This is a genomic window from Mesorhizobium sp. SARCC-RB16n (genome assembly GCF_008520305.1).
In the GTDB taxonomy this organism is placed as follows: Bacteria; Pseudomonadota; Alphaproteobacteria; order Rhizobiales; family Rhizobiaceae; genus Mesorhizobium.
Map to the genome: position 1 here is coordinate 1 of NZ_ML703265.1, position 53,715 is coordinate 53,715.

General features: G+C 63.6%; 59 protein-coding genes and 1 tRNA gene (1 of these 60 only partly in view). 33 read left to right on the plus strand and 27 right to left on the minus strand.

The features are described from left to right. Nucleotides 1-137: 137 nt before the first annotated feature. A complete protein-coding gene (locus C7I87_RS13000) occupies nt 138-1,133 on the minus strand; it encodes an aldo/keto reductase (RefSeq protein ID WP_149904601.1) in 996 nt (331 codons plus the stop codon). A 96-nt stretch (nt 1,134-1,229) separates the two neighbouring features. Here C7I87_RS13000 and C7I87_RS13005 point away from each other — a divergent pair, with 96 nt between their 5' ends. The 5 genes from C7I87_RS13005 to C7I87_RS13025 all read left to right on the plus strand — a co-directional run bounded on the left by C7I87_RS13005 (nt 1,230) and on the right by C7I87_RS13025 (nt 6,209). Further along, nucleotides 1,230-2,120, plus strand: a complete 891-nt coding sequence (locus tag C7I87_RS13005) for a LysR family transcriptional regulator (protein WP_149904602.1) — start codon at nt 1,230-1,232, stop codon at nt 2,118-2,120. Between the two features lie 60 nt (nt 2,121-2,180). After that, nucleotides 2,181-2,750: a cytochrome b gene (locus C7I87_RS13010; RefSeq protein ID WP_149904603.1), complete on the plus strand. Its 570-nt coding sequence runs from the start codon at nt 2,181-2,183 to the stop codon at nt 2,748-2,750. A 68-nt stretch (nt 2,751-2,818) separates the two neighbouring features. Beyond that, a complete protein-coding gene (locus C7I87_RS13015) occupies nt 2,819-3,394 on the plus strand; it encodes a YceI family protein (protein ID WP_149904604.1) in 576 nt (191 codons plus the stop codon). Nucleotides 3,395-3,479: 85 nt separating this feature from the next. Further along, on the plus strand, nt 3,480-4,466 hold the full coding sequence (locus C7I87_RS13020; RefSeq protein ID WP_149904605.1) for a Gfo/Idh/MocA family protein: 987 nt from the start codon (nt 3,480-3,482) through the stop codon (nt 4,464-4,466). Nucleotides 4,467-4,550: 84 nt separating this feature from the next. After that, nucleotides 4,551-6,209, plus strand: a complete 1,659-nt coding sequence (locus C7I87_RS13025; RefSeq protein WP_149904606.1) for an FAD-binding dehydrogenase — start codon at nt 4,551-4,553, stop codon at nt 6,207-6,209. A gap of 67 nt (nt 6,210-6,276) precedes the next feature. On the opposite strand, the gene C7I87_RS13030 is transcribed toward C7I87_RS13025, so the two are convergent. Both C7I87_RS13030 and C7I87_RS13035 read right to left on the minus strand, forming a co-directional pair. Continuing rightward, nucleotides 6,277-6,353: transfer RNA gene (locus C7I87_RS13030), tRNA-Arg, on the minus strand. A gap of 259 nt (nt 6,354-6,612) precedes the next feature. After that, nucleotides 6,613-8,100 (minus strand): sensor histidine kinase, encoded by a 1,488-nt coding sequence (locus C7I87_RS13035; RefSeq protein WP_149904607.1) that lies wholly within the window; start codon nt 8,098-8,100, stop codon nt 6,613-6,615. Between the two features lie 277 nt (nt 8,101-8,377). On the opposite strand from C7I87_RS13035, the gene rpmH reads away from it, so the two are divergent. The 4 genes from rpmH to C7I87_RS13055 all read left to right on the plus strand — a co-directional run bounded on the left by rpmH (nt 8,378) and on the right by C7I87_RS13055 (nt 11,443). After that, entirely contained in the window at nt 8,378-8,512 is a 135-nt protein-coding gene (gene rpmH, locus C7I87_RS13040; protein ID WP_008833937.1) for a 50S ribosomal protein L34, read from the plus strand. A gap of 14 nt (nt 8,513-8,526) precedes the next feature. Further along, nucleotides 8,527-8,880 carry a ribonuclease P protein component gene (rnpA, locus tag C7I87_RS13045; RefSeq protein ID WP_149904608.1) on the plus strand — a complete coding sequence of 118 codons (354 nt, stop codon included), beginning with the start codon at nt 8,527-8,529 and terminating at the stop codon, nt 8,878-8,880. A 14-nt stretch (nt 8,881-8,894) separates the two neighbouring features. Further along, entirely contained in the window at nt 8,895-10,715 is a 1,821-nt protein-coding gene (gene yidC / locus C7I87_RS13050; RefSeq protein ID WP_149904609.1) for a membrane protein insertase YidC, read from the plus strand. A gap of 167 nt (nt 10,716-10,882) precedes the next feature. After that, entirely contained in the window at nt 10,883-11,443 is a 561-nt protein-coding gene (locus C7I87_RS13055; protein ID WP_149904610.1) for a fasciclin domain-containing protein, read from the plus strand. 204 nt (nt 11,444-11,647) lie between these two features. Here the strand turns inward: C7I87_RS13055 and C7I87_RS13060 are convergent, their stop codons facing one another. From C7I87_RS13060 to C7I87_RS13070, 3 genes are read right to left on the minus strand one after another with little or no spacing between them, the layout of a single operon-like run. Beyond that, on the minus strand, nt 11,648-13,195 hold the full coding sequence (locus C7I87_RS13060) for a DHA2 family efflux MFS transporter permease subunit (RefSeq protein ID WP_149904611.1): 1,548 nt from the start codon (nt 13,193-13,195) through the stop codon (nt 11,648-11,650). After that, nucleotides 13,192-14,484 carry an HlyD family secretion protein gene (locus C7I87_RS13065; RefSeq protein ID WP_149904612.1) on the minus strand — a complete coding sequence of 431 codons (1,293 nt, stop codon included), beginning with the start codon at nt 14,482-14,484 and terminating at the stop codon, nt 13,192-13,194. Before C7I87_RS13065 ends, C7I87_RS13060 begins: the two co-directional genes overlap by 4 nt. Then, nucleotides 14,477-14,941, minus strand: a complete 465-nt coding sequence (locus C7I87_RS13070) for a MarR family winged helix-turn-helix transcriptional regulator (RefSeq protein WP_149904613.1) — start codon at nt 14,939-14,941, stop codon at nt 14,477-14,479. The genes C7I87_RS13065 and C7I87_RS13070 overlap by 8 nt, the downstream gene beginning before the upstream one ends. Before the next feature lie 175 nt (nt 14,942-15,116). Between C7I87_RS13070 and C7I87_RS13075 the strand changes: the two genes are divergently transcribed. From C7I87_RS13075 to yihA, 3 genes are all read left to right on the plus strand, one after another. Continuing rightward, nucleotides 15,117-15,431, plus strand: a complete 315-nt coding sequence (locus tag C7I87_RS13075; RefSeq protein ID WP_149904614.1) for a hypothetical protein — start codon at nt 15,117-15,119, stop codon at nt 15,429-15,431. A 122-nt stretch (nt 15,432-15,553) separates the two neighbouring features. Then, a complete protein-coding gene (locus C7I87_RS13080; RefSeq protein ID WP_188393832.1) occupies nt 15,554-16,192 on the plus strand; it encodes a CatB-related O-acetyltransferase in 639 nt (212 codons plus the stop codon). Next, complete coding sequence (gene yihA / locus C7I87_RS13085; RefSeq protein ID WP_149904616.1) at nt 16,189-16,848, plus strand: ribosome biogenesis GTP-binding protein YihA/YsxC; 660 nt, start codon at nt 16,189-16,191, stop codon at nt 16,846-16,848. The genes C7I87_RS13080 and yihA overlap by 4 nt, the downstream gene beginning before the upstream one ends. A gap of 117 nt (nt 16,849-16,965) precedes the next feature. On the opposite strand, the gene C7I87_RS13090 is transcribed toward yihA, so the two are convergent. Beyond that, nucleotides 16,966-17,700 carry a TetR/AcrR family transcriptional regulator gene (locus C7I87_RS13090; RefSeq protein ID WP_149904617.1) on the minus strand — a complete coding sequence of 245 codons (735 nt, stop codon included), beginning with the start codon at nt 17,698-17,700 and terminating at the stop codon, nt 16,966-16,968. A gap of 128 nt (nt 17,701-17,828) precedes the next feature. Here C7I87_RS13090 and C7I87_RS13095 point away from each other — a divergent pair, with 128 nt between their 5' ends. After that, nucleotides 17,829-19,019, plus strand: coding sequence for an HlyD family secretion protein (locus tag C7I87_RS13095; protein ID WP_149904618.1), 1,191 nt, complete (start codon nt 17,829-17,831; stop codon nt 19,017-19,019). 74 nt (nt 19,020-19,093) lie between these two features. Next, a complete protein-coding gene (locus tag C7I87_RS13100; protein WP_149904619.1) occupies nt 19,094-20,689 on the plus strand; it encodes a DHA2 family efflux MFS transporter permease subunit in 1,596 nt (531 codons plus the stop codon). Nucleotides 20,690-20,806: 117 nt separating this feature from the next. Here the strand turns inward: C7I87_RS13100 and msrB are convergent, their stop codons facing one another. From msrB to C7I87_RS13120, 4 genes are all read right to left on the minus strand, one after another. Next, nucleotides 20,807-21,310 carry a peptide-methionine (R)-S-oxide reductase MsrB gene (gene msrB / locus C7I87_RS13105; RefSeq protein ID WP_149904620.1) on the minus strand — a complete coding sequence of 168 codons (504 nt, stop codon included), beginning with the start codon at nt 21,308-21,310 and terminating at the stop codon, nt 20,807-20,809. Nucleotides 21,311-21,536: 226 nt separating this feature from the next. Beyond that, complete coding sequence (locus C7I87_RS13110; protein ID WP_149904621.1) at nt 21,537-22,094, minus strand: fasciclin domain-containing protein; 558 nt, start codon at nt 22,092-22,094, stop codon at nt 21,537-21,539. A 223-nt stretch (nt 22,095-22,317) separates the two neighbouring features. After that, the gene (locus C7I87_RS13115; RefSeq protein WP_149904660.1) at nt 22,318-23,040 is read right to left on the minus strand and encodes an anti-sigma factor; all 723 of its coding nucleotides are present in this window, start codon (nt 23,038-23,040) and stop codon (nt 22,318-22,320) included. Further along, a complete protein-coding gene (locus tag C7I87_RS13120; RefSeq protein WP_149904622.1) occupies nt 23,037-23,576 on the minus strand; it encodes a sigma-70 family RNA polymerase sigma factor in 540 nt (179 codons plus the stop codon). Before C7I87_RS13120 ends, C7I87_RS13115 begins: the two co-directional genes overlap by 4 nt. A 139-nt stretch (nt 23,577-23,715) precedes the next feature. On the opposite strand from C7I87_RS13120, the gene C7I87_RS13125 reads away from it, so the two are divergent. Continuing rightward, nucleotides 23,716-25,215, plus strand: a complete 1,500-nt coding sequence (locus C7I87_RS13125; protein ID WP_149904623.1) for an amidase — start codon at nt 23,716-23,718, stop codon at nt 25,213-25,215. Nucleotides 25,216-25,376: 161 nt separating this feature from the next. Continuing rightward, nucleotides 25,377-26,270, plus strand: a complete 894-nt coding sequence (gene argB, locus C7I87_RS13130; protein ID WP_149904624.1) for an acetylglutamate kinase — start codon at nt 25,377-25,379, stop codon at nt 26,268-26,270. 28 nt (nt 26,271-26,298) lie between these two features. On the opposite strand, the gene C7I87_RS13135 is transcribed toward argB, so the two are convergent. The 3 genes from C7I87_RS13135 to C7I87_RS13145 all read right to left on the minus strand — a co-directional run bounded on the left by C7I87_RS13135 (nt 26,299) and on the right by C7I87_RS13145 (nt 29,009). Then, nucleotides 26,299-26,757: a RidA family protein gene (locus C7I87_RS13135; RefSeq protein WP_149904625.1), complete on the minus strand. Its 459-nt coding sequence runs from the start codon at nt 26,755-26,757 to the stop codon at nt 26,299-26,301. A gap of 77 nt (nt 26,758-26,834) precedes the next feature. Further along, nucleotides 26,835-28,421: a magnesium-protoporphyrin IX monomethyl ester anaerobic oxidative cyclase gene (gene bchE / locus C7I87_RS13140; protein ID WP_149904626.1), complete on the minus strand. Its 1,587-nt coding sequence runs from the start codon at nt 28,419-28,421 to the stop codon at nt 26,835-26,837. A 111-nt stretch (nt 28,422-28,532) separates the two neighbouring features. Next, on the minus strand, nt 28,533-29,009 hold the full coding sequence (locus C7I87_RS13145) for an Lrp/AsnC family transcriptional regulator (protein ID WP_149904627.1): 477 nt from the start codon (nt 29,007-29,009) through the stop codon (nt 28,533-28,535). A 139-nt stretch (nt 29,010-29,148) separates the two neighbouring features. Between C7I87_RS13145 and phhA the strand changes: the two genes are divergently transcribed. Further along, nucleotides 29,149-29,985, plus strand: a complete 837-nt coding sequence (gene phhA / locus C7I87_RS13150) for a phenylalanine 4-monooxygenase (protein ID WP_149904628.1) — start codon at nt 29,149-29,151, stop codon at nt 29,983-29,985. A 66-nt stretch (nt 29,986-30,051) separates the two neighbouring features. On the opposite strand, the gene C7I87_RS13155 is transcribed toward phhA, so the two are convergent. Beyond that, entirely contained in the window at nt 30,052-30,498 is a 447-nt protein-coding gene (locus tag C7I87_RS13155; protein ID WP_210250632.1) for an Lrp/AsnC family transcriptional regulator, read from the minus strand. Nucleotides 30,499-30,916: 418 nt separating this feature from the next. Here C7I87_RS13155 and C7I87_RS13160 point away from each other — a divergent pair, with 418 nt between their 5' ends. The 3 genes from C7I87_RS13160 (at nt 30,917) to C7I87_RS13170 (ending at nt 34,029) form a co-directional block, all read left to right on the plus strand. Beyond that, nucleotides 30,917-31,681 (plus strand): transporter substrate-binding domain-containing protein, encoded by a 765-nt coding sequence (locus tag C7I87_RS13160; protein ID WP_246696267.1) that lies wholly within the window; start codon nt 30,917-30,919, stop codon nt 31,679-31,681. 78 nt (nt 31,682-31,759) lie between these two features. Further along, nucleotides 31,760-33,064 (plus strand): NAD(P)/FAD-dependent oxidoreductase, encoded by a 1,305-nt coding sequence (locus tag C7I87_RS13165; protein WP_149904662.1) that lies wholly within the window; start codon nt 31,760-31,762, stop codon nt 33,062-33,064. Next, on the plus strand, nt 33,061-34,029 hold the full coding sequence (locus tag C7I87_RS13170; RefSeq protein ID WP_149904630.1) for an amino acid ABC transporter permease: 969 nt from the start codon (nt 33,061-33,063) through the stop codon (nt 34,027-34,029). Before C7I87_RS13165 ends, C7I87_RS13170 begins: the two co-directional genes overlap by 4 nt. Nucleotides 34,030-34,048: 19 nt before the next feature. Here C7I87_RS13170 and C7I87_RS13175 read toward each other — a convergent pair whose 3' ends face one another. Continuing rightward, complete coding sequence (locus C7I87_RS13175) at nt 34,049-34,540, minus strand: MarR family winged helix-turn-helix transcriptional regulator (protein ID WP_149904631.1); 492 nt, start codon at nt 34,538-34,540, stop codon at nt 34,049-34,051. 95 nt (nt 34,541-34,635) lie between these two features. On the opposite strand from C7I87_RS13175, the gene C7I87_RS35220 reads away from it, so the two are divergent. Further along, entirely contained in the window at nt 34,636-34,803 is a 168-nt protein-coding gene (locus C7I87_RS35220) for a hypothetical protein (protein WP_188393833.1), read from the plus strand. A 215-nt stretch (nt 34,804-35,018) separates the two neighbouring features. Here C7I87_RS35220 and C7I87_RS13180 read toward each other — a convergent pair whose 3' ends face one another. After that, nucleotides 35,019-35,780, minus strand: coding sequence for a GGDEF domain-containing protein (locus C7I87_RS13180; protein WP_149904632.1), 762 nt, complete (start codon nt 35,778-35,780; stop codon nt 35,019-35,021). Nucleotides 35,781-35,940: 160 nt separating this feature from the next. Here C7I87_RS13180 and C7I87_RS13185 point away from each other — a divergent pair, with 160 nt between their 5' ends. Beyond that, nucleotides 35,941-36,645, plus strand: coding sequence for a pyrimidine 5'-nucleotidase (locus tag C7I87_RS13185; protein WP_149904633.1), 705 nt, complete (start codon nt 35,941-35,943; stop codon nt 36,643-36,645). A 131-nt stretch (nt 36,646-36,776) separates the two neighbouring features. Here C7I87_RS13185 and C7I87_RS13190 read toward each other — a convergent pair whose 3' ends face one another. After that, entirely contained in the window at nt 36,777-37,622 is an 846-nt protein-coding gene (locus tag C7I87_RS13190; protein ID WP_149904663.1) for an LOG family protein, read from the minus strand. A 143-nt stretch (nt 37,623-37,765) separates the two neighbouring features. Between C7I87_RS13190 and dapD the strand changes: the two genes are divergently transcribed. The 4 genes from dapD to C7I87_RS13210 all read left to right on the plus strand — a co-directional run bounded on the left by dapD (nt 37,766) and on the right by C7I87_RS13210 (nt 40,237). Next, a complete protein-coding gene (gene dapD, locus C7I87_RS13195; protein ID WP_149904634.1) occupies nt 37,766-38,620 on the plus strand; it encodes a 2,3,4,5-tetrahydropyridine-2,6-dicarboxylate N-succinyltransferase in 855 nt (284 codons plus the stop codon). A 72-nt stretch (nt 38,621-38,692) separates the two neighbouring features. Further along, nucleotides 38,693-39,055: a DUF805 domain-containing protein gene (locus C7I87_RS13200; RefSeq protein ID WP_149904635.1), complete on the plus strand. Its 363-nt coding sequence runs from the start codon at nt 38,693-38,695 to the stop codon at nt 39,053-39,055. Continuing rightward, nucleotides 39,048-39,425, plus strand: a complete 378-nt coding sequence (locus tag C7I87_RS13205; RefSeq protein WP_246696265.1) for a DUF805 domain-containing protein — start codon at nt 39,048-39,050, stop codon at nt 39,423-39,425. Before C7I87_RS13200 ends, C7I87_RS13205 begins: the two co-directional genes overlap by 8 nt. A 32-nt stretch (nt 39,426-39,457) precedes the next feature. After that, nucleotides 39,458-40,237, plus strand: a complete 780-nt coding sequence (locus tag C7I87_RS13210) for a hypothetical protein (RefSeq protein ID WP_149904637.1) — start codon at nt 39,458-39,460, stop codon at nt 40,235-40,237. On the opposite strand, the gene C7I87_RS13215 is transcribed toward C7I87_RS13210, so the two are convergent. Further along, entirely contained in the window at nt 40,137-41,174 is a 1,038-nt protein-coding gene (locus tag C7I87_RS13215; RefSeq protein WP_149904638.1) for a 2-dehydropantoate 2-reductase, read from the minus strand. The two genes, C7I87_RS13210 and C7I87_RS13215, sit on opposite strands and share 101 nt — an antisense overlap. 124 nt (nt 41,175-41,298) lie before the next feature. Between C7I87_RS13215 and dapE the strand changes: the two genes are divergently transcribed. After that, a complete protein-coding gene (dapE, locus tag C7I87_RS13220; protein WP_149904664.1) occupies nt 41,299-42,492 on the plus strand; it encodes a succinyl-diaminopimelate desuccinylase in 1,194 nt (397 codons plus the stop codon). Nucleotides 42,493-42,497: 5 nt separating this feature from the next. Then, nucleotides 42,498-43,130, plus strand: coding sequence for a transporter (locus C7I87_RS13225; RefSeq protein ID WP_149904639.1), 633 nt, complete (start codon nt 42,498-42,500; stop codon nt 43,128-43,130). Between the two features lie 33 nt (nt 43,131-43,163). Here C7I87_RS13225 and truA read toward each other — a convergent pair whose 3' ends face one another. From truA to def, 4 genes are read right to left on the minus strand one after another with little or no spacing between them, the layout of a single operon-like run. Beyond that, on the minus strand, nt 43,164-43,913 hold the full coding sequence (gene truA, locus C7I87_RS13230; protein ID WP_149904640.1) for a tRNA pseudouridine(38-40) synthase TruA: 750 nt from the start codon (nt 43,911-43,913) through the stop codon (nt 43,164-43,166). Between the two features lie 23 nt (nt 43,914-43,936). Next, a complete protein-coding gene (locus C7I87_RS13235) occupies nt 43,937-44,443 on the minus strand; it encodes a GNAT family N-acetyltransferase (protein WP_019862469.1) in 507 nt (168 codons plus the stop codon). Beyond that, a complete protein-coding gene (gene fmt / locus C7I87_RS13240; protein ID WP_149904641.1) occupies nt 44,440-45,393 on the minus strand; it encodes a methionyl-tRNA formyltransferase in 954 nt (317 codons plus the stop codon). The genes C7I87_RS13235 and fmt overlap by 4 nt, the downstream gene beginning before the upstream one ends. A gap of 4 nt (nt 45,394-45,397) precedes the next feature. Further along, nucleotides 45,398-45,928, minus strand: coding sequence for a peptide deformylase (gene def, locus C7I87_RS13245; RefSeq protein ID WP_027143816.1), 531 nt, complete (start codon nt 45,926-45,928; stop codon nt 45,398-45,400). Nucleotides 45,929-46,031: 103 nt separating this feature from the next. On the opposite strand from def, the gene C7I87_RS13250 reads away from it, so the two are divergent. Next, nucleotides 46,032-47,279, plus strand: a complete 1,248-nt coding sequence (locus tag C7I87_RS13250) for a DNA recombination protein RmuC (protein ID WP_149904642.1) — start codon at nt 46,032-46,034, stop codon at nt 47,277-47,279. Between the two features lie 129 nt (nt 47,280-47,408). Here C7I87_RS13250 and C7I87_RS13255 read toward each other — a convergent pair whose 3' ends face one another. The 3 genes from C7I87_RS13255 to C7I87_RS13265 all read right to left on the minus strand — a co-directional run bounded on the left by C7I87_RS13255 (nt 47,409) and on the right by C7I87_RS13265 (nt 49,828). After that, nucleotides 47,409-47,813, minus strand: a complete 405-nt coding sequence (locus tag C7I87_RS13255; protein ID WP_149904643.1) for a GFA family protein — start codon at nt 47,811-47,813, stop codon at nt 47,409-47,411. 130 nt (nt 47,814-47,943) lie between these two features. Next, complete coding sequence (locus C7I87_RS13260) at nt 47,944-48,897, minus strand: cation diffusion facilitator family transporter (RefSeq protein ID WP_149904644.1); 954 nt, start codon at nt 48,895-48,897, stop codon at nt 47,944-47,946. A 121-nt stretch (nt 48,898-49,018) separates the two neighbouring features. After that, nucleotides 49,019-49,828 (minus strand): transglutaminase-like domain-containing protein, encoded by an 810-nt coding sequence (locus C7I87_RS13265; protein WP_149904645.1) that lies wholly within the window; start codon nt 49,826-49,828, stop codon nt 49,019-49,021. Nucleotides 49,829-50,039: 211 nt separating this feature from the next. On the opposite strand from C7I87_RS13265, the gene C7I87_RS36460 reads away from it, so the two are divergent. Both C7I87_RS36460 and sugE read left to right on the plus strand, forming a co-directional pair. Beyond that, a complete protein-coding gene (locus C7I87_RS36460) occupies nt 50,040-50,165 on the plus strand; it encodes a hypothetical protein (protein ID WP_137931536.1) in 126 nt (41 codons plus the stop codon). Nucleotides 50,166-50,367: 202 nt separating this feature from the next. Then, nucleotides 50,368-50,682: a quaternary ammonium compound efflux SMR transporter SugE gene (sugE, locus tag C7I87_RS13275; protein WP_127278272.1), complete on the plus strand. Its 315-nt coding sequence runs from the start codon at nt 50,368-50,370 to the stop codon at nt 50,680-50,682. A gap of 145 nt (nt 50,683-50,827) precedes the next feature. On the opposite strand, the gene C7I87_RS13280 is transcribed toward sugE, so the two are convergent. Continuing rightward, the gene (locus tag C7I87_RS13280; RefSeq protein ID WP_149904646.1) at nt 50,828-51,256 is read right to left on the minus strand and encodes a DUF6481 family protein; all 429 of its coding nucleotides are present in this window, start codon (nt 51,254-51,256) and stop codon (nt 50,828-50,830) included. 220 nt (nt 51,257-51,476) lie between these two features. On the opposite strand from C7I87_RS13280, the gene C7I87_RS13285 reads away from it, so the two are divergent. After that, on the plus strand, nt 51,477-52,535 hold the full coding sequence (locus C7I87_RS13285) for an LLM class flavin-dependent oxidoreductase (RefSeq protein ID WP_149904647.1): 1,059 nt from the start codon (nt 51,477-51,479) through the stop codon (nt 52,533-52,535). Between the two features lie 256 nt (nt 52,536-52,791). Continuing rightward, nucleotides 52,792-53,715, plus strand: partial view of an AI-2E family transporter gene (locus C7I87_RS13290; RefSeq protein WP_149904648.1) — the 5' portion only. 246 nt of this gene lie beyond the right edge of the window; 924 of the gene's 1,170 nt are visible here — the first part of the coding sequence; it begins with the start codon at nt 52,792-52,794; its stop codon lies beyond the right edge, outside the window.

Consider the following 53,715-nt stretch of genomic DNA (forward strand, 5'->3'; position numbering starts at 1 on the left):
AACACGCCTCCCGCAACATTGCGCAACAGGCCCCTCGTGGGGGAGATGTCCGGCAGGACAGAGGGGGGGCGCCTCGCGCCAACGTCTCAACAAAAAGGGCGCCGAAGCGCCCTTTCTGTTCCGCGATTTGCACCCACTCACCCATTCACCAGCGCCAGCAACTCCTCGGTATAGCGCTTGCCCGTCACCTTGTCGGGCGACAGCGCATCGCCGATCGATGCCACCTCGGCCGCACTCAACTCGATTTCGGCCGCCGCCGTGTTCTGCTCCAGATGGTGGATTTTTCGGGCGCCGGGGATCGGCACGATGAAATCGCCCTGGTGCAGCACCCAGGCCAGCGCCAGCTGCGCCGTGGTGACGCCCTTCTCCGCCGCCATCTTTTCCAGTGTGGCGATCACCTCAGCATTGGCGGCCATGGCGTCGGCCTGGAAGCGCGGCAAGCCGCGGCGCCAGTCGTCGTCGCTCAGGGTCTCGGGCTTGGCGATCGTGCCGGTGAGCAGGCCGCGGCCGAGCGGGCTGTAGGGCACGAAGCCGATGCCGAGTTCGCGGCAGACTGCGAAGACCTCGTCTTCCGGATCGCGGCTCCACAGCGAATATTCGCTCTGCACCGCCGCGATCGGGTGGACGGCGTGCGCCCGGCGGATGGTGGCGGCACTTGCTTCCGACAGGCCAAGCGCCCGCACCTTACCCTCACGCACCAGTTCGGCCATGGCGCCGACCGTATCCTCGATCGGCACGTTCGGGTCGACCCGGTGCTGGTAGTAGAGGTCGATGACATCGGTGCCGAGCCGCTTCAGCGAGGCCTCGGCGACGGCCTTGACGTGCTCGGGACGGCTGTCGACACCGGCCATGCGATCCATGCCGGTGCCTTCCTCCAGGATCTTGAAGCCGAATTTGGTCGCGATCGTCACCTTGCCGCGAACCGATTTCAGCGCCTTGCCCAGCAGGATCTCGTTCTCGTAAGGCCCGTAGACCTCCGCCGTGTCGAAGAAGGTGACACCGATCTCGACGGCGCGGTGCAAGGTGGCGATTGCCTCGGCTTCCGGCTGGCCGCCGTAGGCAAAGCTCATGCCCATGCAGCCGAGGCCGACCGGGAAGACTTCGAGTTCAGTTCCTAGCTTGCGAGTTTTCATCACGCGTCTCCTTGTTGTGAGGCGGCAGAAATAACGCCTTGCAGCCCGTTCGATAATCGGCTGTTCTTAGTACGGGTCGTTCCAAGAAATAGATCAATGAACCGAGCACATCTCTCACAGCTTGCTGTGCTGGCAACCGTTGCCCAATGCGGCAGTTTTCGCGGTGCCGCCAGAGAACTGGCGATCGCGCCTTCGGCGGTGAGCCATGCGGTCTCCAGCCTGGAGGCACGGCTTGGCGTGCGCCTTCTGGCGCGCAGCACGCGCAGTGTCGCTCCGACCGAGGAAGGCGCGCAGTTGCTGGAGAGGTTGCGTCCGGCTCTGTCGGAGATTGATCTGGCACTGGAGACGGCTGTCGAGGCGCGTGACCGGCCCGCCGGCAATTTGCGGCTCAGCGTGCCGCGCACGGCGGCGCATCTGGTGCTGACGCCACGGCTCGGCGCCTTTGCGTCAGCCTATCCCGACATCGTGCTGGAGATCGTCATCGAGGACCGCTTCACCGACGTCGTCGAAGGCGGCTTCGACGCCGGTGTGCGGCTCGGCGAGAGCCTGCAGCGCGACATGATCGCGGTGCGCATCGGGCCTGACATTCGTGGCGCGGTGGTGGGCGCGCCGGCCTATTTCGAGACAAGCCCCAAGCCGCGCCATCCACGCGATCTCGCCGACCATCGCTGCATCCGCTTCCGCTTTTCCAGCGGCATTCTCTACCGCTGGGAGTTCGAGAAGGACGGCGAAGCGATCGAGCTGGCGGTGCAGGGACCGCTGATCCTCGACGAGGACCATCTGATCGCCAACGCCGCGGTCGACGGCGCCGGCCTTGCCTTCGTCTTCGAGGACTATGTCCGCGCGCCGCTTGCCGACGGCCGGCTGATCCGCGTCCTAGAGGACTGGTGCCCATCCTTCGGCGGTTTCTTCGTCTACTACCCGAGCCGCCGGCAAATGCGGCCGGCATTGAGGGCTTTCGTGGACTTTTTCAAGGTGAGCAGATAGGCCCCTCCCCATCAGGGGCAAAGGTGGAAGAAACCCGGCCCGGCATTCGTTCGCCTTTCCATGCAGACGATCACCAACACCGCGACCCGCTACGGCTGGGCAAGCATCGTCCTCCACTGGCTGGTCGGGCTTATCTTCATCGGCCAGTTCATACTCGGCTTCGTCATGGTTAGGACCTCGAGCCAACGCACGGCCTTCGAACTGATCCAGCTGCACAAATCGCTCGGCTTTCTGCTGCTTGGCCTCATCATCCTGCGCATCGCCTGGCGGCTCGGCAATGCGACACCGCCCTTGCCGCCTTCTGTCGGCACCCTGGAGCGCCGGACGGCACCGCTGGCGCATCTGGCGCTTTATGCCTTCCAGCTCGCCCTGCCTTTGTCCGGCTGGGCGCTGGTGTCGGTTTCGACGCTGGAAATCCCCAGCATGCCGTTCAACCTGTTCGTCATGCCCAACCTGCCGCTGCCCGAATCCGACGCCGCCGAAAGTTTTTGGGCGTCGGCGCACTGGTATCTCGCCTATGCCAGCATCGCGCTCGTTGCGCTGCATATCTGCGCGGCCCTGCGCCACCATTTCCTGCTGCGCGACAGCGTGCTCACGCGCATGATCACGCCTTCGTCAGCCGGGGAATAGAACGGGCGTTGGTCTCGTTTGTGAGGTGAGGACGCGAGAGAGCGTTGCTCCAAACAAGGAATAATCCAATGCATGCGCGAACCCTCGGATTGGCGGCTGCCGCCGCCTGCCTTGCCATGCCCGTCTATGCGGCAGTCGTGCTCGGCGATGCCGCCGGCAGCTATACGATCAGCCAGGCCGGCTCCGCGATCCGCTTCACCATCGGCAAGGCCGGCGGCGGCGGTTTCGACGGCGCCTTTGCCCGTTTCAAGGGCACGATCCGCATCGACAACAATGACGTCGGCCGCTCGAAGGTCGATCTCACCATCTATCCGGAAAGTGTCGGCACCGGCCAGGGCCGCATCGATGCCTTCCTGCGCTCCGACGCGGTGTTCGACGCGGCCAACAGTCCCGAAATCCAGTTCCGTTCGACCAGCGTGACGCGCACCGGCGACACGACGGCGCTCGTCACCGGCCGGCTGACGGCGCGTGGCAAGACGTTTCCGGAAAAATTCAACGCCGAGCTCGACGGGTTGAAGGGCGGGACGATCAAATTCCATGTCACCGGCAAGGTGCTGCGCTCGCGCTACGGCATGGATGTCGGCACGCCGCTCTATTCCAACGTCGTCGATTTCGACATGACGCTGACGGGGAGAAGGGGCTGAGAGGCTGCGGTACCGAGCACCCGCATTGGCTTTTCCACGGATTTCGGGCAAACCTCCGTGCCTGTAAGCGACATGGAGAAGCGTGATGTTCCGATGGGGTGTGTTGTCGACGGCCAAGATCGGCCGCGAGCAGTTGTTGCCGGCAATCGTCGAGGCGGAGAACGGCGTGCTGTCGGCGATCGCCAGCCGTGACCTGTCGAAAGCCAAGGCATTGGGCGACCGCTTCGGTGCCCGCCATGCCTTCGGCTCCTATGAGGACCTTCTCGCTTCCGACGAGGTCGACGGCGTCTATATCCCCTTGCCGACCTCGCAGCATGTCGAATGGACGGCCAAGGCCATCGAAGCGGGCAAGCATGTGCTGGTCGAAAAGCCGCTGGCGCTCGACGCCAAGGACATCGCCCCCCTGATCAAGCTGCGCGACCAGAAGAAAGTGCTGGTCTGCGAAGCCTTCATGGTGATCTACCATCCGCAATGGATCAAGGTGCGTGACCTTATCGCCAGCGGCGCCATCGGCCGGCTTCGCCATGTGCAGGGCGCTTTCTCCTACTACAATGTCGACCCCAACAACATGCGCAACAAGCTCGATCTCGGCGGCGGCGCGCTGCCCGACATCGGCGTTTACCCGACCGTGTCGACGCGCTTTTCGACCGGCAAGGAGCCGCTGCGCGTCCAGGCGACGATCGAGCGCGACAAGACATTCGGCACCGACATCTATTCCTCGATCCGCGCCGATTTCGGCGATTTCGAACTGTCCTTCTATTTGTCGACCCAGATGGCGGCACGCCAGGTGATGGTGTTCCACGGCGAGAAGGGTTTCATCGAAGTGTTCTCGCCCTTCAACGCCGGGCTGTACGACCATCACCGCGTCGAACTGCACAACCAGAACCACACCGAGGCGCAGGTGTTCCGCTTCCCCGGCACACAGCAGTACAGGCTCGAGGTCGAGACCTTCGCGCGGGCAGCACTTGGCGGCAAGGAGCGGGTCTTCACGCTCGAAGAATCCGTGCTCAACCAGAAAGTCATCGACGCCATCTTCCGCGCCGGCGACACAGGCGGCTGGGAGACCGTCTGAGTCATCGTTTGGCGCAATTCCGGACGGAAAACCGCCTCGCACCTTTCCTGGAATTGCTTGCTTAGCCGGTTAACTGGAGGAAAAATGGCTGACGACGCGGATGTGATCATTGTCGGCGCCGGCCTTGCCGGGCTGGTTGCCGCCGCCGAGCTTGCCGAGGCCGGGAAGAAAATCATCGTCGTCGACCAGGAGCCGGAGCAATCGCTGGGCGGCCAGGCGTTCTGGTCGTTCGGCGGGCTTTTCCTCGTCGATTCACCGGAGCAGCGGCGCATGCGCATCCGCGACTCCCATGATCTGGCGCTCGAGGACTGGATGGGCACCGCCGCCTTCGACCGGCCGGAGGATTTCTGGCCGCGCAAATGGGCCGAGGCCTATGTCGGCTTTGCCGCCGGCGAAAAGCGCTCCTGGCTGATGGCGCGCGGGTTGAAGTTCTTTCCGGTCGTCGGCTGGGCCGAACGTGGCGGCGGCAATGCCATCGGCCACGGCAATTCCGTGCCGCGCTTCCACATCACCTGGGGGACCGGTCCCGGCGTGCTCGAGCCTTTCGTGCTGCAAGTGCGCGAGGCGCACAAGCGTGGATTGATCGACTTCAGGTTCCGCCACCGGGTCAATGAGCTGACGCGGACGGGTGCAGCCGTGACCGGCGTACAGGGCGACATCCTGCAACCGAGCACTGTCGAGCGTGGCCACAAGAGCTCGCGCGAAATATCAGGCGATTTCGCATTGCAAGCGCAGGCGGTGATCGTCGCCTCCGGCGGCATCGGCGCCAATCACCAGCTTGTTCGTGAAAACTGGCCCAAGCGGCTGGGCAACGCGCCGAAGCGCATGATCACCGGCGTGCCCGACCATGTCGACGGCCGCATGCTCGCGGTCACGGAACGGGCCGGCGGCTCGATCATCAACCGCGACCGCATGTGGCACTATGTCGAGGGCATCAAGAACTGGGCGCCGATCTGGACCGACCATGCTATCCGCATCCTGCCCGGCCCGTCCTCGCTGTGGCTCGATGCCCAGGGAAAACGCCTGCCGGTGCCGCTCTATCCCGGTTTCGACACGCTGGGCACGCTCAGCCATATCATGAGCACCGGCTTCGACTATTCCTGGTTCATCCTGACTAAGAAAATCATCCAGAAGGAATTCGCGCTGTCGGGCTCCGAACAGAACCCCGATTTGACGGGAAAAAGCTGGCGCCAGGTGCTCGGCCGCGCCACGTCGGGCATCCCCGGCCCGGTCAAGGCGTTCATGGAAAAGGGCGAGGATTTCATCGTCGAGGCCGAATTGCCAAAGCTGGTCGCCCGCATGAACGCGCTGGCCGGCGGCGACCCGCTGCTCGATGTGGCAGGGGTAGAACGCGAGATCCGCGCCCGCGACACGCAGCTCGACAATCCGTTCTCCAAGGACATGCAGATCACCGCCTTGCGCGGCGCCCGCGCCTATCTCGGCGACCGGCTGATCCGCACGGCCAAGCCGCACAAGATGCTAGACCCGGCGAACGGGCCGCTGATCGCGGTGCGCCTCAACATCCTGACCCGCAAGACGCTGGGCGGGCTGCAGACCGATCTCGACAGCCGCGTGCTGGATGGCGATGGCCAGCCGGTGCCGGGCCTCTATGCCGTTGGCGAAGCCGCCGGTTTCGGCGGCGGCGGCGTGCATGGCTATGCGGCGCTCGAAGGCACGTTCCTGGGTGGCTGTATCTTTTCGGGCCGCAGTGCGGGAAGGGCGGCGGCGCGGTCGGTGACATGAGACGGCAGCGGCTTGCCCGCGCTCGGCCGAGCCGTTGCCATCGACGAACTGCAGTCTAGGAAAGTTTTGGCGCGCCCGAAGAGATTCGAACTCCTGACCCCCAGATTCGTAGTCTGGTGCTCTATCCAGCTGAGCTACGGGCGCGCATCAGGCCATGTTTTCGACGGCCCCGCGATCCGGTCCGAAAGACCGGCCGCGAATGTGTGCAGTTCCCTAACGACTGAATTTGCGAAAAGCAAGCCGATCCGGCAAAAGTTTTGTCGCAAGCCTGTCATGCGGCGATGCCGGCGCCGATCCCGGCCCTTCGATCCGCCGTGGACCGGCCAGAATCCAGACGGCGGACGATCGGGAACGGCCAGCGATGGGGCCGGGAGGCAAGTAACCGGGAAACGGCACGGAAGCGTCAGGCCGGACGGCGCAGGCTGCCACGGGCCTGGTCGAGCCGCACCGGCTGGTCGGGGATGGTGACCGCGAATGTCGTGCGCCCGCCAATCGACTCGACCAGTTCCACCGTGCCGCCATGCGCGCGGATCAGTTCGTGCGCGATCGCCAGGCCAAGGCCAGTGCCGCCGCTGCGCGCCGAGCCGCGGAAGGCCGCGAACAGGTTTTCGCGCGCCTTCGGCGGCAGGCCGGGGCCGGTGTCGGTGACGGCGATGCGGCTGACACTGCCCATGCGCTCGGCCGAGACCGCCAGCCGCCGCACCACGGCGCTTTCGGTATCGGCCGCCATCGCCTGCACCGAGTTGCGACAAAGATTGGTGAGCACCCGGAAGAGCTGGTCGGAATCGGCGTCAACCTCGAATGCCCCTTCGACGGCGTTGATGAACTCGATGCCTTCCTCGATGTCGAGCAGGCCGTGCACGTCCTCGACCAGCTGGCGCAGCCTCACCCTGCGGCGCGAAGGCGGCGGCTCCTGCGTGCGGCCGTAGTGAAGCACGCCCTCCGAATAGGAGACGGCGCGGTCGAGCGCGCGCAACAGTTTTGGCGCGAAGGCCTGCACGGTCGGATCCTTGACCTGGCGCAGGCGGTCCGACATCAGCTGGGCCGAGGCCAGTATGTTGCGCATGTCGTGGTTGATCTTCGACACGGCGAGACCGAGGTCGGCAAGATGCTTCTGCTCAGCCAGCATCTTTTGCAGCCGCTCCTGCATCTGCGACAGTTCGCGCTCGGCCACTCCGATCTCGTCGGCGCGGTCGGCGGGGTGAATGATCCGCCCGGGATCGTCGGGGGCCTCGGAGAAGGACAGCATCGAGCGCGTCATGGTGCGGATCGGGCCGATCATGATCAGGTCGATCGCGGCATAGACCAGCATGGCCGTGAACAGTGAGATCAGAAGTGAGACGAAGGCGACGTTGCGCGAATAGATGAGCATCGCCTTGCGCAGGGAGTAGTCCGGCATGATCAGCTCGAACTCCTTGTCGCTGTCGCCGACCGGTCCGAAAACCCGCAGCATCCTGTCGCCGCCGAAGAACAGCGTGTCCAGCGCGCCGGTCATGCCCTTGACCATGCCGACGCTGGCGAGATCGATGTGTTCGTCGACCTGCGGCGGCATGTCGGCCACCACCAGAAGCCGCGAGACGCCGCCGTCGCGCACCGCGATCGCCTTAGCACCGATGGCCATCAGCACGTCATTCTGGGCCGTTCGCGACAGCGAGGTCGAATCGCCCTGCACCAGCACGATCGACACGGCGGCTGCCGTGCTCAGCCTCTCCTTGAGCCAGCTCAGCCTATAGCTGGCGATCCAGGGCAGGAAGATCAGCACTTCGGCCAGCAGCACGAAGACGATGGTGAGCAGCAGCAGCTTCGTCGACAGACCGCGCGACAGGGGTACCGTGCGGACAGCGGCTGACGCCGTTCCGGTTCCTTCCCCTGCTTGGCTGGCTTCGCTCATGCGACTCGATCTTCACAATCACTTGATCAGCCAAGATTAGGCGATTACGGCTTTTTTGCCAATTTCTCCCTTGGTCGGAAAAATAGATGCTCCAAAAACGGTGCGTCTTTAGCGCGCCGACGCCGGATTGACTTCCAAAACCCTTCTTTCTATAAGCCCGCTCACGCTCGGGCCATTCGTCCCGGCGCGGTTTCGATCGCGCCAAAACCGGCCCGGCAAAGCTCCTGTTACAAAGTGACAGAATCAAGAAGGGCCGCACCCCGCGGTATTAAAACAAATGAAGCGTACCTACCAACCGTCCAAACTCGTCCGCAAACGCCGGCACGGCTTCCGTGCTCGCATGGCCACCAAGGGTGGCCGTGGCGTCGTCGCAGCTCGCCGCAACCGCGGCCGCAAGCGGCTCAGCGCCTAAGCGAGACGAGATCGTTGCCCGCAACCGGCAAGCCAGTGGGGCAAAATCCCAAGCGGCTTCTGAAACGCGCGGAATTCCTGGCCGTCCGTCGTGGTGAAAAGCGACGCGGACGGTTTTTCCTCGTCGAGGTCCTCGACCGCGGCGATGGCGGGGTGCCGCGCGTCGGCTTCACCGTCACCAAGAAGGTCGGCAACGCCGTTGTGCGCAACCGCGTCAGGCGGCGGCTGAAAGAAGCCGTCCGCGTCCATGCGGCAGATGACATGGTGCCCGGCAATGATTATGTCATCGTCGGGCGCGATGATGCGCTGCGCGCCCCTTTCGGCCAGTTGAAGGCCGAACTCTCCCGCCGACTTCGCGGAACACGATAGGCCAAGGGCTCTCGATGGAAAACAACCGGAACTTCTTCATCACCATCGCGCTGTCGGTGCTGATCCTGGCGGTGTGGCAGTACTTCTACGTGCTGCCGCGCAGCGAGGCACAACGCGAGGCGGCCCGCATCGAGCAGCAGCGCGTCGAGGAACAGAAGAAGGCGGCCGACGCCGCCAATCCGGGCGCATCGACGCCGGCGCCGGGCACTACGGCCCCGGGCGCCATTCCCAACGCCCCCGGCGGTGATGTCGTCACCGCGGCCAGCCGCGATCAGGCGCTGGCGGCTTCCAAGCGCGTCAAGATCGACACGCCGAGCCTCGAGGGCTCGATCAATTTGACCGGCGCGCGGCTCGATGACCTCAAGCTCAAGCACTACACCGAAACCGTCGACAAGAATTCGCCCGAGATCGAACTGCTCAACCCGCAGGCGCTGCCCACCGGCTATTTCGCCGAGATCGGCTTTGTCGGCAACGACAAGACCGGCGCGGTGCCGGGTGCCGAAACGGTGTGGAGCGTGGACGGCAATCCGACGCTAACCCCGTCCACGCCAGTGACGCTCACCTACACCAACGACAAGGGCCTGACCTTCAAGCGCACCTTCTCCGTCGACACCAACTACATGTTCACGGTGTCGGACACGGTGCAGAATGCCGGATCGAGCGCGGTTTCGCTGTTCAATTACGGCCGCGTCACGCGCTACGACAAGCCGGCCGTCGCCAGCACCTACGTGCTGCATGAAGGCCTGATCGGCTTCACCGGCACGGAAGGCCTGCAGGAGCACAAATACGCGTCGGTCGAGAAGGACAAGCAGTACCAGCCCGGCAAATCGACCGACGGCTGGCTCGGCATCACCGACAAATACTGGGCCGTCACGCTGGTGCCGACGGAGAAGCAGCCGTTTCAGCCGCGCTATGCCTATTTCGAGGACGGTCGCCACCGCTACCAGTCCGACTTCCTGACCGACCCGATCAATGTCGCGGCTGGCCAGTCGGCGACCGTCGAGACCGAAATCTTCGCCGGCGCCAAGGAAGTCGCCAAGATCAACGCCTATGCCGAAGACCGCCACATCAAGCGGTTCGACCTCTTGATCGACTGGGGCTGGTTCCACTTCATCACCAAGCCGATGTTCTGGCTGATCGACACGCTCTACAAATTCCTCGGCAATTTCGGCCTGGCGATCCTGGCCACCACCGTCATCGTCAAGGCCCTGTTCTTCCCGCTCGCCAACAAATCCTACGCGTCGATGGCGAACATGAAGAAGGTGCAGCCCAAGATGCTCGAGATCCGCGAGAAATACGCGGACGACAAGATGAAGCAGCAGCAGGCGATGATGGAGCTGTACAAGACCGAGAAGATCAATCCGCTCGCCGGCTGCTGGCCGGTGGCGCTGCAGATCCCAGTCTTCTTCTCGCTCTACAAGGTGCTCTACATTACCATCGAGATGCGCCACGCGCCGTTCTTCGGCTGGATCCAGGATCTGGCCGCACCCGATCCGACATCGATCTTCAACCTGTTCGGGCTCGTTCCGATCACGCTGCCGCACATGCTGATGATCGGGGTGTGGCCACTGATCATGGGCGTCACCATGTTCCTGCAGATGCGCATGAACCCGACGCCGCCGGACCCGACGCAGGCCGCGATCTTCACTTGGATGCCCGTCATATTCACCTTCATGATGGCGGGTTTCCCGGCGGGTCTCGTCATCTACTGGGCCTGGAACAACACGCTGTCGATCCTGCAGCAGGGCGTGATCATGAAGCGCCAGGGCGCCAAGATCGAGCTTTGGGACAATCTGGTGGCGCTGTTCCGCAAGAAACCCTCGCCGGCGGAATAGCCGGCAACTCCCCTCCTCAAGGCCCGCTCGTCCGGGCCTTTTTGTTTCCGAAGGCGTCGGATCACGTTCCCGTGATCGGCGAAACTGCAGGCATTCGCGGGGCGTGACTGCTTGTGCGTTTCCAAAGGCTATCAATTCCGATCAGCCCTCACCCGGAGGAAGACCACATGCGCTTGCCCACATTCAGGACCATCGCCTTTTCCGCACTTGTCGCTAGTGCGGCAATCGCCGCTCCAGCCTACGCCAAGGACCCCATGGTCGGAGGCGCGGCGATGTATGCGACCAAGAACATCGTCGAGAACGCCGTCAACTCGAAGGACCACACGACGTTGGTCGCCGCCGTCAAGGCGGCCGGCCTGGTCGACACGCTGCAGGGCGCCGGCCCGTTCACTGTCTTTGCGCCGACCAACGAAGCTTTCGCGGCACTGCCGAGCGGCACAGTCGACACGCTGCTCAAGCCCGAGAACAAGGACAAGCTCACCAAGGTGCTGACGGCCCATGTCGTGGCCGGCAAGATTTCAGGCGCCGATATGTTGAAGAAAGCCAAGGCGATGGGCGGCAAATACGAGATGAAGACCGTCTCGGGCGACACGCTCACCGCCGAAGTCAAGAAGGGCAAGCTCTACATCATGGACGAGTCTGGCGGCGAGGCGAAAGTGACGATCGCCGACGTCAACCAGTCGAACGGCGTCATTCACGTCGTCAACAAGGTGCTGTTGCCGAAGTAACGGCTTCCGGCGAAAGGGGCGTTGGCAGATCGTTGGGGCTTTCTCGGTCCGCCATCGCCGCCTCATGACGAGGTGCCATGTTTCTTGGGAGGCCGTATCGGCGAGGCCGGGGTCCTGTAGTCCCTCACAGGACCCCGGTTTCTTTTTGCCTACCCGTGAGGACGGTCGGGCTTCAGCGTTCGAAGCCCGACCTTTTCCGGCACGTCACTCCATGACCGCGCTATGGTCGACCTTGGCCGGCGTGCCCGGCTTGCGCAGCAGGAGCACCAGCGGGATGGCGGCCAGCGACAGGATCATCATCAGCTTGAAGTCATTCATGTAGCTGATGATCGTCGCCTGCAGCGTCACCACGCCGTCCAGCGCGGCGCGGCCGGCGGCGGTATAGGGGTTCATCGCATGGAAGATCGCCGGATCGCTGAACGCCTGGTTGAAGGGCGTAACATAGGTGGCGATGTTGGCGTGGTTGATCTGCACATTCTGCGTCAGAAGCGCGGTGACCACCGATATGCCGACGCTGGAGCCGATGTTGCGCGACAGATTGTAGAGGCCGGTGCCTTCGGCCCGTCGCTCGGGCGCCAGCGTGGCGAAGGTGATGGTGGTCAGCGGAACGAACAGGAAGCCGAGCCCCGCACCCTGGATGAAGCCGGTGGAGATGATGGTCCATTGCGAAACGTCGGGCGTCCAGCCGGTCATGTCGTACATCGCCCAGGCGGTGATCAGCAGGCCGATCAGCAGCAGCCATCGTGTATCCACCTTGCCGATCAGCCTGCCAACCAGGAACATGCAGGCCATCGTGCCGAGGCCGCGCGGCCCCATGACGATGCCGGCCGTCACCACGGGATAGCCCATCAGCGTCTGCAGATAGGGCGTCATCAGCGCCAGCGAGGCGAGGTATGTGATGCCGATGATGAAGATGAAGATCATGCCGACGGCGAAATTCCGGTCCAGGAAAAGCCGCGGATTGACGAAGGTGTTGCGGGCAGTGAAGGTGTGGACAAGGAAGATGTAGAAGGCCGACGCGCAGATCACCGCCTCGACGATGATCTCGGATGACGAGAACCAGTTGAGCTGCTCGCCGCGATCGAGAAACATCTGCAGGGCGGCGATCGTTATGCTGAGCATGCCGAAACCCAGCCAGTCCAGCCTTGCCTTGAAGTCCAGCTTGGTTTCCAGGACGTACAGCGACACGCCGGCGAAGGCCAGCGCGCCGATCGGCACGTTGATGTAGAACACCCAGCGCCAGCTGACATTTTCGGTCAGCCAGCCGCCGATGACCGGTCCCAGCACCGGCCCGACCATCACCGAAATGCCGAACAGCGCCATAGCGGAGCCGCGCTCTTCCACACTGTAGATATCGAGCAGGATGCTCTGCGACAGCGGCACCAGGGCCGCGCCGAACAGGCCCTGCAGCAGGCGGAAGCCGACGATCTGCGGCAGCGACTGGGCGAAGCCGCACAGCACCGAGGCGACGACGAAGCCGGTGATCGAGGTCAGGAGGATGCGCTTGCGGCCGAAGCGGTTGGCAAGGTAGCCCGAAGGCGGCGTCATCACCGCCGCCGCCACGATGTAGGAGGTCAGCACCCAGTTGATCTGGTCGGCGCTGGCCGAGACGCTGCCCTGGATATAGGGCAGCGCGACATTGGCGATGGTCGTGTCCAGCGCCTGCATGATGACGGCCAGGATCACGCAGGCGGTGATGGCGCCGCGATTGGCGACCACCGGCGTGGCACCTGTCGCGGACGCGCTGGTCATGACTTTTGCCCGAACAGGCCGATGAGATTGGTGACGAAGTCCGGCAGGCCGCGTGCATGGCCGGTGTCGACGTCGACGACCACGCTCATGCCGCCGCGCAGCGGCGGTTTGCCCTCGAGATCATCAATCGTCACGCGCATCGGGATGCGCTGCACGACCTTGACCCAGTTGCCGGTGGTGTTCTGCGCCGGCAGCAGCGAGAAGCTCGACGACGAGGCGGGGCTGATCGAGGCGACGGTACCGTGCCAGACGGCACCCGGATAGGTGTCGACGCTGATCGTCGCCGTCTGTCCCGGCCTGACATAGGTCAGCTCGGTTTCCTTCGGGTCCGCCGCGATCCACAGATCCGTCGACGAGACCAGGCTGAACGCCGGCTGCGAAGCCGGCAGGTACTTGCCGACCTGTAGCGCGTCGACATTGGTGACGATGCCGTCGAACGGCGCCTTGACCACGGAATCAGCGAGGTTGCGCTGCGCATCGTCGACGCCCGACTGGGCCTGCAGGTAGAAGGGGTTCTTCTCCACCGGCTGGTTGGCGTCGCCGCCGAGTTGGGCGAGCGTGGCCTGCGCCTGCGCCTTGGCGACGGACACTTTCTGGCGCGCGGCGACGAGGTCGTGCTGGGCGCTGTCGAAAGACGCCTTCGAGGCGGTGGATGTCTTGAGCAGATCCTGCTGCCGCTGGAAGGCGGCCTCGTAATAAGGGATGTCGGCCTGGGCCTGTTCGATCTGCACCAGCGACTGCTGGTAGCTCGCCTCCAGGGTCAGCACCTGGTTGCGTACCGTGCCGAGCTGGGCCTGGGCGGCGGCGAGAGCGGTCTCGAAGGAGGCCGGCCGCAGGCGAAACAGCACGTCGCCCTTCTTCACGGCCTGGTTCTCATGCACGTCGATCTCCTGCACCGTGCCGGAGACGTCGGTGGAGACGCCGAGCGACTGGGCCTGGATGTAGGCATTGTCGGTCGTCATCAGCTGGCCGCCGGTGACATAATAGTAACCGCCGACGACGAGCGCGACGGGAAGCAGGGCAAAAAGGACGGGCCGCGTCAGGCTGCGCTTCGGTTTGGCCGGAACAGGAGGGGCAACGGCGGCAGGGGCCTGCTGTGGCTGCGGCTCCTTGGCCGGAGCCTCGAGTGCCGCCGGCTCCAGGGCGACCGGCGCTTCCAGCTCGTCATTGTCGATGACGACGCTGGTCCGCCTCTGCTCCCGCTCATTGTCGAGCTGGATAATCTGGTCGGTCCGACCGGCCGGTGTCTCGTCTCCGGCAGGCTTCTTTGGGGATATTGATTCAGCCATGTACTTTCTCCCGGTCGACGGCTGGCCGGGTGCAAGCCGCGAGCAGATTGGATTTGATCAAGCTTAAGGTTTGCAGCAGATGCTGCTGTGTCTCAGACGAAAGGCCGGCGAAGGCCTCGTCTCGTGTTTTCTGGCCGTTGCCGCGCATGATCTCGAGCAGCGGATGGGCTTGGGGTGTCAGGTAAAGCAGCCAGGCCCTGCGGTCGGCGGGATCGGGCCGGCGCTCGACGAAGCCGCGCGCCTCCATCTTGTCGAGCAGCCGGGCGAGCGTGATCGGCACGATCTCGATGAGGTCGGCGAGCTTGTTCTGATGGATGCCTTCATGCAACGAAAGGTACGCCAGCACCTGCCACTGGGCTCGGGTCAGCCCCGATGCGCGCGACCGCTGCTCGAACCGCTTGCGAAGCAGGCGCGCGACGTCGTGCAGCACGAAGCTGATATTGGGGGATGAGGGCATGGGAGGAGATCGGGGTCGACTGATAACTTTTCGTGAGCATGCTTATTATCATCATGCACATAATCCTGCTGGACGCCTCGCGCAAGACCGATTAAGCCCCGGGGACGAAAAAACGCATGGGCCACCGCGCGGAAAACGCGCCAGGCGGCGAGATTGTCCGGCAAGGATTTTGGCGATGGATTGGATCAGGATCGCGGCCGTCACGGCTCTCATTGGGTGCCCCGCTGCCGCGGCTGCGAAGGATGCGGTCAGCTGTGGCGGTGCCGCCATGCTGGGCGGCGCGCAGCTCAACTGCAGCCATGTCGAACCCAAGGCACCGCCGCAATTCTGCACGTTTAGCTGGGATCTCCACACGGTGGCGGGAGATCAGAAGGTCGTCGAAGGCACCTTCATGCTGCCGCCCGGAGCGTCGAACGTACAGGTCTACCAGGGCAGTGGTTTCGACAGCGCGCTGTCCAACCCGATCGTGATCTGCCGCGGCAACAAATGAGCGTGGCGAGCAAGGAAGGCTCGCTCGTCAGCAGATTGATGCTATAGGGCGGATCACGTTATTTTGACCAGGCACGCGGATTCCGGATCTGCGTGGCTTTCACTTCCCGGACGGACTTCGACATGGACGGACCCAACCCCGGCATCAAGCACCCGATCCCGATGCACGCGCGCGTCAGCTTCCTAAAGCCTCTGGTGACAGTGCCGAACATCGAGATCGGCGACTTCACCTATTATGACGACCCGGACGGGCCGGACAAATTCGCCGAAAAATGCGTGCTGCATCACTATCCCTTCATCGGCGACAAGCTCATCATCGGCAAGTTCTGCGCCATCGCCGAAGGCGCGCGTTTTATCATGAACGGCGCCAACCACGCCATGTCCGGCTTCTCGACCTATCCGTTCAACATCTTCGGTCATGGTTGGGAAAAGGGCTTTGATGCGGCGACCTGGTCGAAGGAAGTGCGCGGCGATACCGTGGTTGGCAACGATGTCTGGATCGGCATGGAGGCGGTGATCCTGCCCGGCGTGGAAATAGGCGATGGCGCCATCATCGCCGCCAAATCGGTGGTGACGCACGACGTGCCGCCCTATGCGATCGTTGCCGGCAACGCGGCCAAAATGGTCAAGATGCGTTTCGACGACAGGACGATCCGGCGGCTGCTGGCGGTGGCATGGTGGGACTGGCCGGTGGACAAGATCGGTCGCAATCTCGATGCCATCAGGGGCGCCGATATCTCTCTTCTGGAGGCAGCAGTTTGAACGTTCCCAGCAGCACCGCAATCGGCACCGACCTGTTCACGCGCGGATGGATTTTCATCCGCGGCGTGCCGGCCATGAAGTTCCTGCCGCCGGAAGGGCCGCCGGAGATTGCCTTTGCCGGCCGCTCCAATGTCGGCAAGTCGTCGCTGATCAACGCCCTGGTCAACCAGAAGGGGCTGGCGCGTACCTCCAACACGCCGGGGCGCACGCAGGAGCTCAACTATTTCGTGCCGGACGGGTTTTCGGGCGAAGGCGCCGACCTGCCGCCAATGGCGCTGGTCGACATGCCGGGCTACGGCTACGCCACCGCGCCCAAGGAGAAGGTCGACGAGTGGACCAAGCTGGTCTTCGACTATCTCAAGGGCCGTGTCACGCTGAAGCGGGTCTATGTGCTGATCGATGCCCGCCACGGCATCAAGGCCAAGGACGACGAGGTGCTGTCGCTGCTCGACAAGGCGGCGGTGTCCTACCAGATCGTGCTGACCAAGACCGACAAGATCAAGGCCGCCGCCGTGCCGCGGCTGATCGAGGAGACCTTGGTCAAGATCAAGAAGCGGCCTGCGGCGTTTCCGTTCGTGCTGGCGACATCATCGGAAAAGGGCGAAGGCCTCGAGGAATTGCAGGCCGCGATCGTGCTTGCCGCCAATGGCGGCTAAAGCCTGGGGCGGCTAAAAACCCGGGATAGGTTCGTCCATCGGGACAGGCAGCCTTCTAACTCTCTGTTTTCACGCAATTCGCACGGAAAACCGCTACGCACTTTTCCTGGAATTGCTTTAGGGCTTTGCCTCCAGGGCGATCATCTGGTGGCTTTCCTCCTCGACGAGCCTCTCGGTGCCGTAGGCTTTCAGGAACATGTCGACGCCCGACCTGACAATGTGGTCGATCTCGTCCTGGGTCGGGGCCTTGGTACGGTAGGCAAAGATGCACTGCCGAAAAAGACCGGCCAGGCACAGTTCGGTGAACTGGTACGCGGCGAGGTCGACATCGTCGATCTTGAGCAGGCCGCGCTCGATGCCGGCGTTGAGGAACGTCGCGACCTTGTCATGGCCGCGTTTGGGCCCGCGTTCGTAGAAGCGGGCGCCCATGTCCGGTATCCTGTCGGAAGCGCCGATCACCGTGCGCTGCGCCTGGATTACCCTGGCCGAGGTGATCTTCATGGACAGCACCTTGCCGAACTTGACCAGCGTCTGGCGCAGGTCGTCGGCGCGGTCGAGCATGTCATACATGTTCTTGAAGATGGTGCCGCGCTCTTCCTCGATCAGCGCTTCGAACAGCTCTTCCTTATTGGCGAAGTAGACATAGATGGTCCCCTTGGAGACACCGGCCTCGCGCGTGATGTCGTTCATCGAAGCGGCCTCGAAGCCCTTTTCGATGAAGACACGGCGGGCGCCGTCGATGATCTGGCTGCGCTTGACCGGATCCTGTCCGGCCGCCGGGCGGCCGCGGCGCAGACCATCCAGTAGGTCTTCGCACGGGTCGGTTTCGGTGTTGCGCACGGGCTCAACCATAAAAGTCACACCTCGAAAATAATTCGAACCAACCGGTTCGATTGCCCCTTGATATGGTCCTCTTTACACGCTATGTCAACGCCCAGATCGAACCGAACGGTTCAGTATTATAACATTAGAGAGATGTCATGTCCTCGAACACTCCCGCCACCGCCGAAGTCCGTCCTTTCCCCAACGCCAAGGTTGCCCCGGCGACGGAAGCCCCCGACGTGCATGTCCAGCCGGTCGTCGCACCGCCGCCGGAGGCTGATGCTCCGGCCAAGAAGAAGCGTTCGGTGCGCTCGTTCCTGTTGCCGATCATCGGCCTTGCCCTTTTGAGCGGCGGCGCCTGGTACGGCTATGACTACTGGACTACGGGCCGCTTCATGATCTCGACGGATGACGCCTATGTCCAGGCCGACATGGCGTTCGTCTCGCCGAAAATTTCCGGCTATGTCGATCAGGTCCTGGTCAGCGAGAACCAGCAGGTCAAGGCCGGCGATCCGCTGCTGACGATCGATGCCGGCGACTACAAGATCGCCGTTGGCCAGGCCGAGGCGCAGATCGCAACGCTGGCCAAGACGCTCGACCGCATCGACGCGCAGACCAAGGCCGCGCAGGCCTCCCTGCAGCAGGCACAGGCGCAGAAGGTCGCCGACCAGGCGGCCGCCGACAATGCCGGCCGCGCCCAGCAGCGCGCCGCGCAACTGGTCAAGACTCATGTCGGCACGCAGGCCCAGCTGGACGACGCCCAGACCGCGCTCGACCAGGCCAAGGCCGCGCTCGTCGGCGCCGACGCGCAGATCGCCGCCGCGCAGGCCAATATCGGCGTGCTCGAGGCGCAGCGCGCCGAATCCGCCAGCACGCTGGCGTCGCTGCAACTCGGCCGCGACAAGGCCGCACGCGACCTCTCCTTCACCGTGCTTAAGGCGCCGTATGACGGCGTCGTCGGCAACCGCTCCGTTGAGCAGGGCGATCTGGTCAGCCCCGGCCAGAAGCTCGCCGTGGTCGTGCCGATGGACAAGCTCTACGTCGTCGCCAATTTCAAGGAGACGCAGCTTGCGCGGCTCGTGCCCGGCGAAAAGGTCAACATCTCGGTCGACGCCATCGACGGCCACCCCATCCAGGGAACCGTCTCCTCGCTGGCGCCGGCGTCAGGCGCGGTGTTCTCGCTGCTGCCGCCGGAAAACGCCACCGGCAACTTCACCAAGGTGGTGCAGCGCGTGCCGGTCCGCATCGACGTGCCGGCCGATGCGCTGAAAACCGGCAAGCTGCGCGCCGGCTTGAGCGTCGTCGTCGCCGTCGACAGCCGCACCGCGCCTGCCGCGACCAGTAACTAATCGCTTTTCGGAGGGCGGCTTGGTGGCTGACTGAAGCACCTAGCCGCCCGGCCTGCCTCAAGGAGGCTCAGGACATGGCAACCGCAACCATCACCGCAGGAGCGCCGCCGGCGATACCGGCCGCGCCCGACACCATTTCGACACGACGCATCATCGCTTTCCTGGCGATGGTGTTCGGCATGTTCATGGCGATCCTGGACATCCAGATCGTCTCGGCCTCGCTGGCCGAGATCCAGGCCGGCCTCAGCGCCAGCTCCGACGAGATCCCGTGGGTGCAGACGGCCTATCTGATCGCCGAGGTGGTCATGATCCCGCTGTCGGGCTTTCTCAGCCGGATGCTGTCGACGCGCGTGCTGTTCACCGTCGCGGCCGCTGGCTTCACCGCGGCCAGTGCGCTGGCTGCGACCGCCACGAACATCGACCAGATGATCGTCTATCGCGCCGTGCAAGGTTTCATCGGCGGCGGCATGATCCCGAGCGTCTTTGCCGCGGCCTTCACTATCTTCCCGCCGTCGCGCCGCGCCATCGTCTCGCCGATGATCGGCCTGGTGGCGACGCTGGCGCCGACCATCGGCCCGACCGTCGGCGGCTATATCAGCCACGCCTTCTCATGGCACTGGCTGTTCCTGGTCAATGTCGTGCCCGGCATTCTGGTGGCGACCGCGGCCTGGTCGCTGATCGATTTCGACAAGCCCAATCTCAAGCTGTTCTCGAAGTTCGACTGGTGGGGCCTCGCCGGCATGGCCGCTTTCCTCGGCTGCATGGAGTATGTGCTCGAGGAGGGTCCGAACAATGACTGGCTGCAGGACCAAGCCGTGTTCATCTGCGCCATCATCATGACCATCGGCGCGGTGATCTTCTTCTGGCGTGTCTTCACGGCCGAGGAACCGATCGTCGACCTCAAGGCGTTCAGCAACATCAATTTCGCCTTCGGCTCGCTGTTTTCCTTCGTCATCGGCATCGGCCTCTATGGCCTGACCTATCTCTATCCGGTCTTCCTCGGACGCATCCGCGGCTACGATTCGATGATGATCGGCGAAGCGCTGTTCGTCAGCGGCCTGGCCATGTTCGTCACCGCGCCCATCTCCGGCATCCTGTCGAGCAAGATGGACCTGCGGCTGATGATGATGATCGGCCTGTTCGGCTTCGCCACCGGTACGTGGTGGATGACGCATCTGACCGCCGACTGGGACTTTTACGAGTTGCTCATCCCGCAGATCCTGCGCGGCTGTTCGATGATGCTGTGCATGGTGCCGATCAACAATATCGCGCTGGGCACCTTGCCGCCGGACCGGCTGAAGAATGCATCCGGCCTGTTCAATCTGACCCGCAACCTCGGCGGCGCGGTCGGCCTTGCCCTCATCAACACGGTGCTGATCGACCGCAATGCCTTCCACTATGCCCGGCTCTCCGAGCATGTGCAGTGGGGCAGTGCCGCCGCGCAGACCAAGCTCCAGAACATGACGCTCAATTTCGAGCAGACCACCGGCCTGGACGCCACAAGTGCCGCGATCTCCAAGCTGTCGGGCATGGTCCACCAGCAGGCGGCGCTGCTGTCCTTCATGGATGTGTTCTATCTGCTTACCGTGCTGTTCGGGACGCTTGGGTTCTTCACCATGCTGATCAAGAAGCCGGCGGCGCCCGGTGGTGGCGGAGGCGGCGGGCACTGAAGCAAAGAAAAGTGGGCAGCGGTTTCGGGAAGCTCCTCCAGTCCACGCCCGAAAAGCTCTGACCACGCAAAAAACTCCGGGCCGCAAAGCCCGGAGTTTTTTATTGCCCTGGTGTCGTCAGGCGGTCGCCGGCTTGAAGGTCAGCGCCACGCCATTGATGCAGTGGCGCAGGCCGGTCGGCGCCGGGCCGTCGTCGAAGACATGGCCGAGATGGCCGCCGCAACGGCGGCAATGCACTTCGGTGCGGGTCATGCCCAGCGAGCGGTCCTCGGTCTTGCCGATGCCATTGGCGATCTCCTGCCAGAAGCTCGGCCAGCCGGTGCCGGAATCGAACTTCGTCTCCGAGGGATAGACCGGCAGATCGCAGCCGGCGCAGGCGAAGATCCCCTTGCGGTGTTCGTTGAGCAGCGGGCTGGTGCCGGGATACTCCGTGCCTTCCTTGCGCAGCACGTTGAAGGCGGCCGGCGACAGGATGGCTTTCCACTCGTCTTCGGTCTTGGTGACCTCGAATTTCTCGGCGGCTTGCGCGGCCTGCGGGGTGCCCATGCGCAGCATCGTTGCCGCGGCACCGATAAGGCCGATGGCGGCGGCACCGCTCAAAAGAAAGTCGCGACGGTTCATGACCAGTTCCTCCTGTCGTCTGTTTTGCCAAACTATGCCGTCGCCCGAAAGTCAAAAGCCGGTGACGGTTGCCCAAAACGACACTCCGCGCCGCTCCACGGGTGACCGTGGGCGGCGCGGAGCACGCGTGTCGATTGCGCATCACGGCAGCGAGACGGCGCGATCGACGGAGGGCTCTTGCAGCAGGTTCGTCGGCGGCAAGCGCCTCGTTACATCTTCCACCCGATCACATCTTCGGGAGCAGAACCTTGTCGATGACATGGATGACGCCGTTGGACTGTTCGACATCGGCGATCGTCACATTGGCGACATTGCCGTTCTCGTCGGTGACGGTGACCTTGCCGCCATCGGCTTTCAGGGACAGTTCGCAGCCTCCGACCGTCTTGACCTTGTGGGTGCCGCCATCGGCCTTGGCCATCGCGGTCACATCCGCTCCCATCGCCTTGGCGGCGATCACGTGGCAGGCCAGGATCTTGGTGAGCTTGTCCTTGTTCTCGGGCTTGAGCAGCGTGTCGACCGTGCCGGTCGGCAGTGCGGCGAAGGCTTCGTTGGTCGGCGCGAAAACGGTGAACGGGCCGGCGCCCTGCAGCGTATCGACCAGGCCTGCGGCCTTGACGGCGGCGACCAGCGTCGTGTGATCCTTCGAATTGACGGCGTTCTCGACGATGGTCTTGTTGGCATACATGGCGGCGCCGCCGACCATCGGGTTTTCGGCATAGGCAGCGGTGGCAAGCGCGGAGACAGCGATCGTACCGGCGAGCAAAAGGGTGGCGAATCTACGCATGATATTAAAACTCCTCGGGTTTTCTCTTCCCATTTTTGGGAACGTGAGGAGATACGCAACACAGGCACGCTAGTTTCAGAATATTCGTGGATTTTTAAGTTATTTTCATCCTCGAATAAATTTTCCGGGCACGACAGTTTTCCGGCTTACAGGCCTGTTAGACATGTATGGTAAAAGACAGACTGCCAAATTTCTATCTTGGTTTCACAGTCCGAGGGGTCGATCAGATGCCCTTCAAATCACCCGCGGCGACGACGGGTCCGGTCGGCTGGCCGGTCGGCGAGCCTCCGGCAGGCTCGAGGCTGACCGCCAGTACGGCGCCCTGCGCGAGTTTCTGCTGCACCGCCGGGGCAACCGCCACATGCGCGGTCTGGCCGGCAGGGATGACGCCCATCGAGACCGGGGCATTCTTGCCCTCGATCATCCACAGTTCGAAGTCCTTGCCGGCGGCGCGTTCGCCGGAGACGAGAGAGAGACCGACATCGTGGCGGGCAGCGTCGTAGACGGCCAGATATTTGACGTCGCTGCCGTCAGCCGCCAGCGAGGCGACAAGGCGCGTCTGCGGCTGTCCGGCCGGCGGATTGAGGTAGGGCACGGCGATGTAGAGTGCCAGTGCCGCGACAGCCGCGACCGCAAGACCGCGCCAGAAGGCGAGGCTGGACCACAGGCCGGCACGCGGTTCGGCGGGCGCGCCGGCGACGGATGAAAACAGCCGGCGGTCGATCGCCGGCTTCACCGAAGCCGGCTGCTCGATTTCCGGATAGGCGGATGCCAGCGGCGACAGGCGAACCTCCCAGCCATCGACAAGCCGCGCGAAATCGGTTTCGGCGTCGATGCGCCTGGATGCGATCTGCCGCTCTTCCGCCGGAAGCACGCCGAGAACGTATTCGGCGGCGAACAGGTCGTCGCCCCCACGTTCCGGTCCGTTGTCTTCTGCCAGCGTCATCTTTCCAGACATTCCCTGAGTTTCATCAGGCTGCGGCGCAGCCAGGTACGCATCGTGTTCAACGGCACGCCGTGGCGCTCCGCCAGTTCGGCATAGCTCTCGCCCTTGAGATAAGCACCGCGGACGGCCGCCGCCCGGTCCTTTTCCAATTCATCGAGACAATGGTGGATGCGTTCGGATTCGTCGCCCGCCACCGCCATCGCTTCAGGTCCCAGCGCCGGATCGGCCACGTGGAGCGCGGCATCGATATCGACGGCAGGCTTGCGCCTCGCCCTCACGCGATCGATCGCATGGTTGCGCGCGATCGCGACCAGCCAGGAGATTGGGCTTAGGTCGGAGACAGCAAAACGATCCGCCTTCGTCCAAATCTTGACGAAGACTTCCTGCAGCGCTTCTTCCGCATCTCCCCGGTCGTTCAATACACGAAGGCACACGCCGAAAAGTTTCGCGCTGGTCTGCCGGTAGAGCAGGTCGAACGCTGCCCGGTCCTTCATCGAAGTCCGGACGATCAGCTTGGTGATGTCCTGCGGCGTCATGCGCGCCAAATTAGGCAATTGCCTTGTATTTGCAACGACGGAAATATTCCGTGCACCTAAAGTTCCGCCGTCTTGATCAGGGCTCCGATTGCCAAGGGAATCGCGGCTGGCTAGCTTGGCGGCAACGGGGGGAGCGCGCATGTCTGTCGAACGGATCCTGTGGGAAGAAGACGCAACCGGTCTTGCCGGTCTGGTGCGCAAGGGTGAACTGTCGGCGATCGAGTTGACCGAGGCGGCGATCGCCCGTGCCGAGGCCACCCGCCCCGAAATCAATGCCACGGCAGAGCCGCTCTATGAGGCCGCACGGACCCGGGCAAGGAGCATCGACCGTTCGCTGCCGCTGGCCGGGGTGCCCTTTGCCATCAAGGATCTCGGCATTGCCATCAAGGGCGTGCCCTCGCATGGCGGCAGCCGCATTCCGGCGTGGGTGCCCGATTTCAATTCGGTGATGACCGAGCGCTATCTCGCCGCCGGGTTGATCCCGATCGTCACCTCGACGTCGCCCGAGCATGGGCTGCGGCTGATGACGGAATCAAAGGCCTTCGGCATCACCCGCAATCCCTGGAATACCGGCCACACCACCGGTGGTTCGTCTGGCGGTTCGGCAGCGCTGGTCGCCGCCGGCGTCGTGCCGGTGGCGCACGCCTCGGATGGCGGCGGCTCGATCCGCGTGCCTTCGGCCTGCAGCGGGCTTGTCGGCCTCAAGACCTCGCGCGGGCGTGTCCCGCTGTCGCCGCTGGTGAGCGAAAGCTGGTACGGCATGGTCGTCGATCACGCCGTCACCCGCTCGGTGCGCGACTGCGCGCTGCTGCTCGACCTCACCCATGGTCCCGATACGCTGGCGCCCTATGCCGCGCTGCCGCCGAAGGGCCCGTTCGCCGCCGCCGCAGCGCGCGATCCCGGCAAGCTCAGGCTGGCGGTGTACCGCAAATCGCCGCTTGGCCTGCCGATCTCGGCCGAGACGCTCAAGGCGCTCGACATCGCCGTGGCGCTCGCCCGCGAGGGCGGCCATTCGATCGAGGACATCGAGCTGCCCTTCATCGGCCGCGATTTCTTCGCCGATTTCTGCACGACGGTCGCCTCCGCGGTCGCCGGCTCGTTGCGGGCGGAAGCGCTGCGCGTCGGCCGGTCCGTCACCGGCGACATCGAGCGCGCCACGCGGGTGCTCGGCCGGTTGGGCGAAATGGTCTCGGCCGGCGAAACCTATGCCGGCCTGCAGCGGCTGCATGCCGCCTCGCGGCAACTGATCACCGAGACGGCGCGCTATGATGCGGTGCTGATGCCCATCATCGCACACCCACCGCTCGCCTGCGGCGCCATGGACCCCAAGGGCGCCGACGAGCTGATCGAAAACCTGCTCGACAAGCTTCACCTCACCTCCTTGCTCAAGATCAAGCCACTGTTCGGCCAGTTGATGGACAAGAGCCTTTGGTTCACGCACTGGCCCGCGATCCACAATGTCAGCGGCCAGCCGTCGATCGCGCTCCCCGTCCATGTCACGGACGCCGGCCTGCCACTCGGCATCCAGGCCGCAGGCCGCCCGGGCGACGAGGAAACGCTTTTGTCGCTCGCCGCGCAGATGGAGAAAATCTCGGGCTGGCTGACGCGGCGGGCGACGCTGATGGTGCCGTCACAATGACGACACCGTGAACCGCTCGAATATGACAGCAATGCCATTTGCGGCTCGCGTCAATTCCCGCTAAGACGCCGCCGTCTTTACCTGATGCAGGTCGCCCAAAAAGTGCCCAGCGGTTGTGGGGCAACGACATGCATAGAACCAGAAGCCGGGGAACCACGCCGATGACGGACGTCACCGCCACCGCGGAAATGCAGGCCGCCCTCTTGTCGCGGGCGCTGCCCTACATGCAGCGCTACGAGAACAGAACCGTCGTGGTGAAATATGGCGGTCACGCCATGGGCGATATCGAGCTCGGCAAGGCCTTCGCACGCGACATCGCGCTGCTGAAGCAATCCGGCGTCAACCCGATCGTCGTTCATGGCGGCGGTCCGCAGATCGGCGCCATGCTGAACAAGATGGGTATCGAATCCAAGTTCGAGGGCGGTCTGCGCGTCACCGACCAGAAGACGGTCGAGATCGTCGAGATGGTGCTGGCCGGGTCGATCAACAAGGAGATCGTGGCACTGATCAACGCCGAGGGCGAATGGGCGATCGGCCTGTGCGGCAAGGACGGCAACATGGTGTTCGCCGAAAAGGCGCGCAAGACCATGATCGACCCCGATTCCAACATCGAGCGCGTGCTCGATCTCGGCTTCGTCGGCGAACCGGTCGAGGTCGACCGCACGCTGCTCGACCTTCTTGCACGCTCCGAAATGATCCCCGTGCTGGCGCCGGTCGCGCCCGGCCGCGACGGCCACACCTACAACATCAACGCCGACACTTTCGCCGGTGCCATCGCCGGCGCCTGCAAGGCCTCGCGCCTTCTGTTCCTCACCGACGTGCCGGGCGTGCTCGACAAGGACAAGAAGCTGATCGACGAGCTGACGGTCGCCGAGGCCAAGGCGCTGATCAAGGACGGCACGGTGTCGGGCGGCATGATCCCCAAGGTCGAGACCTGCATCGAGGCGATCGAGCGCGGCGTCGAAGGCGTCGTCATCCTCAACGGCAAGACGCCGCATTCGGTGCTGCTCGAACTCTTCACCGAACACGGCGCCGGTACACTGATCGTGCCTTGATATTTTGCATTTTCGGCGCCTCGGATCCTCAGTCCGGCAGAGCGGCGACGGCCACGATCTCGATGACGAGATCGGGATGGGCAAGTGCGGCAACCCCGATCACTTCCGATGGCGGCGGATTGTTGTAGCTGCAGTGCTTCGGGCAGTGCTCGGCGAAGAACTCGTCCATGACGTCCAGCCGGAAATTGGGCGAGCTCAGCGCGCCGCCGTCTGGAAACGGCCCTTTGACATACTGGGTTATCTTGACGAGATATTCGAGCGAACTGCCGAGTTCTTCCAGATCCGATTTGATGTTCGTCAGAATGGAGCGCCATTGCATCGCCGCGTCGCCAACGGCACCACCCTTGCCGCTCGACGGGTCATAATTCTCGGCTGTGCCTGTATTGCCGGCAAGAAAGACATATCCCTTGGCTCCGGTCACGACAGTGCCTTTGCCCCAAGGCATAAGCCGGCCTCCCTTCATCTTCTTATGCGTGACAAGGTTCATCGATTCCTCCTGCCAGTCACCACAGTCCGATCCCTGGAAATTAGCGCGTTGACCGCTGGCGGCCAGGACGCGACGGGTCAGGCCGGCGGCGGCGAGACGCGAAGTGCGCGCTGCTCAGGGGCCGCATTTTGCACGGCGGCAGGCACCGTTGCAGGTCTCTTCGCCGGACGCGCGGCGACCATAGATTCCTCCTCGGCGTCCTGCGGCGCCCCCCAGAATGCGGCCAGCGTCGGACCATCCTTCACGCGTCGGTCCGTTACCAGGAATCCCCAGACCTCGCGGAACCAGACGCGGCGACCCATTTTGGTGTACCAGCGCATCGAGTGCCGCTGTTCAGGATCGGGGTGGAACAGGATGCGCGCCAGCGCTTTCGGGCGTGACTGCACCGCGACCTCGATCAGCTTGACCGAGAAGAACAGCATCCATGGCTTCAGCCTTGTCATGTGCAGCACCTGGTGCTTGTAGTCCCACAGGCGGGCGTCCTTCTGGATCACCCTGCGATCTCGTGCGATCCTGAAAAAGGGCGTCCAGCGATGCGGCGTCACGTAAAGCGCCTGGATCTGGTCGGGGTCATAGGCGAGGAGCTGGCGGAAGCCGCGCCACAGATCGCGAAACCCCTCGTCCTCGAAGCCGGCCACCCAGGTCGCCATCGACAGGATGCCGTGCTTTCGCAACAGCCTTATCGCCTCGCGGTCGGACGAGGTGCTGCCACCCTTGCGGATCAATTCAAGCGTCTGTTCGTCGGTGTTTTCCATCCCGAGCAGCCAGCGGATGACGCCGGCCTTGCGGTAGAGGTGCAGGATATCGGCGTCGCGCACGATGTCGTCGGCGCGCGTCGAGCCGACGATCAGCACCGGCACGTCCTCGGCGATCATCGCATCCAGGAAGGCGCGCCAGGCCTTCTTCGAAACCGTCGGGTTCTCGTCGGCGAGGTTGATCAGCTCGACGCCGTGCTCGCGGTGTAGCCAGGCAATCTCCTGCGCGAATTTCTTGGGATCGCGATGGCGCCAGCGGGTCCAGAAACCGCGCTGGCCGCAATAGTTGCATAGATGCGGGCAGCCGCGCGAAAACTGCATGACCACGGCGCGCTTGCCGCCCCAGTAGCTGTATCCGCGGTGGTCGATCAGTTCCCAGCCGACGCGGTAGGCGTCGAGGTCGGCGATCGTCATCGCCGCTTGCGTGGCGAAGGGACGACCGAGGTCATCGCGATAGGCAATGCCGGCCACGCTTGCCGGCGGCTGGCGCATTTCCACCGCCTCGACCAGCGCCACCACGGTCGCCTCGCCCTCGCCGCGCACGATAAAGTCGAAAACATCCGTTTCCATCAGGATGTCACGCCAGTGATAGGTCGGGAACACGCCGCCGTAGAGGATGATCGTCGCCGGCTCGCGCGCCTTGATCATCCCGGCGATCAACAAGGCGGTCGGATGCGCCGAGGTCGATCCGGAATGGCCGATCAGGACGAAGTCGGGGCAGTCCTTCAGGGCTTCCGCGACGACCGAGGCGAGCGGCATCGGCCCGAACTCGGCATCGACGAGCCGCACTTCGTGGCCGGCGTCGGTCAGCGGGCCGCCGATCGCCAGAAGACCAAGCGGCGGCAGGTGGTCGTCGGGCACGCGGCTGCCGATGGCTGTGTGCGGCGGATTGATCAGGACGATGTTCATCGCGGACCTCCAGGGAGTTGGTCCGCGCAAGCTGGCCGGCGATAGTGCCGCCCGATTGGCCCATTTCAGCAGTTTGCTTGCAGCTTTTCCGCAAAAAAGGGAAGGCCGGCATCATCGCCTGAGATGCGCGAGCGGCACGTGGCCGGGTCCCTTGATGTTCTGCAACACCAGTTGCGTGTGGACGTCGCGCACGCCGTCGAGCCGCATCAGCCTGTGCATGACGAAGGCGTTGAGCTCATCGACCGACGGCACCATGACATGCAGCAAAAAGTCGTGGTCGCCGGTCATCGTCCAGCACGACGATACCTCGTCCATGCGCTGAACGGCGGCAATGAAGCTTTCGGGCGACCCGTCGCTGTGGCTGACAAGGCGCACCTGGATGAACACCTCGACCATCAGGCCGACGGCGCGACGGCTGATCACGGCGGCAAAGCCCTTGATGATGCCGGCTTCCTGCAGCGCTTCGAAGCGCCGCGCGCAGGGCGTGGTAGAGAGGCCGATCTCCTGCGCCAGCTCGGAGACGGGCTTGCGCCCGTCGCGTTGCAGGACATCGAGCATCCTGATCTCGAAATCGTCGAATTGAGGCATTTTCACTCCTCTTAAGTGGATTGTGAGTGAATCTTACCTAGAATGTGGCGGGCGAGCCATCATCAAAACCGATTTTCCTCTGCGGGTTGGGTTAGCCTTGCGGCACGTCAGCCATTGATGATTTGCGAGGAGAGAAACCATGACGACGATGAGCGTTGCCGAATATGCCCGCGACTGTGCGGCGCAAGGGTTGCGCGGCGACTATTCGGTGTGCCGCGCCGATTTCACCGTGGCGCAGGGTTATGACTACAGCGCCGAGGAGCAGGCGGTCTGGCGCACGCTGTGCGATCGCCAGACCAAGCTGACACGCAAGCTCGCTCACCACTCCTATCTGGACGGCGTCGAGAAGCTCGGCCTGCTCGACGCCATTCCCGATTTCGCTGACGTCAGCGCCAAGCTGCGCAAGCTGACCGGCTGGGAGATCGTCGCCGTGCCCGGCCTCATTCCGGCCGCACCCTTCTTCGATCACCTCGCCAACCGCCGCTTCCCGGTCACCAACTGGCTGCGCACACGGCAGGAACTCGACTACATCGTCGAGCCGGACATGTTCCATGATTTCTTCGGCCATGTGCCGGTGCTGTCGCAGCCGGTGTTTGCCGACTTCATGCAGATGTATGGCAAGAAGGCCGGCGACATCATCGCGCTGGGCGGCGACGAGATGATTACCCGGCTCTACTGGTACACGGCCGAATATGGCCTGATGCAGGAGGCCGGCCAGCCGCTGAAGGCCTTCGGCGCCGGGCTGATGTCGTCGTTCACCGAGTTGCAGTTCGCGATCGAGAGCAGGGACGCCCACCACGTGCCTTTCGACCTCGAGACGGTGATGCGCACCGGCTACGAGATCGACAAGTTCCAGCGCGCCTATTTCGTGCTGCCGTCCTTCGACGCCTTGCGAGATGCCTTCCAGACCGCGGATTTCGAGGCGATCGTCGCGCGCCGCAAGGGGCAGCCGGCGCTCGACCCGGCGACGGTCTAGTCCGACTGCATGGCGGCCCTGGCTGGCGGAGCGTTCTCCTCCGCCGCCGGGACATCCCGCCACCTCCTACAATGCGTAGATGGTCCGGTTGAACTTCGTCTCCATCACCACATGGGAAGCGGTTTTGATGACGCCGCCGATTTCATTCACGGCATTCACCTCCCTGTTCAGCTTCTCGAGCGTCTCGGCGGCAAGGTGGATGATCAGGTCCCACTCGCCGGTTATGGCGTAGACCGCCTGGATCGAAGGCATCGCCTTGATCTTTCTGGAGACGTCCGGGTAGCTCTTGTTGTTCAGGGCGGCGAGCGTGAAACAGTGGACGGCGTTCTGGGCCACCGCCTTGGTCAGCCGCACGGAATAACCTTCGATAATGCCGCCGGCCTCCAGCTTCTGTATGCGCTCCTGCAGCGCTGTCCGCGATACGCCGAGCTGACGTGCCAGTGACGCCACCGGCTCACGCGCATTCTTCTGCATCAGCGCGAGCAGCTGACGATCCTTGTCGGTCAATTCCACAAACTAATCCTCTCGCTCGATCCGCGCTGTAACCATCTCAGCTGTCACGATCTTATCGGCTGAACCGCCTCCGGGACAATCCGGAAGACTGGCCGGCGCGGACACATCCGGCACTTTGCCGTCTCAAGGCACGCAATGACTGCGCGATCGCCATTATCCCGCATTTCGCCGGGTAGAACCCTTCCTTTTGCGACCTGACTGTCCGGGGTCACAAACGCCGGTCCATCAGGGGGAATCAGCTTCGGCTGTGGTGGGCACAAACCGAAACCGATCCACGTTGAACCTGTGGCTGAAGGCGCTGAGGTCCGACGTCTGTCACGCATCCTGTCAGTTCAACCACAAGGGAGGGATAACTTTGAAAAAGCTGCTCGATTTAGCTGTTCTTGCCGCCGCGACATTGGCGATCACAACGGCAGCCATGGCCGGGGAAACCCTGGACCGCGTCACATCGAAGAAGGCGATGGTCATCGCCACCAACGCGGCCTGGCCGCCACAGAGCTTTCTCAACGACAGCAACGAACTCGCCGGCTTCGACATCGATGTCTCGCGCGAGATCGGCAAGCGGCTCGGTGTCGACGTCTCGTTCGAAACGCCCGACTGGGCGACGCTGACCGGCGGGCGCTGGCAAGGACGCTACGACCTCGGCGTCGGGTCGGTCACGCCGACCAAGGCCCGTTCCAAGGTGATCGACTTTGTCGGCATCTATTATTACAGCCCCTATGTCTACGTCGTGCACAAGGACAGCGGCGCGAAGTCGGTCGCCGATCTTAACGGCAAGGTCATCGGCGTCGAGACGGCCACCACCTCGGAGGATTTCATCCGCCGCAAGCTGGAAATCGACGCGCCCGGGCTGGCTCCCATCGAATACAAGCTCGAGCCGGGGGAGGTCCGCACCTACGCGGATTCCATGCTTCCCTTCGATGACCTGCGGCTTGGCGACGGCGTGCGCCTGAATGCGGTGATCGCCCCGGAGCAGACGGCGCAGAACGCCATCAAGAACGGCTATCCCGTGAAGATCCTCGAAGGCGAGTACGCTTTCCGCGAGCCGCTCGTCGTCATCGCCGAGAAGAAGGATCCCGAGTGGACCGCAAAGGTCGCCGGCATCATCACCGAGATGAAGACGGACGGCACGCTCGCCGCGCTGACCACGAAGTGGTACGGCAAGGACTACAGCGCCAAGTAACGTCATTCCGCCGGCTGCCCCTCGGCAGCCGGCGGACGTCACACCACCAAATGCATGCCGCTCACCGCAAAGTCGCCGATGGCCTATCCGGACACCTATTACGCACGCACTCTGACCGACCGGAAGACGAGGCCTCCGCTCAAAGGCGAGGTGCAATGTGAGGTGGCCGTCGTCGGCGCCGGACTGGCCGGACTGACGACGGCGCTGCAGCTGGCGCGCGCCGGACTGCATGTCGCCGTGCTGGAAGCCCAGCTCGTCGGTTTCGGCGCTTCGGGCCGCAATGGCGGTTTCGTCACGCCGGGCTTCGCCACCGGCGGCGACAATATCGCCGCACGTGTCGGCGGCGAGGCGGCGCGCGACCTGCACCGGCTGTCGATCGAAGGCGTCGAATTAGTGCGCGACACCATCGAGGCGCTCGGAATATCGGCTGCCCAGCCGCGTGCCGGGCTTACCAGCGTCTTGCGCTACGACGACGGCGATGCGCTGAAGGCCTATGCCGATCAGATGGCACGCGACCATGGCTATGAACTTCAGTATCTCGAGAGAGAAGACGTCCGAGCGGTGCTGAAGTCCGTCCGCTACCACCAGGGCCTGCGCGACCCCAATGCCTTTCACATCCATCCGCTCAACTATCTTCGTTGCCTGGCCGACGAGATCGAGCGGCTTGGCGGCGATATCCATGAAAGCTCCGAGGTCGTGCAGTGCGATCTGTCGGAACCGCAAAAGATGCTCCGCACCAGACAGGGCACGCTTCGGGCGCCCCGGGTCGTGCTCGCGACCGGCGGCTACACCGGCCCGGTATTCGGGCAGCTCCACCGCGCTTTTCTGCCCATCGCGACCTATGTGATGGTTTCCGAGGCGGCTCCCCGCCTCATTGCGCAGGCCGTGGCCACGACGGATGCCGTCGGCGACAACAGGCGGGCCGGCGACTATTATCGTCTGGTCGAGAGCGGCAATCGTCTCTTGTGGGGCGGACGCATCACCACGCGCGCCGCTTCCGCCGACGCGCTGGCGCGCGAATTGCGCCGCGAGATGGTCGGCACCTACCCGCAGCTTGCCGGCCTCAAGACCGAACTGGCCTGGTCGGGGCTGATGTCCTATGCCCGGCATCTGATGCCCCAGATCGGGCAGCTGCAGCCAGGCGTCTGGTACTGCACCGCTTTCGGCGGCCATGGCCTCAACACCACGGCGATTGCCGGAAAAATTATCGCCGAGGGCATTCTGGGCGTTTCGGACCGGTACCGGCAGTTCGCGCCGTTCGGACTGAGTTGGGCTGGCGGGGGCGCCGGCCTGGCCGCCGCGCAGCTCACCTACTGGAAACTGCAGGCGCAGGACTGGTGGCGGGAACGCCGAGCCACCGCCAAGGACAAGGTGGCGGCATGATCGGCAGGCTGATGCTCTCCCATCCAGGGCTCGCCCGCCGCGCCGCCGGCGCGCTTTTCCCGGCGCTGCTGGCCGCGGCCCTCTATGCCATGGGCATCAAGTCGAGCTGGATCGGCTCGTTGATGCCGCTTGCATCGGACTGGTTGCAGGCCAACCCAGCCTTGTCGCGCGCCCTCTCCGCCGCGTTGATCGCGCTCCTGGTGCTGGTGAATTGCAAGCTGCTGCTGTTTCTGCCCCGACGCCAGCAGATCGCCGGCGTCTGGATCGAGCTGTTCGCGCTGCTGATGCTGTTCTTCTATTCCTTCGACCTCTCCTTTGCCTTCATCGCCAGGAAGGTCGGCTTCCTGATCACCCAGGGCGTCACCACGACGCTTTACATCTCGGCGATCTCGATCCTGATCGCGACGACCATCGCGCTTGTCGGTGCCATCGCCAAGCTGACCGGCAACGGCATCGTTTACGGGCTGGCGACCTTCTACACGTCGCTGTTTCGCGGCCTGCCATTGCTGATGCAGATCTACATCATCTATCTCGGCCTGCCGCAGGTCGGCTACGTGATCGGCGCGGTGCCGGCAGGTATCGTGGCGCTGTCGCTGTGTTACGGCGCCTACATGACCGAGATTTTCCGCGCCGGCATCGAAAGCATTCCGCGCGGTCAAAGCGAAGGCGCCACGGCGCTCGGCCTGAGCCCCGGCCAGACCATGGCGCTGGTCATCCTGCCGCAGGCCATGCGGGTCATCATCCCGCCGACAGGCAACCAATTCATCGCCATGTTGAAGGATTCCTCGCTGGTATCGGTCGTCGGCGTCTGGGAGATCATGTATCTCGCCCGCACGATGGGCCAAACGGAGTTCCGCCATATCGAGATGCTGATCACCGCCTCGATGATCTACTGGATCCTGTCGATCGCACTGGAATTCGGCCAGGCCTATCTCGAACGGCGCTTCGGCCGATCGGAACGGTAGGTGTTTTAGGCGACATGTATCAGCGCGGCTGCGGTGCCTCGGCCTTCAGCCGCACAAGCTGGTCGCGTTGCAGATCGAGCGCCGCGGTGACGAAGCGCCGAATGGTGGCAAGCTCGGCGTCGCTGAACGTGGCGATGACCTTCTCGCCTTCCCGCGCGATGGCGCCGTAATAGCGCGCCGACAGCTCCCGTGTTGTCTCCGTTGCCTCGATAACCACCTTGCGCCTGTCCTCGAGGCTGCGCGTGCGCGTCAAGAGGCCCCGCGCCTCCAGCCGATCGATCAGCGCGGTCACCGCGGCCGGCGTCAGCCCGGTCGCGGTCGCGATCGCGCCGGCCGATTGCGGGCCGCCATGGAGCAGTCCGATACAATGGCGCTCGGCCATGTTGAGGCCGAGTCTCGCCCCTACCGCCTCGTCATAGGCCTGCGTCGCGTCCTGCCACTGCATAATGGCAAGGCCAATCTCGGCGGCCAGTTCGTTGCGATCTTCGCTTGACGAATTTGTTTCGATCATCTAATTATCAATATGTCTAACATTTAGACTATTATAGCAATATGCGGCTGGCGTCCCGACAAGGCAAGAGCCGCCTCCCCACAGGGATATGAAAAATGAGCTTGATTCAACAGCGTACGCCTCTCTCGCACGAGGAAGAATTCAAATACGCCAAGCTGGCGATGGAATGGTATGGCTGGGGGTCTCCGATTGGCCTCGGCATCCTGCTGGTGTCGCTGGCCGCCGCCGCCGTGTTGGTGCGCATCGCGGTCTACGGCCTGTAATGATGGCTGTCGCCGCCAGCGAGGCATTGCCGGTCGCCATCATTGGCACCGGCGTCGCCGGGCTGGCTTTTACGCCATGCTTCGTCGGCAAACAGTTGGCGTCTGTCTGTTCGAGGCACGATCGCGCGAAACCCGAGCGAAGGTGCGTTCCTCACCTGGCGCCCACCATTGAGGCCGCCTGCCTCGTTGCGACGCCGGCTGTCATTCGTGATCAGTCACGCGGCGGCCGAGATATCCGTGCCCAGGATCGTCAGGTTGCGGCCCGCATGTTTGGCCTGGTAGAGACGCCGGTCCGCGGCGCGCATCAACTCCGATACGTTGACGTCCTCGCCGCAGACGGTGCCGCCGATGCTGACGGTCAACGGAATGGTCCGTTCATCGACCGGCCGGAAGCGGATCAGCTCGACCTCGCGGCGGATCCGTTCGGCAACGCGCTTGGCCTCCTGTTCCGTGGCCCCGGTCAGAAACGCGCCGAACTCCTCGCCGCCGATGCGGCCGAGCACGTCGCCACTGCGCACGCCGCGCTCGATGGCGCTGGCGATCAACAGCAGCGCCTCGTCACCGGTCAGGTGACCGAAATTGTCATTGATCGTCTTGAAGTGGTCGGCGTCGATGATCAGCAGCGCGCCGCGGTCGGACTTGCGCCGGGAGCCGTCCAGCGCGGAGAAGAAGCTTTCCCGGTTGAGCATGCCGGTCATGTCGTCGCGGCTCGCCTTTTCCGCCAGGCGGCGGTGCGCGGCGGCGAGTTGGGCGTGTGCACGGGCAAGTTCGCGGTGCGCGTTCTTCAGCCTGTCGCTCTGCCAGAAAGTGCTGGCGCAGCCCACCCATGCAAGCACCAGCGGACAGAGCGTCGAGGTCAACCAGATCGTCCGGTTGACCGGAAACCCCATCGCCGGAACGATGATCAGCGTCAGCAAGAGAGAGGTGGCGACGGAGGCGAAAGCGATGGCGGCGGATTTCAGAATGATGCTGTTCATCGCGAGCTCCCACAGGACTGTCTCTGTGCCAGCAAGCCCTGAAGGCTACCTTTCCGGGATGCATAAAATTTGAATCGTGAGGCTATTTCTGCAACTTCAACGCGCAAAAGTTGTGGATAAAATCCCTTTCAGAATCCCTGTTTCATGCCATAAGGAGCGCATGACCACGCTCCCCGATCCTGCCCGCTTCGCCCACGTCACCGACTGGGTGTTCGACCTCGACAACACGCTCTATCCGCACCACTCGAATCTGTTCTCGCAGATCGACGTCAAGATGACCGCCTATGTCGGGGAGCTGCTGGCGCTGCCGCGCGAGGAGGCGCGCAAGCTGCAGAAGGAGCTTTATCTCGAATACGGTACCACGCTGAATGGGTTGATGACGCGCCATGGCATCGATCCCGACGACTTCCTCGAGAAGGTCCATGACATCGACTATTCGTGGCTGGTGCCCGATCCTGTTCTCGGCACTGCCATCCGCCAGCTTCCCGGCCGCAAGTTCATCTTCACCAATGGCGACCGCAGGCACGCCGAGCGTACCGCACGCCAGCTCGGCATCCTCGACCATTTCGACGACATCTTCGATATCGTCGCCGCCGGCCTCAACCCCAAGCCGGCGCGCCAGACCTACGAGAAATTCGCCGAACTGCACGCCGTCACCGGCCACAATGCGGTGATGTTCGAGGATCTCGCCCGCAACCTGGCCGTGCCGAAGTCGCTGGGCATGACCACGGTTCTCGTGGTGCCGCGCAATTTCGAGCCGACCTTCTCGGAAATCTGGGAACGCGACCCGGCCAACGAGGATGACGTCGATTTCGTCACCGACGATCTCGCCACGTTCCTCACGACCATAGTCGTAAGGGAGTGAGGAATTGAGGAATTGAGGAATTGAGGAATTGAGGAATTGAGGAATTGAGGAATTGAGGAATTGGTCGGGACGCAAGGCTGTCCGTTATTTCGTCAATTCTTCATTTCCTCATTTCCCCGCTCCTCCAATTCCTATTCCCCTAGCTTGTAGAAGCGGCTGATGATGCCCCAGGCCTCGTCGGCTGTGTCGACGAAATCGATGATGTCCTGGTCGCCCGGGCTGATCGTGCCTTGCTCGGCAAGGAAGTCGAGGTCGATCGCCCGTTTCCAGAAGGACTTGCCGAACAGGATCACCGGCACGCGCTCCATGCGCCCGGTCTGGATCAGCGTCAGCGTCTCGAAGAACTCGTCCATCGTGCCGAAGCCGCCGGGAAACACCGCCACGGCCTTGGCGCGCATGACGAAGTGCATCTTGCGGATGGCGAAATAGTGGAAGTTGAAACAGAGCTCCGGCGTAACATAGGGATTCGGCGCCTGCTCGTGCGGCAGCACGATGTTGAGCCCGATCGACGGCGCGCCGACATCGTCGGCGCCGCGGTTTCCCGCTTCCATCACGCCCGGCCCGCCACCGGTCACCACAACATATTCGCGATAATATGAAGTGGCCGACTGCTGCGAGCAGAGGCGGGCGAATTTGCGCGCCTCTTCGTAATATTTGCTGTTTTCCTCGAGGTTCTTCTTCTGCGTCTCGTTCTTGGCCGCCCAGGCCTCGCCGCCCGGTTCGGGCAGGCGCGCGCCGCCGAACAGGATCACCGTTGAACGGATGCCGCGCTCGGCCAGGATCATTTCCGGCTTCAGCAGTTCCAGTTGCAGCCTGACCGCGCGCAATTCGCGCCGCGTCATGAAGTCGGGATCGTTCCAGGCCAGGCGGTAGGTTTCGGCCCGCGTCTGCGGCGTGTCCGGCACGCTTTTCGACCGCTCCAGATCCTCGTCCGAATGCGGCAGCGGCGTCCATCCCGCCTTTTCCATGGGAGTCATCGAGTCCACCCGTCCATTCCTTTACTTTGCGTCGTCCCGTGACGCAGCCGCGATTGACCCCCATTGAGCCTTAACATAGGGTCCGCGCGACTTTTAAACAGGTTAAGGCGCAGCCCTTAACAGCTTGGTAATGGAGCAAATTCATGTCGAAGCCCGATCTGGCGAGCCTCGAAAAGACCATCGACAAGGCCTTCGACGAACGCGACGCCATTTCGACCGCCACCCGCGGCGAGGTGCGCGACGCCATCCAGTCGGCGCTCGACCTGCTCGACCGCGGCACCGCCCGCGTCGCCGAGCGGCAGGCCGACGGCAAGTGGCATGTCAATCAGTGGCTGAAGAAGGCGGTGCTGCTCTCCTTCCGGCTCAATCCGATGGAGATCATCAAGGGCGGCCCCGGTGAGGCCGTGTGGTGGGACAAGGTGGCGTCGAAGTTCGACGGCTGGAGCGCCGTCGATTTCGAGAAGGCAGGCTTCCGCGCCGTGCCGTCGTCGATCGTGCGCCGCTCGGCCTATGTCGCACCCGGCGCCGTCTTGATGCCGTCCTTCGTCAATGTCGGCGCCTATGTCGATAGCGGCACCATGGTCGATACCTGGGCTTCTGTCGGCTCCTGCGCCCAGATCGGCAAGAATGTCCACCTTTCGGGCGGCGTCGGTATCGGCGGCGTGCTGGAGCCGATGCAGGCCGGTCCCACCATCATCGAGGACAATTGCTTCATCGGCGCGCGTTCCGAAGTGGTCGAGGGCTGCATAGTGCGCGAAGGCTCGGTGCTCGGCATGGGCGTCTTCATCGGCCAGTCGACCAAGATCGTCGACCGCGCCACCGGCGAGATCTTCTATGGCGAGGTGCCGCCGAATTCCGTCGTCGTCGCCGGATCGCTGCCGGGCAAGCCTTTTCCAAACAACGAACCAGGCCCGGGCCTCTATTGCGCCGTCATCGTCAAGCGGGTCGATGCCAAGACCCGGTCCAAGACCTCGATCAACGAATTGCTGCGCGATTGATCTTTCAGCCGGGCAGGCGCACCTTCCGCCGGCGCGACGATCGGTCGCGCTGGTTCAACATGGAGGGGTGACATGGACTGGAAGTATCTGCTCACGAGTTTCGACGGCCGCATCAACCGCGCCAAGTTCTGGGCCGGTATCGGCATATTCATCGTGATCGCCATCGTAGCCTTCATTCTCGATGCGATCCTCGGCACACGTTTCACCACCGCCGGCGGCGCCCAGGTCGGCGTCATCGGCATCCTCGTCGCGATCGGGTCGATTTATTTCGCGATTGCCCTCTATGCCAAACGCTGGCACGACCGGAACAAGTCGGGCTGGTGGACACTGATCGGCTTCGTACCCGTTATCGGCGGCATCTGGCTGCTGGTCGAACTCGGCATTCTCGAAGGCACCAGGGGTGCCAATCAATATGGATCGGACCCGCTTGCCTGAAAGATCGGATCTCACCTGGCTTTTCTTCAAGACATCGGGCCGCGTCAGCCGCGCGGCCTATTTTCTCGGCGGATTGCTCGTCGCCATCATCCAGGCGTTCCCGCTCTACCGCTTCACGCTCGTGCCGGAGGGCTCGGCCGAGAGCAATATGTGGTCGTTCATCTTCTTCATCGCCTTCATCGCTTCGCTGTGGTCGAACATCGCGCTGGCGGTGAAGCGGCTGCACGACCTCGACAAGCCGGGCATTACCGCGCTGATCCTGTTCGTGCCGATCGTCTCGATCGTCGCCTTCCTTGTGTTGTGCCTGTTTCCAGGGCAGCCTGGACCCAACCGCTACGGCCAGCGCACCAACGAGCCGGCTCAACCCTGAGGCCCGATTCATGAGGGGTCGGATATCTCGCCATGCGCTACCGCACGCTTGATCCGAAACTGATCGTCGAGACCGCCGAGCGGCTGGAAGGCCGAATCGCCGACCGCTTCCCCGAAGCGGGCTTGCGCGGCGTGGCGGCCGAACTGGTCTCGCTGTCGCGCGACCTGGCCAAGGCGGCAAAGGCACTCGAGGAACCGATCTGGTGGCTGCGCGGCCTCATCGTCGCGGTCTTCATCGCCGGCGTGCTGATCTTCGTGTTTGTCGGCACCATCCTGCCGCTCGACCGCATTTCCGGAACCGACGATGCTGTGCAATCGGTGCAAGGGATCGAGGCCTCGATCAACACCGTCATCCTCGCCGTGCTTGGCTTTCTGGCCCTGATTCGCACCGAGGAGCGCATCAAGCGCAAGAAGGTCTTTCGCCAGTTGCATGGACTGCGCTCGCTGATCCACGTTATCGACATGCACCAGTTGACCAAGGATCCGGCCACGCTTTCAGCCAGTTTCAAGCCGACCGCTCACTCCCCGACCCGCCGCCTCACCACAGCCGCCGATCTGGCGCGTTATCTCGACTATTGCTCGGAGATGCTGTCGATCACCGGCAAGGTCGCCGCCCTGTTCGCCCAGTCGGTCAATGATGATGTCGTCATCGACGGCGTCAACGACATCGAGAACCTGAGTTCGAACCTGTCGCGCAAGATCTGGCAGAAGATCACGCTGATCGACGGCCGGCCGGCGGCGCTAGAACCTTCTCCGGCGCCAAGCCCGGCGAGCCAAGCCGCTCGGCTTCCGCCGCGCGCACCAAGGCGCTAATCCGCTGGACCGTCGGCGCCGACGTGCCGGCTTTTTCAGCGAGCCGCAAAACGGCACCCTGCAGGTCGTTGATCTCGGTCGGCCGGCCGCGCCGCAGATCGTCCCACATCGACGAACGCGCCTCGGGGTCGATCGCCAGCATGCGCCGCGCCAGGAGCTTGAACAGCCAGTCGGGCAGCTTGAGTACCTTCGGCAGCAGCGCCGGCCGCAAGCCGGCGATGCGCGCCGGCTCGATGCCGGAAGCCTTCATCGCCCGCAGCGCCTCGTCGATCTGGCTGGCTAGGATCAGCCGCCAGCGCCTGTCGGCAAGTTCGGTTGCCAGCGGCAGGCCTGACAGCGCCACCAGCGCGTTGTTCAGGTTCATCAGAAGCTTGCCCCACAGCACGGCCTTCATGTCGCCATGCGTTTCGACAGCGAGACCTTCGACGTCGAGAAGGCCGGCAAGGCCGGCATCTTCGACCATTACCTTGCCGTCGCTGGCGCGGTGGACGCGCAGCGGCAGCTCTCCATCGGCTGATTGCACGACATTGAACGGCACCATGCCGGCCAGCACCGTTTGCTGGCCAAGTGCCGCGCGCAGCCTGTCGGCATTGTCGACGCCGTTCTGCAGGCTCACCACCACGGCATCGGGACGGGCATAGGCCTTGATGAGGGCTGCCATATCCTGCGTCGCGCCGCTCTTGACGGTAACCAGGATCACATCGGCCTCCGGCAAGGCGGCGGCCGGATCGGTGGTGACGGCAAGCGCTTCGGGCTTGATTAGGCTATCGCGGCCCTCGAGGTCGCTGACGCGCAATCCGCCCTGCCGCAGCGCTGCCTCGATGCGCGGCCGGGCGAGCAGGACAGCCTGCCGGCCGGCGAGTGCCAGGCAGCCGCCGGCATAACAGCCAATGCTGCCGGCGCCGGCAATGACGATCCTCTTTTCCCCGTTTGGCATCTCTTGCTCCGCACCAGTCCAACTATACGACATGAAAACCATAATGTCGGCGGTATCGCCGGCCATTGCATTGGCCCTATGTCTGGCCGTGACAGGCCTTTCGCTTTCGACTATCGCTTTTGCCATGACGCTGCCGACCGATCCCGCCACAAATCTCGCCTCTCTCATCCGCTGTGCCTCGGTGACACCAGCCGAAGGCGGCGCGTTGAGCGCGCTGGAGGCGATGCTGAAACCGCTCGGCTTCCTGGTCGATCGGCCGGTGTTTTCCGAGGACGGCACGCCAGATATCGAGAACCTCTATGCACGACGCTCCGGCAACGGCCCGCATCTGATGTTCGCGGGCCATACCGACGTGGTGCCTGTCGGCGACGAAGCCGCCTGGACGCATCCGCCTTTCGCCGCCGAGATCGCCAATGGCGAGATGTATGGCCGCGGCGCCGTCGACATGAAAGGCGGCATTGCCTGCTTCGTCGCCGCGGTGGCGCGCCATGTCGAGGCAAATGGCGGCCCGAAAGGCTCGGTCTCGCTGCTGATCACCGGCGACGAGGAAGGGCCGGCCATCAACGGCACGGTCAAGCTGCTCGAATGGGCCGCGTCCAAAGGCGAGAAATGGGACGCGTCGATCGTCGGCGAGCCGACCAATCCGGACACGCTCGGCGACATGATCAAGATCGGGCGGCGCGGCTCGATGTCGGGCAGTATCACCATCAATGGCCGCCAGGGGCATGCCGCCTATCCGCAGCTCGCCGACAATCCGGTCCGCGGCCTGATGAGCCTGGTGGACGCCCTGCTGCATCCTGTCTTCGACAAGGGCACCAAGGATTTCCAACCGACCAACCTGGAGGTGACCTCCATCGATGTCGGCAACCCAGCCACCAATGTCATCCCCGCCAAGGCGATCGCGACCTTCAACATCCGCTTCAACGATACCTGGACGGCCGAGACGGTCCAGGCGGAAATCCACAACCGTCTGGATCAGGCGGCGGGGCGCAAGAAATACCGGCCAGGCAAGAAGACGCCAGTCGACTATGACCTCGTCTGGCGCGACCGGCCGAGCCATGTCTTCCTGACCCGCGACGACAGGCTGATCGAGACGCTGAGCGGCTCGGTCAAGGCGGTGGTCGGCAAAAAACCGGCGCTGTCCACCTCCGGCGGCACATCGGACGCGCGCTTCATCAAGGATTACTGCCCGGTGGTCGAATTCGGCCTGGTCGGCAAGACCATGCACATGGTCGACGAGCGCGTCGCCATCGCCGATCTGGAAACGCTGACGCGGATCTACCAGCGCTTCATCGACGACTGGTTCGGACAGGGCTGACCAGCATGCTTTCGGCGGACGAAACCCAAGCTTCGCTGACCGGCGCCTGGCGGCTGATGCTCGGCAAAGTCGACGGACTGCGCCTGCTCGACCTGTCGGCCGACGGCTTCTGGAATTCGTTCTTCGCCATCATCGTCGCGGCTCCGGCGCTGATCGTCGGCTGGGTCGGCATCGCCAACGAGATCGGCGATCCCGATGCCTTCGCCGGCCGCTTCAGCATGCTGGTGCGGCTGGCGACGGTCGATATCGGCTCGTGGGTGCTGCCGCTGGTCGCGCTCGCTTTGGTGGCGCCGCGCGCCGGCATTGGCGGGCGTTTCGTCCACTATGTCGTCGCCAGCAACTGGGCCTCGGCGATCACCGCCTGGCTGATGCTGCCTTCGGCGCTGATCAGGCTTTTCCTGTCGTCGACAAGCCAAGTCTCGAGCCTTGTCTCGCTACTGCTGTTCTCCCTGTCGATGGTGCTGACCTGGCGGATGACCAACGCCACGATCGGCAGGGGCGCGGCGGTCGGCACCGCGGTTTTCGTCGGTATGTTCATCGCTTCGCTGCTGGTGCTGTTCGGGCTGCAGATGCTGCTGGGCATCACCGTGCCGGACAATATCGGGGCTCAGAGCCTTTCCGGACTCTATTCCGGGTAGACCCGGGCTCTTATCCGGGATGGAACCGGAGTTCTATCCGGGATAATCGACGCCGATTAGAAAAAGCCCATCGGGCGGCGCCACCTGGCCGCAGGCGGCGCGGTCTCGCGCCTCGAGCGCGGTCTTGAGGTCGCCTGATGTCCAGCCGCCTTCGCCGACCCGCTTGAGCGAGCCGACCATGGAGCGCACCTGGTTGTGCAGGAAGGACCGCGCCGAGGCTCTCACTTCGATGACGTCGCCTGTTCGGCTGACATCGAGCCGCTCCAATGTCCTGACCGGGCTGTTGGCCTGGCACTGGGTTGAGCGGAAAGTGGTGAAGTCGTGCCGGCCGAGCAGGAGCTTCGCCGCCTCGTGCATGGCGGCGGCATCGAGCCGCTTCGGCACCCACCACACCTTGCCCTTCTCCAGCGCCGACGGCGCCCGCCGATTGAGGATGCGGTAGAGATAATGCCGGCCAGTGGCCGAGAAACGGGCATCGAAATCGTCCGGAACGATCGTGGCCTTCAGGATGACGATGCGCGCGCCGGCCGCCTGCAGATGGGCATTGATGGCATCGCGCACCTTGTCGTCGGGCCACGCCTTGGCAAGGTCGACATGCGCCACCTGCGCGATGGCGTGCACGCCGGCATCGGTGCGACCGGCAGCGCGCAAGCGGACATTCTCGCCGCAGAATTTCTCGATCGCCTGCTCGATCGCCTGCTGCACCGAAGGCTGGTCGGCCTGGTGCTGCCAGCCGGCAAAGAGGCTGCCGTCATATTCGATATCGAGGCGAAAACGCGGCATGCCGGTCGGTTATACGCTCTCGCCTAGGCGGCGAGAGCGGTAAAGGCGGAGGCGTAGACCAGCCTGCCGGCTTCGGGTGCGTCGCCCCAGGCCAGCGCCTGAAGCGCCTCGCCTTGGTATTCGCTTTCGAACTTTTCAGCGCGGGCGTGGCTATAGCCGAAACGGCCGTAATAGGCCGGATCGCCCAGCACAACGGCCAGCGTCTCGCCGGCGTCCTTGAGCCGGATATGGGCCTCGCGGATCAGCGCGCCGCCGATGCCGGAGCCGTGAAAAGACGGCTCCACCGCCAGCGGGGCTAGCGCCACGGCGGCAAAACTCTTGCCGCCGTTCTGCACGAACAGCCGCGAAAACAGGATGTGGCCAACGGCCTGGCCGTCCTCTTCCGCCACCAGTTCGACGACGGCGTCACCGCCGGTCACCAACGCGTCGACCAGCCCGGCCTCCGCCTGCTGGCCGAAAGCGTGTTCCTCGACGAGGCGAATGGCCTCGCGGTCCCGCGGCGTCGCCGCGCGTATCGACATCATGCTCATGAGAATTTCAGTCCTTTTTCGATCTTGGCTCCGCGCAGGAATTCCGACGCGGCGGCAGGCCTTCCGCCCGCACGTTGAACTTCGACCAGCCTGACCGCGCCTTTTCCGCAGGCGACCGTCAGCCGGTCATCGAGAATTCCTCCCGACTCGCCCAAATCTTCCGAAAGCGACAGGCCTTCGGACAGCGTCGAGCGAAGCAGTTTCAGCCGTTCCATGCGGCCGCCAATTTCAATCTCCGACCAGGCGCCAGGAAACGGCGACAGGCCACGAATGTGATTGTGGACCTCGGCCGCCGGCCGTGTCCACTCCACGCGCGTCTCGGATTTATCGATTTTCCAGGCGTAAGTCACCCCATCCACCGCCTGGGAGGTAAATGTCAGGGTGTTCTCTTCCAGCCGCGCCAGTGCTTCCACCATCAGGGCAGCGCCAACACTCATCAACCGATCATGCAGATCGCCGGCAGTCATATCGGGGTCGATGGCGCATTTTTCAACCAATCCCACCGGACCGGTATCCAGCCCCTCCTCCATACGCATCACCATCATGCCGGTCTCGGCGTCGCCGGCCATGATGGCGCGCTGGATGGGCGCGGCGCCGCGCCAGCGCGGCAAAAGCGACGCATGGCCGTTGAGGCAGCCAAGCCGGGGCGCCTCCAGAACCGCCTTGGGGAGGAGCAAGCCATAGGCGACGACCACGGCTATATCGGCGCCATGCGCGGCAAAAGCGGCCTGTTCGGCCTCACCCTTCAGCGATGTCGGCGTGCGCACCTCGATACCCAGCCGCTCGGCCTCGCCCTGCACCGGCGATGGCGTCAGCTCCAGCCCGCGTCGGCCGGCGGCGCGCGGCGGCTGCGTGTAAACGGCTGCTATCTCATGTCCGGCTTCGGCGATGGCGCGCAGCGTTGGCACCGAAAACTCCGGCGTGCCCATGAAGATGACGCGAAGGGGCATTGCCCTATCCCGCCAGCTTGCCTGGCGCCTTGTCCCTGGCGAGCTTCTTGAACTTCTTCACCACCATGTCGCGCTTCAGCTTGGAGATGTGGTCGATGAACAGCACACCGTTGAGGTGGTCGATCTCGTGCTGCAGGCACGTCGCCATAAGGCCCTCGGCCTCCATCTCCTGCAGCGTGCCGTCGCGGTCGAGATATTTGACCCGCACCGAAGCCGGGCGCTCGACCTCGGCGTAGTAATCCGGGATCGACAGGCAGCCTTCCTCGTAGACGGACCGCGCGTCGGCGCTTTCGAGAATCTCCGGGTTGATGAAGACGTGCGGCGCCGGCGTTTCGTCTTCCTTGGCGAGGTCGATCACCAGCATGCGCAGCGGTTCGCCGATCTGGATCGCCGCCAGCCCGATGCCAGGTGCGTCATACATGGTCGCCAGCATGTCGTCGGCCAATTTGCGCAGGGGCGCGTCGACGCGCTCCACCGGCTTGGAAACCTGGCGCAGGATAGGGTCGGGAAGGATGATGAGCGGCTTGATCGGCATGGCGTTTCACCTAAGACCTCAAAAGAAAGGCGTCAACCGGTGCGCCTGAGCCTCGTTCACGTTTTGATCTGTGCCAGTCCAGCGAATCGGCTATGCTGTCCACATGAATGATCTGAGCACCATCCTTTCGGAGCCTGTCGCACGGCTCGGCGCCTCGACAATCACGCTCGGCCACGCCTTGGCCTTTGGCGCCTTGCTGTTTTTCGGCTTGTTCGTGGCGCTCGTCGTTGCGCTGTGGCGGTCGGCCAAGGCGCGCGCGGTCGCCGCGGCTGAAGCCGCCGACCATGCCCGTGATGCCGAGGCGCGCATGGCTGGTATTTTGCAGGCGCAGGCGGAAATGCAGGGCCGCATGGGGGCTATCGCCGAAGTGTTCGGCGCCCGGCAGGCGGAATTGACGCAATCGATCGGCCAGCGCCTCGACGCCATGACCGGCCGCATCGGCCAGACCATGACCGAGCAGACCAAATCCACGCATGAGAGCCTGGCGAAACTGCAGGAGCGGCTGGCGGTCATCGACACCGCGCAAGGCAACATCCAGTCGCTGGCCGGCCAGGTCGTGCAGTTGCAGGCGATCCTCTCCAACAAGCAGACGCGCGGCGCCTTCGGCCAGTCGCGCATGGAGGCGATCGTCGCCGACGGCCTGCCGCATGGCGCCTATGAATTCCAGGCAACGTTGTCGAACGGCAGCCGGCCGGACTGCCTGGTGAAAATGCCGAACGGCGCGCCGTCGCTTGCCATCGATGCCAAATTTCCGCTGGAAGCCTGGAATGCCATCCGCGCCGCCGACGGCGCCGACCTGAAGAAGGTCGCGGCCCAGGCCTTTCGCCGCGACATCGAGATCCATGTCCGCGACATTTCGGAAAAATACCTGCTCCGGGGCGAGACGCAGGACACCGCCTTCATGTTCGTGCCGTCGGAATCGGTGTTCGCCGAAATCCACGAGAATTTCGAAGCGGTTATCCAGAAGGCGCACCGCGCCCGCGTCGTCATCGTCTCGCCTTCTCTCTTGATGCTGTCGATCCAGGTCATCCAGGCGATCCTCAAGGACGCCCGCATGCGCGAACAGGCGCATCTGATCCAGGGCGAAGTCATCAGGCTGATGGAAGACGTCCAGCGTGTCGACGAGCGGGTGCGCAAATTGCAGGGCCATTTCGGCCAGTCGGCCAAGGACATCGACGATATCCTCGTCTCGACCTCGAAAGTGACCAAGCGCGGCCAGAAAATCGAGGCGCTGGAGTTCGGGGAGGGCGAGCCCGACGCCCCGCGCGCCGCCAACGTGGAGGCCACACCGCGCGTGGCCGATTCCAAGACCGGGCAGCTGAGGCTGAGGGTCGTCGAAGGCGACGACTGAGCAATTCCAGGAAAGTGCGTGGCGGTTTTCCCGAAAAGCTCGCAGTGCCTTTCCCCTTCCGAAATTGTGTGAAAACAATGCTTTAGATCGGCCCAGCGATCTATCAACATTGAACCGCTCCCGCTGGAGCTACTGCTCCTCCACCGTCGTCATGCCCTCGAATTCCGGAAGCCAGCGCAGCGCCGATCGGTGCCATTTCTGGTGTCTGGGGACCAAGTCCTGGCGCTGCCGCGAGGTCCCGACCCTGATCCCATAGACCTTCGGACCGTCGCCGACCGATGTCGCATAAAGATGCGAGCCGCAGTCGGCACAAAAAGCCTGCGCGCGCCTGGCGCCGCTCGCCACGGTCTTGATATAGATTTTCGGTACGCCCCTGGTGATCCGGTAGTGATCCTCCGGCGCGGGAACGGTGACGCGAAAGGCCGTACCGGTCAGCTGCTGGCAATCGGTACAGTGGCAGATCGAGGTCTTTTCCGGGTCGACCTCCGCCTCATAGGTGATGGCACCACAATGACAGCCGCCGTCTATCTTCATCGTCATTCCTCCAACATCGATCGGCCGATATTAGCTGCGCAGATACGCGAGGCAACGGCGCGGCGCTGTTTCGGAGGCCAGGGCATGATCGCGAAGAGGGAATGCGGTTTTCGAAAATCATGCTCGACCTCTATCCGGACGCGGATTCGATCAGCTTGCGCCGCTTTTCCCAGGTACCTGATGTCTGCGGCTTGACGAACAGCCGCGTGATCTCAGGCATTTCCTTCCTCAGGCGTGCCTCGAGACGCTCGATACAAGCCTCGATCTCCGGCGCCGCCAGATGGTCCTCGAATTCCACGCTCAGGGCGGCAACGATCTCTTCCGGTCCCATATGCACCGTCAGCACACCGTTCGCCCGTTGCACCGCCGGATCCTGCTGGACGATCGCCAGCACCTTCCCCTGCACCTCGGGCGAGGCCGGCTCGCCGATGAGCAGGCCCTTGCTTTCACGTGCCAGGAAGATCGCCGTCGCGCCGAGGATGAGGGCGATGCCGATCGAGGCGGCGCCGTCGAGTTCGGGCATCTCGAAAATCTCCGCCGCCAGGATGCCGGCAAAGGCGACAGTCAGGCCGAGAAGGGCGGCACTGTCTTCGAACAGCACCGTATAGACGCTTGGGTCCTTGCTCGATTGCACGGCCTGCAGCCAGCCCTGCTCGCCCTTCTGCTTGCGGAATTCCTTGAGTGCCACCAGCCAGGAACTGCCTTCGAACAGGAAGGACAGGCCGAGAACGATATAGTTCACCTTGACGTTGGCGACCGGCTCCGGTGTCATGATGTGGACGACGCCCTCATAGAACGATACGCCGGCGCCCAGCGCGAAGACCAGCAGGGCGACGATGAAGCTCCAGAAATAGAGTTCCCGGCCATGGCCGAGCGGATGCGTGCGGTCTGCCGGACGCGCGGCGCGGTGCATGCCGTAAAGCAGCAGGCCGCCATTGCCGGTGTCGACCAGCGAGTGCACGCCTTCCGACAACATTGCCGAGCTGCCCGTGAAGAACGCCGCAGCGAATTTGGTCACAGCGATGGCAAGATTGCCGGCGAGCGCCGCATAGATGACCGTTTTCGAGCCGCCATGCCCGGCCATATGGTTCGTCCCCTTCAACGCACCCAGTTTAGCGGTCCTGCAACCGAAGCTCTACAGGCAACACAACGCGCGAACCGCCCGGTCGTTCAGGTGAGTGAAGGCCGAGGTTGGAAAACACCTTCTATTCGATGACCTCGTCGGTCCATACCTTGAAGCTCGCAAGCATACCTGGCCCGAAAATATGGGTCAGCGGCACGTCCGCCGCATCACGGCCCGAGGCGATCAGGATACGGCCTATACGTGGCGCGTTGTTGCGCGGATCGAAAGCGTGCCAGCGGCCGCCGAGGTAAACCTCCATCCAGGCGCAGAAATCCATGCTCGCCCAGGGCTTCGGCATGCCGATGTCGCTGATGTAGCCTGTGCAGTAGCGCGTCGGGATATTGAGCGCCCGGCAGAATGTGACAGCGAGATGCGCGAAATCGCGGCACACGCCACTCCGTTCGCGCCAGGCGTCCGCTGCGGTGCGCGTCACCCGTGCGTTGGCGTAGTCGAAGACGATGTGGTTGTGAACGAAATCGCACACCGCCTGCACGCGTGGGATGCCGAGCGGCGTATGGCCGAACAGCCGCCACGCCTCGCCTGCCAAAAGGTCGCTTTCGCAAAACCGGCTGGGCAGCAGGAACAGAAGCGTTTCCGCCGGCAGGTCGCGCACCTCGTGCTGCCACGCCATCAGCTCGCCCATCTCGAACGTGCCGGGGTCCCGGATCACCGCATCCGTACCGAAAGTGAAACGCCCGGGCGGAGCGACGAACCGGTTGCACCAGTTGCCGAAACTGTCGCGATAACTTTCAATCGGCACTGGCGGGTTGGAGGTCAGGAAATCCGGGCGCTCAAGATCGGAGGCACGGGAATAGTGGACATTGAGCATCGCGATGAGCGGCGTTTCCTGCGGAAAGTCGAAGCTCATCTCGCAGCCGATGTGGATCCGCATTGTCGTCCTGACCGGCCTGCCTGACGATCACCCGGCGGTGCACGGGTCGATGCTGCAGTGCGAAGACAACCATGGCATGTCGCGACGGGGTTTACGAGCAAATTAGAAACCGGTTGAAAGCGGCCTGCCGGCGTCGGCAGCAGGCACTACCCCCTTGCAGTCTGGCCTTCGTCTTGTTTCACTCCGCCTCCCGCAACTGGAGGAACGAATCATGGCTAAAGGTGCGATGAAAGCAGGCAAGGAAGCCCGCAAGCCGAAGAAGGATGCCAAGAAGCCCGCCGCTGCTCCGGCCCTCAAGGCGGCGCCGGTCAAGGCGATGCGGCTCAAGGAAAAGTAAGTCTCGGCAACCCGGCTCGGCGGGATTTCACCGGCGGCATTCGACAATGCCGCCGGCATGTGTTGATCGGGCGTTCGGACAGCCCTATAGCGACGGCGCGGAGACGACCTCGCACTTTCCGGAAAATTCGGTCGGGACGACCCGCCATTGTCGACTGGGCATCCGAGGCCGGAAAGCCTGGATGTTCCGATGGAGCGTTGCGATGTCCTGGACTTTTCTGTTTTTCGCCGGCCTGTTCGAAATCGGCTGGGCAATCGGCCTCAAATACACCGACGGGTTCACCAGGCTGGTTCCGACCGTGCTCACCGTCGCTTCGATGATCGTCAGTCTCACCTTGCTTGGCCTGGCGCTGAAGGCGCTGCCTGTCGGCACCGCCTATGCGGTGTGGACCGGTATCGGCACCGTCGGCACGGCGCTGCTCGGTATCTGGCTGCTAGGCGAGCCCGCCACGGCGATCAGGCTCGGCTGCATCGCGTTGATCGTCTGCGGCATCATGGGGCTGAAATTCGCGGCCTGAACGGCCTTGTCCGCCGGCTGGCGATATCGACCGAGCCGACATCCCTGAACGATGGGATTTTTCCGGTGAGCGGCATCGGCAAACGCGAAAAAGGGCCGCGCGGTGGCGCGTCCCTCATTCATGATACGTCGAGGCGAGTGCGCTCTCAGCGACCCGTAAAGCCGGGAGGTGTCCTGCCGGTGCGCTGCTTGCGTGCCGCGTAGCGCGCGTCGCGCTTTGCCTTTCGCTCGGCTTCATCGGCAAGCAAGCGAGCAATACGCTCGGTCTCTTCAGCCTCCCGAAGCTTGGCTTCCGCTTCCGCTGCCTCTTCGGCGGCGATGCGCGCTGCTTCGGCGGCGGCCTCGCGCTCGGCCTTCTCGGCCGCCTCGCGTGCCAGTTTTTCCTGCTTCAGCTTGGCCTTTTCGGCCTCGCGGATCTCACGAGCCGCAAGGATCGCCTTGCGTTCGGCCTGTCGTGCCAGCACTGCGGGATCGTCTGCTGCCGGCTTTGACTTGAAGCGCTCCAGGAGCGCCTTCTTTGCCTCGGTCGCGGCATTGCGCCGCTCGAAAATGTCTTTTTCCCTGTAGATAGCCAAGTCCACTTCCTTGAAGTCTATTCGCGACGCTTACATACGCGCGAAAACCGGGAGTTCAAGCGCCAAAACGGTATGCCAGCCATGAAATTCCGGGATGTTGCACCCGGGAGACGCATTTCCTGCCGAAATCGACATGCACTGTTCACCAGCCACCCTCTGGCGGCGTGACGGACGCGTCGCTACCTCTAGCGCAACAATCAACACACTGGGATGACATCCAATGGAACTCGGCCTCTACACTTTTGCCGATGTGAGCCCTCAGCCGGGTCCCGGCGCCGTCGGGCCGCACGAGCGGTTGCGCAACCTGATCGAGGAGATCGAATTGGCCGATCAGGTCGGCCTCGACGTCTTTGGCCTCGGCGAGCATCATCGGCCCGACTATGCCGCCTCGGCGCCGGTCGTGGCCTTGGCCGCGGCGGCGGAGCGTTCGAAGCGCATCAGACTGACCAGCGCGGTCACCGTCCTGTCCTCCGACGATCCGGTGCGCGTCTTCCAGCAATTCGCCACACTCGACCTGTTGTCGGGCGGCCGTGCCGAGATCATGGCCGGACGGGGATCGTTCATCGAATCCTTCCCGCTGTTCGGCTACAACCTCGAGGACTATGACGAGCTGTTCGCCGAAAAGCTCGACCTTTTGCTTGCCATCCGCGATCAGGTGAAGGTGTCTTGGTCGGGCAATCTGCGCGCGCCGATCAACGATCGTGGCGTCTATCCCAGGCCGTTCCAGGACAGGCTGCCGGTCTGGATCGCCATTGGCGGAACGCCGCAATCGGCCGCCCGCGCCGGCGCGCTCGGCCTGCCGCTGGCGCTTGCCATCATCGGCGGCGAACCGGCGCGCTTCGCGCCGCTGTTCGACCTCTACCGTGAGGCCGCCAGGCGTGCCGGCAGCGATCCGGCAGGGCTGGCCACAAGCATCAACGTGCATGGCTTCATCGCCGAGACTACCGAGCAGGCGGCGGACGATTTCTACGGTCCGCAAGCCGAAGTGATGAACCGCATCGGCCGTGAGCGCGGCTGGGGTCCGACATCGCGCGCGCATTTCGACCAGTCGCGTGGTCCCGATGGCGCCCTGTTCGTCGGCAATCCGGAGCAGGTTGCGGAAAAGATCGTCGCCCAGCAAAGGATCTTCGGCAACAACCGCTTCCTGCTGCAAATGGCGATCGGCACCATGCCGCACGCCAAGATCATGAAGGCGATCGAGCTTTACGGCACCAAGGTGGCGCCGATCGTGCGCAAGGAAACGGCGAAAGCCATTCCGGCAACGGCGCCCGCCGCCTGATCTTGGCGAGGCTCGCATGAGCGGGCCTTATTCCGTTCCGACCGTCACATGACGCGGGCTTTCCAGGCCCGCCACGTGCCCGGACTCAATTCCATGTAATACGGAACACTTGCAGCCGAGCCGTCGGTCGAGCCATTGGAGGTAAGCCCCTCACGGCCGCCCGTGCCATCAGTGCCGGCTAACGGAACCTTGAAGCCACGCCGGCGTTTCCGTCTGCGGATTGCATCAGTTGTGGTGTGCCGCCGAGGGGACCACGATGAAAGCCGAACCCGCCGCTTTGGGCGCAGGCGTTGCCGAGGCTAATGAGTTGCGCGCGGCGGCGCGTGCCGATACACGCCTGATGCGCTCGCTGCTCATCGGCATCTTCCTGTTCATGACCATCTATGCGCTCTATTTCGCGCGCGCCTTTTTCATGCCGGTCATTCTGGCATTCCTGCTGACACTGACACTGACGCCGATCGTGCGGCTGCTACGCAAGCGCGGCATTCCCGAAGTGGTTTCGGCGACGCTTCTGGTGCTTGTGTCCATCTTCATCTTCGCGAGCGCCGGCTATGTGCTAAGTGGCCCTGTCATCGACCTCATCAACAACACGTCGTCCATCGGCCAGCAACTGACCGAACGGTTGGCGCAGTTACGGCGGCCGGTCGAGAGGATCATGGAGATTGCGCACCAGATCGAAGGTCTCACCGAGACATCGCAGGAACCGGGTGTACAAAAGGTCGCGGTAGCGCAGTCGGGCTTCCTCTCATCGGCGGCGAGCAACATTCTGTCGGCCGGAACAACCCTGACCATCATCTTCGTGTTGTCGCTATTCCTGCTCGCCTCGGGCACGATGTTCTACGAAAAGATCATCCAATCCTTCGCCAGCCTCACCGAAAAGAAGCGGGCGCTGCGCGTCGTCTACGACGTCGAGCGGGAAATCTCGCACTATCTGCTCACCGTCACCATCATCAACGCCGGCCTCGGCACGATCATCGGCCTCGGCCTGTGGGCGCTCGGCATGCCCAATCCGCTGGTTTGGGGCGCGGCGGCCGCACTGCTCAATTTCCTGCCTTATATCGGAGCCATGATCACGCTTGTCCTGGTCACGGTCATCGCGCTGATCAGCTTCGACACGATCGCCTATGCGTTGTTGGCGCCGGCCTTCCTGCTGCTGTGTGACATCGTCGAAGGCCAGTTC

What these genes read in the sequence shown, in the direction of transcription:
- C7I87_RS13000 (WP_149904601.1), bottom strand. Translation starts at nt 1,133, where the DNA reads ATGAAAACTCGCAAGCTAGGAACTGAACTCGAAGTCTTCCCGGTCGGC.
- C7I87_RS13005 (WP_149904602.1), top strand. Translation starts at nt 1,230, where the DNA reads ATGAACCGAGCACATCTCTCACAGCTTGCTGTGCTGGCAACCGTTGCC.
- C7I87_RS13010 (WP_149904603.1), top strand. Translation starts at nt 2,181, where the DNA reads ATGCAGACGATCACCAACACCGCGACCCGCTACGGCTGGGCAAGCATC.
- C7I87_RS13015 (WP_149904604.1), top strand. Translation starts at nt 2,819, where the DNA reads ATGCATGCGCGAACCCTCGGATTGGCGGCTGCCGCCGCCTGCCTTGCC.
- C7I87_RS13020 (WP_149904605.1), top strand. Translation starts at nt 3,480, where the DNA reads ATGTTCCGATGGGGTGTGTTGTCGACGGCCAAGATCGGCCGCGAGCAG.
- C7I87_RS13025 (WP_149904606.1), top strand. Translation starts at nt 4,551, where the DNA reads ATGGCTGACGACGCGGATGTGATCATTGTCGGCGCCGGCCTTGCCGGG.
- C7I87_RS13035 (WP_149904607.1), bottom strand. Translation starts at nt 8,100, where the DNA reads ATGAGCGAAGCCAGCCAAGCAGGGGAAGGAACCGGAACGGCGTCAGCC.
- rpmH (WP_008833937.1), top strand. Translation starts at nt 8,378, where the DNA reads ATGAAGCGTACCTACCAACCGTCCAAACTCGTCCGCAAACGCCGGCAC.
- yidC (WP_149904609.1), top strand. Translation starts at nt 8,895, where the DNA reads ATGGAAAACAACCGGAACTTCTTCATCACCATCGCGCTGTCGGTGCTG.
- C7I87_RS13055 (WP_149904610.1), top strand. Translation starts at nt 10,883, where the DNA reads ATGCGCTTGCCCACATTCAGGACCATCGCCTTTTCCGCACTTGTCGCT.
- C7I87_RS13060 (WP_149904611.1), bottom strand. Translation starts at nt 13,195, where the DNA reads ATGACCAGCGCGTCCGCGACAGGTGCCACGCCGGTGGTCGCCAATCGC.
- C7I87_RS13065 (WP_149904612.1), bottom strand. Translation starts at nt 14,484, where the DNA reads ATGGCTGAATCAATATCCCCAAAGAAGCCTGCCGGAGACGAGACACCG.
- C7I87_RS13070 (WP_149904613.1), bottom strand. Translation starts at nt 14,941, where the DNA reads ATGCCCTCATCCCCCAATATCAGCTTCGTGCTGCACGACGTCGCGCGC.
- C7I87_RS13075 (WP_149904614.1), top strand. Translation starts at nt 15,117, where the DNA reads ATGGATTGGATCAGGATCGCGGCCGTCACGGCTCTCATTGGGTGCCCC.
- C7I87_RS13080 (WP_188393832.1), top strand. Translation starts at nt 15,554, where the DNA reads ATGGACGGACCCAACCCCGGCATCAAGCACCCGATCCCGATGCACGCG.
- C7I87_RS13090 (WP_149904617.1), bottom strand. Translation starts at nt 17,700, where the DNA reads ATGGTTGAGCCCGTGCGCAACACCGAAACCGACCCGTGCGAAGACCTA.
- C7I87_RS13095 (WP_149904618.1), top strand. Translation starts at nt 17,829, where the DNA reads ATGTCCTCGAACACTCCCGCCACCGCCGAAGTCCGTCCTTTCCCCAAC.
- C7I87_RS13100 (WP_149904619.1), top strand. Translation starts at nt 19,094, where the DNA reads ATGGCAACCGCAACCATCACCGCAGGAGCGCCGCCGGCGATACCGGCC.
- msrB (WP_149904620.1), bottom strand. Translation starts at nt 21,310, where the DNA reads ATGAACCGTCGCGACTTTCTTTTGAGCGGTGCCGCCGCCATCGGCCTT.
- C7I87_RS13110 (WP_149904621.1), bottom strand. Translation starts at nt 22,094, where the DNA reads ATGCGTAGATTCGCCACCCTTTTGCTCGCCGGTACGATCGCTGTCTCC.
- C7I87_RS13115 (WP_149904660.1), bottom strand. Translation starts at nt 23,040, where the DNA reads ATGACGCTGGCAGAAGACAACGGACCGGAACGTGGGGGCGACGACCTG.
- C7I87_RS13120 (WP_149904622.1), bottom strand. Translation starts at nt 23,576, where the DNA reads ATGACGCCGCAGGACATCACCAAGCTGATCGTCCGGACTTCGATGAAG.
- C7I87_RS13125 (WP_149904623.1), top strand. Translation starts at nt 23,716, where the DNA reads ATGTCTGTCGAACGGATCCTGTGGGAAGAAGACGCAACCGGTCTTGCC.
- argB (WP_149904624.1), top strand. Translation starts at nt 25,377, where the DNA reads ATGACGGACGTCACCGCCACCGCGGAAATGCAGGCCGCCCTCTTGTCG.
- C7I87_RS13135 (WP_149904625.1), bottom strand. Translation starts at nt 26,757, where the DNA reads ATGAACCTTGTCACGCATAAGAAGATGAAGGGAGGCCGGCTTATGCCT.
- bchE (WP_149904626.1), bottom strand. Translation starts at nt 28,421, where the DNA reads ATGAACATCGTCCTGATCAATCCGCCGCACACAGCCATCGGCAGCCGC.
- C7I87_RS13145 (WP_149904627.1), bottom strand. Translation starts at nt 29,009, where the DNA reads ATGCCTCAATTCGACGATTTCGAGATCAGGATGCTCGATGTCCTGCAA.
- phhA (WP_149904628.1), top strand. Translation starts at nt 29,149, where the DNA reads ATGACGACGATGAGCGTTGCCGAATATGCCCGCGACTGTGCGGCGCAA.
- C7I87_RS13160 (WP_246696267.1), top strand. Translation starts at nt 30,917, where the DNA reads ATGGCCGGGGAAACCCTGGACCGCGTCACATCGAAGAAGGCGATGGTC.
- C7I87_RS13165 (WP_149904662.1), top strand. Translation starts at nt 31,760, where the DNA reads ATGGCCTATCCGGACACCTATTACGCACGCACTCTGACCGACCGGAAG.
- C7I87_RS13170 (WP_149904630.1), top strand. Translation starts at nt 33,061, where the DNA reads ATGATCGGCAGGCTGATGCTCTCCCATCCAGGGCTCGCCCGCCGCGCC.
- C7I87_RS13175 (WP_149904631.1), bottom strand. Translation starts at nt 34,540, where the DNA reads ATGATCGAAACAAATTCGTCAAGCGAAGATCGCAACGAACTGGCCGCC.
- C7I87_RS35220 (WP_188393833.1), top strand. Translation starts at nt 34,636, where the DNA reads ATGAGCTTGATTCAACAGCGTACGCCTCTCTCGCACGAGGAAGAATTC.
- C7I87_RS13180 (WP_149904632.1), bottom strand. Translation starts at nt 35,780, where the DNA reads ATGAACAGCATCATTCTGAAATCCGCCGCCATCGCTTTCGCCTCCGTC.
- C7I87_RS13185 (WP_149904633.1), top strand. Translation starts at nt 35,941, where the DNA reads ATGACCACGCTCCCCGATCCTGCCCGCTTCGCCCACGTCACCGACTGG.
- C7I87_RS13190 (WP_149904663.1), bottom strand. Translation starts at nt 37,622, where the DNA reads ATGACTCCCATGGAAAAGGCGGGATGGACGCCGCTGCCGCATTCGGAC.
- dapD (WP_149904634.1), top strand. Translation starts at nt 37,766, where the DNA reads ATGTCGAAGCCCGATCTGGCGAGCCTCGAAAAGACCATCGACAAGGCC.
- C7I87_RS13200 (WP_149904635.1), top strand. Translation starts at nt 38,693, where the DNA reads ATGGACTGGAAGTATCTGCTCACGAGTTTCGACGGCCGCATCAACCGC.
- C7I87_RS13210 (WP_149904637.1), top strand. Translation starts at nt 39,458, where the DNA reads ATGCGCTACCGCACGCTTGATCCGAAACTGATCGTCGAGACCGCCGAG.
- C7I87_RS13215 (WP_149904638.1), bottom strand. Translation starts at nt 41,174, where the DNA reads ATGCCAAACGGGGAAAAGAGGATCGTCATTGCCGGCGCCGGCAGCATT.
- dapE (WP_149904664.1), top strand. Translation starts at nt 41,299, where the DNA reads ATGACGCTGCCGACCGATCCCGCCACAAATCTCGCCTCTCTCATCCGC.
- C7I87_RS13225 (WP_149904639.1), top strand. Translation starts at nt 42,498, where the DNA reads ATGCTTTCGGCGGACGAAACCCAAGCTTCGCTGACCGGCGCCTGGCGG.
- truA (WP_149904640.1), bottom strand. Translation starts at nt 43,913, where the DNA reads ATGCCGCGTTTTCGCCTCGATATCGAATATGACGGCAGCCTCTTTGCC.
- C7I87_RS13235 (WP_019862469.1), bottom strand. Translation starts at nt 44,443, where the DNA reads ATGAGCATGATGTCGATACGCGCGGCGACGCCGCGGGACCGCGAGGCC.
- fmt (WP_149904641.1), bottom strand. Translation starts at nt 45,393, where the DNA reads ATGCCCCTTCGCGTCATCTTCATGGGCACGCCGGAGTTTTCGGTGCCA.
- def (WP_027143816.1), bottom strand. Translation starts at nt 45,928, where the DNA reads ATGCCGATCAAGCCGCTCATCATCCTTCCCGACCCTATCCTGCGCCAG.
- C7I87_RS13250 (WP_149904642.1), top strand. Translation starts at nt 46,032, where the DNA reads ATGAATGATCTGAGCACCATCCTTTCGGAGCCTGTCGCACGGCTCGGC.
- C7I87_RS13255 (WP_149904643.1), bottom strand. Translation starts at nt 47,813, where the DNA reads ATGAAGATAGACGGCGGCTGTCATTGTGGTGCCATCACCTATGAGGCG.
- C7I87_RS13260 (WP_149904644.1), bottom strand. Translation starts at nt 48,897, where the DNA reads ATGGCCGGGCATGGCGGCTCGAAAACGGTCATCTATGCGGCGCTCGCC.
- C7I87_RS13265 (WP_149904645.1), bottom strand. Translation starts at nt 49,828, where the DNA reads ATGCGGATCCACATCGGCTGCGAGATGAGCTTCGACTTTCCGCAGGAA.
- C7I87_RS36460 (WP_137931536.1), top strand. Translation starts at nt 50,040, where the DNA reads ATGGCTAAAGGTGCGATGAAAGCAGGCAAGGAAGCCCGCAAGCCGAAG.
- sugE (WP_127278272.1), top strand. Translation starts at nt 50,368, where the DNA reads ATGTCCTGGACTTTTCTGTTTTTCGCCGGCCTGTTCGAAATCGGCTGG.
- C7I87_RS13285 (WP_149904647.1), top strand. Translation starts at nt 51,477, where the DNA reads ATGGAACTCGGCCTCTACACTTTTGCCGATGTGAGCCCTCAGCCGGGT.